This window comes from Mycobacterium sp. 663a-19 (genome assembly GCF_035616495.1).
Taxonomy (GTDB): domain Bacteria; phylum Actinomycetota; class Actinomycetes; order Mycobacteriales; family Mycobacteriaceae; genus Mycobacterium.
Window position 1 is genome coordinate 1 of the sequence record NZ_JAPJAV010000002.1, and the last position, 57,671, is coordinate 57,671.

The window sequence follows — 57,671 nt, forward strand, 5'->3', positions numbered from 1 at the left end:
CCCACACCAGCGCCGGCCACATACAACTCCCCCACCACCCCCACCGGCACCGCACGCAACCACCCATCCAGCACAAACAACGCCGCCCCCAACACCGGCGACCCAATCGGCGCCGCCCCCGAACCCGGCGCAAGCGGGTAGCCGATCGTGACGTCCACCGTCGTCTCGGTCGGGCCATACTCATTGACCAGCGTGGCCACCGCGGCATAGCGATCCACCAGCTCTGCGGTGCACACCTCCCCCCCGGTAATCAACGTCAACCCGCACAGCTGCTCAGCCGGCAACGCCGCCAACATGCTCGGGGTGAACTTGGCATGCGAAACCCGCTGGCGCGCCATCAAATCGGTCAACTCCCGACCCGGCACCGCCTGCTCCTCGGTGGGAATCACAGCCGCCGCCCCCGTCAACAACGCCCACCACAAATTCCCAACCGACATATCAAAAATCAACGGCGCAAACTGCAACACCCGACTATCCGGGGTAATCGCCAACCGCTCGGCATGACTGGCCACCAAATCAGCGATCCCCACATGAGAAACCGCCACCCCCTTAGGCACACCGGTGGTGCCCGAGGTGTAAATCAGATACGCAACGTTGTCCGCAGCCACCGCCGGCGGCGCGCTATCCGGGCAGGTGTCGATCACCGGGTCCTCAACCTCAATGACCGCCACATCATGCCCAGCCAGCCGCGACCGCAGCCCCGCGGTGGTGATCACCGCGACCGGGGCGGCATCGGCCACCACGAACCCGATCAAGGCATCCGGGTGATCCGGGGCCATCGGCACATAGGCCGCCCCGGTCTTAAGCACCCCCAACATCGCGATAACCGCCTCGGCGCAGCGCTCAAACAACAACGCCACCACATCACCAGGACCCACACCCCGGCCAATCAGCAACTGCGCCAACCGATTAGACGCCCGCTCCACCTCCCCGTAAGTCCACGAACCCCCACCACACACCAACGCCACCGCATCCGGGCTACGCCCCACCTGCGCGGCCCACAGCACCGGGATCGACACCGCCGCCGGCCCCGGCGCACCCAACACCGCCCGATGACCGATCTCATCCAGGCGCGCATGCTCACCGGCGTCGAGCACATCAATCGACGACAACGCCCGCATGGGGTCCGCGGTCATCGCCACCAACACCCGCTCCAACCGCGCCACCAAATTGGAGACGTCGAAATTCGCAAATGGCTGTCCGGCACCTGCCGTGTTGAGAAAAAGTTGGTCACCGGCTCCAAGGAAGAACAGCCCAAAATGACTGACGAGGCCATGATCCGTATACATCGCTGTTGCTGGAACACCAGCGAGGTCCAGGGTAAGTACCGACGGTATGAAATTAACGGTTACCCGCTTTGTCGCTCTGCTTAAATCGCGATGGCCACCTTCGCCCTCGAGGACACGCACGGGAAATCGCTGATGTTGCAGCAGTTCTCGTATTCGTGCGTCAACGTGCCGGCAGAAATCGGCGATGCTGCACCCCGGCGACACCTTCAACACCAGCGGCACAACTCCCACAAGCATCGCGGGAAGCGTCTTTGACTCCGGACGCACTCGCCTGGCGACCGTGAAGTCCAGTGCCACCTCGGACCCGACACCGCAGAACCCCCGCACCAGAAGTGCGCAAGCCGCGGTGATGACCGAATATCTGCGGATGCGCAGCACTTTGGACAACTCTTTGGTTCGCGCGACGACGAATTGGGCCACTTCAACCGGCGCAGCAGCCAACGAATCACGGTCACCCACGGCTTCGGACAACCGATAATCCGGTCCGCTTTCCAGGGGAAGATTCTGAGTCCAATAGGCCCGATCTTGCAGATAATCATTAGAGGCTTCGTACTCTGATTCGCCACGGACCAGATCCTGCAGCGAGCCGAAGAAAGAAGGAGATATGGAATCGCCAGAAACAATTGCAGAGTAAATAGTTGCGGCCCGGCGGCCTACCAGTGCAATTCCCAATCCGTCGATAGCTATGTGGTGGTAGCAGTTAAACCAGTAATATTCTTCGTTCCCCGTCCGGAATAATGCAAACCTGAACAATGGCCCCGTTAGCGGCATCGGTGTGCGTTGGATCGATGACGCAATCTCACGGGCTTCCCGCACCGGATCTCCCGAGCCACTCAGGTCATAAAAGGCAAGATCAACATCCGAGTAATCAACCGCTCTTTGGAAAACCCTGCCATCGGCCTCAAAGAAACCGGCCCTCCATGGTTCGGCCTCTTGTACGGCTTGGCCGATCGCCCGTTGAAGCAAATCTCGGTCTACCGGGCCATCGATCTTCAGCAGTATGCCAAGCTGCAGGTCCGTACCGGCACGACCCGATTCCTGCGCGAGCCACATGTCCAACTGCCCGCGAGTCAGGGGAAGTGCCCGCTCGTCGTGCTCCACTCGACCCTCCAACCCACGCTGCGCAGACTTTTTGCATCGCGTAATCCCGGCCCCGCCAGGCCACTCGCTCAGATTCTTCGGCCGTACCTCAGGCCAGTTGTGTGCGGTGTATTCCAGACGCGCAGCGCGGTTTGCCTCGCCCTATACGAGCTGGCAGCCAGCCGGAACATCTGCGAAGGCCGGCGCCGGGCTGTGTAGCTTGTCGTCGCTGACCTAGACGGAAAAGCTGCCATTGTCGTCATCGAATGGATTGATGCACACCCAGATCTCCAGACCGTAGGGCCGATATGAGTGCGACACACCATACGGGACGTCATTCAAGATCAGTCGGGGTTTCGACAAAGTTCTGAATGGCTCAATCGGCGCTGCGACATGTACCGACCGCGCCGACCACTAGGGTGCGCGTTGCCTTCGCCGATGGCCAACGTTCTTGGCCATTGGCGGCGCGAAATCCCGTTAGCTGCAACCATTCCGGGAACCGACGCCCGCTTGGCCACTTAAATGTAGCTCTAGGCGACTGTTGATGTAATGCAGAAAGTCCAAAGCGAAAAATGGCCGGTGGCTCGAATCGGTCTACGCCCCACTCGCACGGCATAACAGCACCGCGAAGCCGAACTCGGCGGGCGATATTCCCGTCCCCCGGGAGATTGTTACTCGACCTTCGCTCGATGGCGCTACAAAGGCGAGAACGCCGGTTAGAGCCTGGCCCGCCTCTCGCAGGGGCGCGCGGAGCTGGCCGCAACTGTGTCCCCAAGCCCGCCACGGGCTGCATCGTGAGGGACCCCACAGCGCTCATCCACCCACCATAACCGCAGGTAGACGGGCCGCCGCAAGCTGCCCAACCGGTTGGTTACTTAGGCAGTGGAATTTAGCTCACATTCGGTTGCGTTGAAGTTACTGATCGGTATAGGTTGACGGTGTTACTGGTGGGTAACTTAGCCCGAGTACCCAACCGCACGTGGCAATTCTCAACGAGGAGGAGAGTAGTGAGCCACTACAAGAGCAACGTCCGCGACCAGGTGTTCAACCTGTTCGAGGTGTTGGGCGTTGACAAGGCGTTAGGCCAGGGCGAGTACGGCGACATCGACGCCGACACCGCTCAGGAAATGCTCAACGAGATCGCCCGCCTGGCCGAGGGGCCCGTCGCGGAATCGTTCGTCGAGGGGGACCGCAACCCGCCGGTCTTCGACCCGGAGACGCACTCGGTGACCCTGCCGGAGGCTTTCAAAAAGTCAGTCCGTGCCGTCCAGGAAGCCGATTGGGACAAGGCCGGCATCGACGAGGCCCTCGGCGGCATGCCGATGCCCAAGGCGCTGATGTGGGCGCTGCACGAGCACATCCTGGGCGCCAACCCGGCGGTCTGGATGTACGGCGGCGGCGCCGGCTTCGCCAACATCCTCTACCACCTGGGCACCGAGGAGCAGAAGAAGTGGGCGGTGCTCGCGGCCGAGCGCGGCTGGGGCTCGACCATGGTGCTCACCGAGCCGGACGCCGGTTCCGACGTGGGCGCCGGGCGGACCAAGGCCATCCAGCAAGAGGACGGCTCCTGGCACATCGAGGGCGTCAAGCGCTTCATCACCTCGGGTGACTCCGGCGACCTGTTCGAGAACATCTTCCACCTGGTGCTGGCCCGCCCGGAGGGCGCCGGCCCCGGCACCAAGGGGCTCTCGCTGTTCTTCGTGCCCAAGTTCCTGTTCGACTTCGAGACCGGTGAGATCGGCGAGCGCAACGGCGTTTTCGTCACCAACGTCGAGCACAAGATGGGCCTGAAGGTCTCGGCGACCTGTGAGCTGTCGCTCGGCCAGCACGACGTGCCCGCCAAGGGCTGGCTGGTCGGCGAGGTGCACAACGGCATCGCGCAGATGTTCGAGGTCATCGAGCAGGCCCGGATGATGGTCGGCACCAAGGCCATCGCCACGCTGTCGACCGGTTACCTGAACGCGCTCGAGTACGCCAAGTCGCGCGTCCAGGGCGCCGACCTGACCCAGATGACCGACAAGACCGCGCCGCGGGTGACCATCACGCATCACCCCGACGTCCGCCGGTCGCTGATGACCCAGAAGGCCTACGCCGAGGGTCTGCGTGCGCTGTACCTGTACACGTCGACGTTCCAGGACGCGGCGGTCGCGGAGGCGCTGCACGGCATCGACGCGGACTTGGCCGTCAAGGTCAACGACCTGCTGCTGCCGGTCGTCAAGGGTGTGGGCTCCGAGCAGGCCTACGCGAAGCTGACCGAGAGCCTGCAGACGTTCGGCGGGTCCGGCTTCCTGCAGGACTACCCGATCGAGCAGTACATCCGCGACGCCAAGATCGACTCGCTCTACGAGGGCACCACCGCCATCCAGGCGCAGGACTTCTTCTTCCGCAAGATCGTCCGCGACAAGGGTGTGGCGCTGGGCCACGTGTCGACCGAGATCCAGAAGTTCGTCGACAGCGAGTCCGGCAACGGCCGGCTGAAGACCGAGCGCGAACTGCTGGGCAAGGCGCTCGCCGAGGTCCAGGCCATGGCGGCCACCCTGACCGGCTACCTGATGGCCGCCCAGGAGGACGTCACCAGCCTCTACAAGGTGGGCCTGGGTTCGGTGCGGTTCCTGATGAGCGTCGGCGACCTGATCATCGGCTGGTTGCTGCAGCGCCAGGCCGCGGTGGCAGTGGCGGCGCTCGACGCCGGTGCCGACGGTGCCGACCGATCCTTCTACGAGGGCAAGATGGCGGTGTCGTCGTTCTTCGCGAAGAACTTCCTGCCGCTGTTGGCCAGCACCCGCGAGGTGATCGAGACGCTGGACAACGACATCATGGAGCTCGACGAGGCCGCGTTCTGACGAGCCTCAGCGAAAGCCCCGCTTCCCGATGGAGGCGGGGTTTTTCGTTTTGGCGGCCCGACGGAAAAGCCGACGGAAAGAGCCGACGAGAAAGGCCGCCGCTGGATCCCCTCACTCCAGCGGCGGCCCGACTATGGGATACCCCGCGTCGCAGTCGGGGTCGGGGGGTCAGACCACAACACGGGGTTATCCGGCACTTCGGATACCCAATGGACGGCGTTACTAACCGGCCGCCGCGAAAATCGATGCTCGTCGCGGCGTGGCGCGGGTCGGGCCTGGTCAGGCCTCCAGGATCGCGGCCACGCCCTGGCCGCCGGCGGCGCAGATGGAGATCAACGCCCGGACGGACCCGCCACCGGCCGCCTTCTTCTCGGCGAGCTGCTTGGCCGTCTGGGCCAGAATCCGCCCGCCGGTGGCCGCGAACGGGTGACCGGCCGCCAACGACGAGCCGTTGACGTTGAGCTTGGAGCGATCGATCGACCCGAGGGCGGCGTCGAGGCCCAGCCGCTCCTTGCAGTACTCCTCGGACTCCCACGCGCGCAGGTGCGTCAGCACCACCGACGCGAACGCCTCGTGGATCTCGTAGAAATCGAAGTCCTGCAGGCTCAGCCCGTTGCGGGCCAGCAGCCGGGGCACCGCGTACGTGGGCGCCATCAGCAGGCCGTCACGCCCGTTGACGTAGTCCACCGCGGCGGTCTCGGCGTCCACCAGATAGGCCAGCGGGGCCAGCGAATGCTCGTCGGCCCACTGCTCGCTGGCCAGCAGGGCCACCGAGGCGCCGTCGGTCAGCGGGGTCGAGTTGCCCGCCGTCATCGTCGCGTCGCCGGCCTTCACCCCGAAGACCGGGCGCAGCGTGGCCAGCTTCTCCACGTTGGCGTCGGGCCGCAGGTTGTCGTCGCGGTACAGCCCCAGGAACGGCGTGACCAGGTCGTCGAAGAAGCCACGGTCGTAGGCGGCGGCCATGTTGCGGTGGCTGGCGACGGCCAGCTCGTCCTGGTCGACGCGCTTGATCCCCATCTGCTTGGCGGTGATGGCGGCGTGCTCGCCCATCGACAGCCCGGTGCGGGGCTCGCTGTTGGCGGGGATCTCGACGCCAAGGGTGGCCGGCAGCGTGCCCACCAGCTTCAGCCGCTGCACGTTGGACTTGGCGCGGCGCAACTTCAGCAGGGTGCGACGCAGGTTGTCGCCCAGGCCGATCGGCGGGTCGGAGGTGGTGTCCACGCCACCCGCGGCGGCGACGTCGTATCGGCCGGCCGCGATGCCGTCGGCCGCCGCGATCGCCGCCTGCAGGCCGGTGCCGCAGGCTTGCTGGATGTCGAACGCTGGGGTGTACGACGACAGCTCGGAACCCAGCACGCATTCGCGCGTGAGGTTGAAGTCGCGGCTGTGCTTGAGCACCGCGCCGCCGACCACCACGCCCAGCCGCTGGCCGGCCAGCCCGAACCGGTCCACCAGCCCACCGAGGGCGGCGGTGAACATGTCCTGGTTGGACGCCTCGGCGTAGGCGCCGTCGGACCTCGCGAACGGGATGCGATTGCCGCCCAGCACGGCGACTCGCCTGGATTCAGTTGCAGGGGCCACGTTTATCTCCGGTTATCAGTTTGGGATCGGCCGTCGAGGGCCATACTACCCACTGTTCTGACACTCCTTACTCTGCAGTAAGTTCGTCCTCGATACGGTTGGCCTATACGGCACGTTCGACCGAGAAAGAAAGTGGAAGGCAGCTCAGTGGCTCCCAATCGTTCGTCCGATCTGTTCTCGCAGATCGTCAATTCCGGCGCCGGGTCGTTTGTGGCGAAGCAACTCGGCGTCCCGCGACCCGAGACCCTGCGCCGCTACCGGGCGGGTGATCCGCCGCTGGCCGGATCCCTGCTGATCGGGGGTGAGGGCAGGGTGGTCGAGCCGCTGCGCGCGGCGCTGGAAAAGGACTACGACCTGGTCGGCAACAACCTGGGCGGCCGCTGGGCCGATCAGTTCGGCGGCCTGGTTTTCGACGCCACCGGCATCACCGCGCCCGCCGGCCTGAAGGCGCTGCACGACTTCTTCACGCCGCTGCTGCGCAACCTGGGCCGCTGCGCGCGCGTCGTGGTCGTCGGCACCACGCCCGACCTGGCGGGCAGCACCGACGAGCGGATCGCGCAGCGCGCGCTGGAGGGCTTCACCCGGTCGCTGGGCAAGGAGGTGCGCAACGGCGCCACCGTGCAGCTGGTGTACCTGTCGCCGGACGCCAAGCCGGCCGCGACGGGCCTGGAGTCCACGATGCGGTTCATCCTGTCGGCCAAGTCGGCCTACGTCGACGGGCAGGTCTTCTACATCGGGGCGGCCGACTCCACGCCGCCGGCCGACTGGGACCGGCCGCTGGACGGCAAGGTCGCGATCGTCACCGGCGCGGCCCGCGGGATCGGCGCGACGATCGCCGAGGTGTTCGCCCGCGACGGCGCCCGCGTGATCGGGATCGACGTGGAGTCCGCCGCCGAGGCCCTGGCCGAAACCGCCAGCCGGGTCGGGGGCACCCCGCTGTGGCTCGACGTCACCGCCGACGACGCCGTCGACACCATCACCGAGCACCTGCGCGACCACTACGCGGGTCACGCCGACATCCTGGTCAACAACGCCGGCATCACCCGCGACAAGCTGCTGGCCAACATGGACGATGCCCGGTGGGACGCCGTCCTGGCCGTCAATCTTCTTGCCCCGCAACGGCTTACCGAAGGGCTGATCGGCAACGGCAGCATCGGCGAAGGGGGTCGGGTGGTCGGCCTGTCGTCGATGGCCGGCATCGCGGGCAACCGCGGCCAGACGAACTACGCCACCACGAAGGCCGGGATGATCGGGCTCACCCAGGCGCTGGCGCCGGGGCTCTACGACAAGGGCATCACGATCAACGCCGTCGCACCGGGATTCATCGAAACCCAGATGACCGCCGCCATCCCGCTGGCCACCCGCGAGGTGGGCCGCCGGATGAACTCGCTGCTGCAGGGCGGGCAGCCCGTGGACGTCGCCGAGACCATCGCCTACTTCGCCAGCCCGGCGTCAAACGCGGTGACCGGCAACGTGATTCGGGTGTGCGGCCAGGCGATGCTGGGCGCATGAGTTCGAGGAGAATGCGATGAACCAGCCAAGCGGCCTGCGAAACATGCTGCGCGCCGCGGCCGGGGCGTTACCGTTGGTGCCCCGCTCCGACCAGCTGCCCAGCCGCACGGTGACCGTCGAGGAACTACCGATCGACCAGACCAACGTGGCCGAGTACGCCGGGGTCACCGGCCTGCGCTACGGAAACAACGTGCCGCTGACCTACCCGTTCACGCTGAGCTTCCCCGCCGTGATGTCGCTGGTGACCGGGTTCGACTTTCCCTTCGCCGCAATGGGTTCGGTGCACACCGAGAACCAGATCACGCAGTACCGGCCGATCGCGGTCACCGATACCGTCGGTGTGCGGGTGCATGCCGAAAACCTGCGCGAGCACCGCAAGGGCCTGCTGGTGGACCTGGTGACCGACGTCAGCGTCGGCAACGAGACCGCGTGGCAGCAGGTGACGACCTTCCTGCATCAGCAGCGCACCAGCCTGTCCGACGAGCCCAAGCCGCCGCCGCAGAAGCAGCCCAAGCTGCCGCCGCCCAGCACGGTGCTGCGGATCACCCCCGCGCAGATCCGCCGCTACGCCGCCGTCGGCGGGGATCACAACCCGATCCACACCAACCCGATCGCCGCCAGGCTGTTCGGATTCCCGACGGTGATCGCGCACGGGATGTTCACCGCCGCAGCGGTATTGGCCAACATCGAGGCCACGTCCCCCGACGCGGTCACGTATACGGTGCGGTTCGGCAAGCCGGTGCTGCTGCCCGCCACCACCGGGCTGTACATCGACAAGGGCGACGACGGCGGCTGGGATCTGTCGTTGCGCAACATCGCCAAGGGATACCCGCACCTGACCGGAACGGTCCGCGCGCTCTAGCCGGCGTGCTTCGGGCTGCGGCGAATGGGCGCGCGGTCCCCGCCCGCCTCGGCCGCGGCCTCGCGGTCCTCGGGAGCTCCGCGCAGGCCGTGCCAGAACAGGTCGATCATCAGCTCGGTCGCCTCGTCGACGTCGATGTCGCCGGTGGACAGCCGGGTGGCCATCGCCTCGCCCGCGCCCACCAGCGCCACCGCCATCATCTGGTAGTCGGCGTCGGCCCGCGGGACGCGACTGCCGGCGCGCACCAGCCCGGCCACCAGCTCGATGATCTGCTCGCGCCCCTCGCGCACGGTGTGCGCGAACGCCTGCGAACTGATGGCCTGGGTGTACATCACGATCCACGATGCCCGGTTGGCGTCGATGTAGCGTAGGAACGACCCGATCGTGTTGCGCAGCAAGTCCCTTGGGTTCTGGGTGAAGTCGATGTCGGCGCGCACCGCGTCGATGAACCGGCTCAGCTCGCGGTTCAGGCACGCGCCGAACAGGTCCTCCTTGGAGCCGTAGTACAGGTAGAGCATCGGCTTGGAGATCTGCGCCTCGGCGGCGATGGCGTCCATCGACGTCTCGTGGTAGCCGTTGACCGAGAACATCTGCACGGCGGCGTCGAGCATCTGCTGTTCGCGCACGGCACGCGGTAAACGCTTGGTACCACCCGCCATAACCTCGCCTCTCTAGCTATCTGACTCCAGAGTAACGACGCGACGGCGGGTCAGTGTCCACACGCCCGATTGGCCCCCTTCATCGTCGCCACCCGGACCACCGACTGGTCCACCGCTGTCATCGCCAATTCGTTTGCGGCAACGGCCTTTTCGAGCCGATCCAGGACGGCGGGCACCTCGTCGGTGGTGACCCACAGCGCGATGTCGGTGCCGGCCTGCAGGCTGCGCAGCACTGCCTCGGACACGCCGAACCGGTCGGAGATTGCGGCCATGCTGGACAGGTCGTCGCTGAACACCGGGCCGTTGAAGGGCGGCGCCCCGTAGCCGATGCCGTCGCGCAGCAACTGCACCGCCGCGCGGCTCAGGCTGGCCGGCTGGTCGCCGGTCAGGCCGGGAACCTGCAGGTGGCCCACCATCACCGCGACCGGGCTCGCGGCCACCAGCGTGCGGTACGGCACCAGGTCCACGCTTTGCAGCTCGCTCAGCGGCGGCGTGACGACCCCACCAGTGTGCGAGTCACCCGAGCCGTGCCCGTGGCCGGGGAAATGCTTGAGCACCGGCAGCAGCCCGGCCTCCCGCAGGCCCCGCGCGTAGGCGTCTGCGTAAGCGGTGACCTGCGCCGGATCGTTGCCGAACGAACGGTTGCCGATCACGGCGTCGTCGGGCTCGTCGCTGACGTCGACGTCGGGAGCGAAGTCGACGGTGATCCCCAGGTCGTGCATCTTCTTGCCGCGCTGCAGCGCCAGGTCGTGGACCTGGGCCACGGTCTGGGTCTGGGCCAGCTCCCGGGCCGACGGCGCCGGCCCGATCAGCGACTTCAGCCTCGAGACCCGGCCGCCCTCCTCGTCGACGCTGACCGCCAGCGGCAGCGGTCCGGCCTTGCCCGCGATGTCGGCCAACGGGCCCTTGAAGATCGACAGGTCGGTCCAGCTGCCGATGAAGATCCCGCCGACGTGATAGCCGTTGACGACGGCCCGGGCGTCGTCGGCGTTCTTGACGCCCACCATCAGCAGCTGCGCCAGCTTGTCGCGGATCGACAGCGCCTTCGGCATGCTGGTCGGGTCGCCGCATGCCGGCGGCGCCGGGGCGGCCGTCGGCTTGCTGACCGTCGACGAGGGATGCCGTGCGGTGTCGTGGCCGCAGGCCGCCAGCACCGATGCGACGGCCAGCACGGCCAGGATCCGGGGGAAAGCCATCGGGACATGTTGTCACGACGGGCGTTTCGTCCCGCCCTCCAGGGGGCATCGACGGTACCGTGCCGATCGGGGGCCGGTGAGGCCGTTTGCCTGGCAGGGAGGAGCCGGCGATGACCGGGTTCGCGCTGGCCGCCGCGGCCAGCATCGCGGCGGGCCTGTCGATCGGTGCCGTCGCTACGGTCGGCGTCACGCTCGCGGTGCAGGATCACCGAGCGGCACCGGCGCCGGTGGTGTCGACCCCGCTCCGGCCATACCCGGTGCAGTACGGCGACCGCTGCTGGCACGGGCATTGCCTGCGGTGGCCCTGAGCGCGGCCCGGGCCGGGAGCGCCCTTCTGCTAGGTTGACGTTGGGTTGTCTGCCGTCACGACCGCGAATCAAGGAGCCATCGATGAACCGGATCATCGCGCCCGCCGCCGCGAGCGTCGTGGTTGGTCTGTTGCTGGGCGCGGCCGCGATCTTCGGGATCACGCTGATGGTGCAACAGGACACGAAGCCGCCACTCCCCGGGGGCGATCCGCAGTCGTCAGTGCTCAACCGGGTCGAGTACGGCAACCGTAGCTAACGCGGCGGCGGGGTCGGCGCGCGCGGAGCTCGCGGATCCCGCGTCGGGCTCGCCGGCCGCGCCGCTGTCGCGCCGGTGGTTGCCGCTGGTGGCCGCGATCGCCCTGGCGCTGACGTTCGCCCAGTCACCCGGGCAGGTGTCGCCCGACACCAAACTCGACCTCACCGCCAACCCGCTGCGCTTCCTGGCCCGGGCGACCAACCTGTGGAACAGCGACCTGCCGTTCGGCCAGGCGCAGAACCAGGCCTACGGCTATCTCTTTCCGCACGGCACCTTCTTTTTGCTCGGGCATTTTCTGGGGCTGCCCGGTTGGGTGACCCAGCGCCTGTGGTGGGCGCTGCTGCTGACGGTCGGCTTTTGGGGGCTGTTGCGGGTCGCCGAGGCGCTGGGCATCGGCAGCCCGACGTCGCGCGTCATCGGCGCGGTGGCGTTCGCGCTGTCGCCGCGGGTGCTGACCACGCTCGGCTCGATCTCGTCGGAAACCCTGCCGATGATGCTGGCGCCGTGGGTGTTGCTGCCCACCATCCTGGCACTGCGGGGATCCTCTGGCAGGTCGGTGCGGGCGCTGGCCGGTCAGGCGGGGCTGGCCGTCGCGCTGATGGGTGCGGTCAACGCGATCGCGACGCTGGCCGGCTGCCTCCCCGCACTGATCTGGTGGGCCTGCCACCGGCCGAACCGGTTGTGGTGGCGCTACACGGCATGGTGGCTTTTGGCCCTGTCCCTGGCGACGCTGTGGTGGGTCGTGGCGCTGGGCTCGCTGCGCAGCGTCAGCCCGCCGTTCCTGGACTTCATCGAATCCTCCGGCGTGACGACGCAATGGTCCTCGCTGGTGGAGATGCTGCGCGGCACCGAGAGCTGGACCCCGTTCGTGGCGCCGACCGCCACCGCGGGCGCGCCGCTGGTGACCGGGTCGGCGGCCATCCTGGGCACCTGTTTGGTCGCGGCGGCCGGGCTGGCGGGGCTGGCCGGCCGCGCGATGCCGGCGCGGGGACGGCTGGTGACGATGCTGTTGGTGGGCGTGGCGCTGATGGCCGTCGGCTACAGCGGCGGGCTGGGCTCGCCGCTGGCCCACCAGGTGCAGGCGTTCCTGGACGCCGCCGGGGCGCCGCTGCGCAACGTGCACAAGCTGGACTCGGTGATCCGGATCCCGATCGCACTGGGCATCGCGCAGCTGCTGGGCCGGGTGCCGCTGCCCGGTTGGGTGCCTGTGTCGGTGTGGCTGCCCGCGTTCGCCCACCCCGAGCGCGACAAGCGGGTCGCCGCGACGGTGGTGATCCTGACCGCGCTGACGGTCAGCACCTCGCTGGCGTGGACCGGTCGGCTGGCCCCGCCCGGCACGTTCGGCGCGATACCCCGGTACTGGCACGAGGCCGCCGACTGGCTCGGCCGGCACAACACGGGGCGGGTGCTGGTGGTCCCCGGGGCGCCGTTCGCCACCCAGCTGTGGGGCACCAGCCACGACGAGCCGCTGCAGGTGCTCGGCGCCGGCCCGTGGGGGGTGCGCGACTCCATCCCGTTGACCCCGCCGCAGACCATTCGGGCGCTGGATTCGGTGCAGCGCCTGATCGCAGCCGGGCGCCCGTCGGCGGGCCTGGCCGATACCCTTGCCCGCCAAGGCATTTCGTATGTGGTGCTGCGCAACGACCTGGACCCCGACACGTCGCGCTCGGCGCGCCCAATCCTGGTGCACCGCGCGATCGACGGGTCGCCGCGACTGGGGAAGGTGGCCCAGTTCGGCGCGCCGGTGGGGCCCGGCGCGGTGGCCGGCTTCGTCGCCGACAGCGGGCTGCGGCCGCGCTACCCGGCGGTGGAGATCTACCGCGTCGATGTTGCCGGCGAGCCCGGCGCGCCCTACTTCGCCGACGCCGATCGGCTGGCCCGGGTCGACGGCGGCCCCGAGGTGCTGCTGCGCCTCGACGAGCGGCGGCGGCTGCTGGGCCAGCCCCCGCTGGGTCCGGCGCTGTTGACCGCCGACGCCCGCGGCGCGGGCCTGGCGGCGCCCGCCGTCACCGTCACCGACACCCCGGTGGCCCGCGAGACCGACTACGGCCGGGTGGACCAGCACTCGTCGGCGATCCGGGCGGCCGGCGACGCGCGGCACACCTTCAACCGCGTCCCCGACTACCCGGCGCCGGGCGCCGACACCGTCTTCGGCGGCTGGACGGGCGGGCGGATCACCGTGTCCAGCTCGTCGTCGGATTCCACCGCGATGCCCGACGTCGCGCCGGCCACCTCCCCCGCCGCCGCGATCGACGGCGACTCGGCGACCGCGTGGGTGTCCAACGCCCTGCAGGCGGCCGTCGGCCAGTGGTTGCAGGTGGATTTCGACCACCCGGTGACCAACGCCGCCATCACCCTCACACCCAGCGCCACCGCCGTCGGCGCCCAGATCCGCCGCATCCTGATAGAGACGGCCAACGGCAGCACCACGCTGCGGTTCGACGAGCCCGGCAAGCCCCTGGCCGCGGCCCTGCCGTACGGAGAAACCCCGTGGGTGCGGATCACCGCCGCCGGCACCGACGACGGGTCGGCCGGCGTCCAGTTCGGCATCACCGACCTGGCGATCACGCAGTACGACGCGTCGGGGTTCGCACACCCGGTCAGCCTGCGGCATACCGCGCTGGTGCCCGGTCCGCCGCCGGGCTCGGCGGTCGCGGGCTGGGACCTGGGCTCGGAACTGCTCGGCAGGCCGGGCTGCGCGCCGGCACCCGACGGCGGCACGCGCTGCGCACCGTCGATGGCGCTGGCGCCCGAGGAGCCGGTGAACTTCAGCCGCACCCTGACCGTTCCGGCCCCGGTGTCGGTGACCCCGACGCTGTGGGTGCGGTCGCGGCAGGGCCCGAAGCTGGCCGACCTGATCGCCGAGCCGAATACCACGCGGGCCCAAGGGGATTCGGACGGGGTGGACGTCCTCGGCTCGGCGTACGCGGCGACCGACGGCGACCCGACCACCGCGTGGACCGCGCCGCAGCGGGTGGTGCAGCACAAGTCCCCGCCGACGCTGACGCTGGCCCTGCCGCGGCCCACCGAGGTCGCCGGGCTGCGCCTGGATCCCGGCCGGTCGGCGCTGCCCGCGCACCCGACGGTGGTCGCCGTCAACCTGGGCGACGGCCCGCAGGTCCGGAAACTGACGGCGGGCGAGCCGCAGACCCTGTCGCTGAAGCCCCGGGTCACCGACACCGTCACCGTCAGCCTGCTGGACTGGGAGGACGTCATCGACCGCAACGCGCTGGGCTTCGACCAGCTCAAGCCGCCGGGGCTCGCCGAGGTCGCGGCGCTCGGCGCCGACGGCCGCCCGATCGCGCCCGCCGACGCCGCCCGCAACCGGTCCCGCGAGGTCACCGTCGGCTGTGAGCGCGGCCCGGTCATCGCGGTCGCGGGCCGGTTCGTGCACACCGCGATCCACACCACGGTGGGCGCGCTGCTGGATGGCGAACCGGTCGAGGCGCGCCCCTGCGACCGCGACCCGATCGCGCTGCCCGCGGGGCAGCAGGAGCTGCTGATCAGCCCCGGCGCCCAGTTCGTCGTGGACGGCGCCCAGCTGACGACGCCGGGTGCCGCCGAATTGCCCGGCGGCGCCGCGCGGATTCCGGCCGCCACCGGGGCGTGGGGTCCCGACCGGCGCGAGGTGCGGGCCCCCGCGTCGGCCACGCCACGGGTGCTGGTCATTCCGGAGAGCATCAACCCCGGCTGGGTGGCGCGCACCGGCAACGGGACCCGGTTGACGCCGGTCGCCGTCAACGGGTGGCAGCAGGGCTGGGTGGTCCCGGCGGGCGACCCCGGCACCATCACGCTGACCTTCGCCACCAACTCGCTGTACCGGGCGGGGCTGGCGGTGGGGCTGGCGCTGCTGCCGCTGCTGGCCCTGCTCGCGCTGTGGCGCACCCGGCGCGAGCCCCCGGACGACCCGCCCGCGGCGCCCTGGACGCCCGGGCCGTGGGCCGGGGTCGCGGTGCTGGCGGTGGGGGCGGTGATCGCCGGGGTGGCCGGGTTCGCCGTGGCCGGCGCGGCCCTCGCTTTGCGGTACGCGCTGCGCGGCCGACCGCGGTGGCGGGAACCGGTCACCGTCGCGCTGAGCGCCGGCGGGCTGATCCTGGCCGGGGCCGAGCTGTCCCGGCATCCCTGGCGCTCGGTCGACGGTTACGCCGGTCATTCCGCGAATGTTCAACTGCTGGCGCTGATTTCGCTTGGCGTGCTGGCGGCCTCGGTCGTGGTCATGCCCGAGCGGGCGCGCCCGCGCCACGACGAATGACGCCGAGGGAGTTGGCTACGCGTTTACCCACTGGTTGACTGGATATGCGCGTTGGTGTTGTCGCCAGCGTCCGAGGAGTTACGGCCATGGGATGGATGTCCGCGCCCGAATACTGGCTGGGCAGGCTGGTACTCGAGCGCGGGGCGGCGGCCCTCTACCTGATCGCGTTCCTCGCGGCCGCCCTGCAGTTCCGCGCGCTCATCGGCGAGCACGGAATCCTGCCGGTGCCCCGGTTTTTGGCCGGGCAAAGCTTCTGGCGAACGCCGAGCATCTTCCATCTGCGCTACTCCGACGGGTTGTTCGCCGGCGTCTCGTGGTTCGGTGCGGCGCTGTCGGCCGCCGTCGTCGCCGGCGTGGGCGACCTGGTGCCGCTGTGGCTGGCAATGCTGATCTGGCTGACGCTGTGGGTGCTCTACCTGTCGATCGTCAACGTCGGGCAGGCGTGGTACTCGTTCGGCTGGGAATCGCTGCTGCTGGAGACCGGGTTCCTGGCGATCTTTCTCGGCAACGACCGCGTCGCGCCCCCGATCCTGACGCTATGGCTGGCGCGGCTGCTGCTCTTCCGGGTCGAGTTCGGCGCCGGGCTGATCAAGATGCGCGGCGATCGGTGCTGGCGCGACCTGACCTGCCTGTACTACCACCACGAAACCCAGCCGATGCCGGGGCCGTTGAGCTGGTTCTTCCACCGCCTGCCCAAGCCGCTGCACCGGATCGAGGTGGCCGGCAACCATTTCGCCCAGCTGGTGGTGCCGTTCGGGTTGTTCGCGCCGCAGCCGGTGGCCAGCGTTGCCGCGGTGATCGTCGTCGTCACCCAGCTGTGGCTGGTGGCGTCTGGCAACTTCGCGTGGCTGAACTGGGTGACGATCGTCCTGGCGTTCAGCGCCATCGACGACTCGTCGGCGGGGGCGGTGCTTCCCCTACCCGCGCATCCGGCGCTGCCGGCGCCGCCGCCGTGGTTCGCCGTCCTGGTCATCGCCTTCACCGCGGCGGTGGTGTTCATGACCTACTGGCCGGTGCGCAACATGCTGTCGCCGAATCAGCGAATGAACATGTCGTTCAACTCATTCCATTTGGTGAACACCTACGGCGCGTTCGGCAGCATCGGCCGCATCCGGCGCGAGGTGGTGATCGAGGGCACCGACGAACCGCAGATCACCGCCCAGACGGTTTGGCGGGAATACGATTTCAAGGGAAAGCCCGGCGCCGTGCGCCGGCTGCCGCGCCAGTGGGCGCCCTACCATCTGCGGCTGGACTGGCTGATGTGGTTCGCCGCGATCTCGCCGGGCTACGCGCAACCGTGGCTGGCCCCGCTTCTGCAGCGGTTGCTGCGCAACGACCGGCCCACGCTGCGCCTGTTGCGGCACAACCCCTTCCCGGATTCTCCGCCCCGGTATGTGCGGGCGTTGCTCTACGAATACCGCTTCACCACCCTGGCCGAGCTGCGCCGCGACCGGGCCTGGTGGCATCGCACGCTGATCGGCCGCTTCGCCGGGCCCGTGACGCTGCATAGACTGACCCCGCAGGACCACGAGTAGGAGGCCCCGTGCGACTACGAAAACGACGGATCACGCGACCGGAGAACGGGGAGGTGGCCGAGCCGATCGTCACTAATGCCAGCGAGAAGAACCGCTACGAGATCAGCACCGAGGGCGAAGCGGCGGGCCTTGCGGACTATGTCGACAGCCGCAATCAGCGCATCTTCTACCACACCGAGGTCGACAAGAAGTTCACCGGCCACGGCCTGGCCGGCAAGCTGATCGGCGCCGCGCTGGACGATACCCGCGCCGCGGGCAAACGGATCGTGGCGATCTGCCCGTTCGTCGCCGCCTTCGTCGACAGGGGCGACGACTACGCCGACATCCTCGATCCCATCACACCGCAAGCGCACGCCGCGGTGCGGGCCGAAACTTCGTAATTGCCGGCCTTCACTGTGCGCCTACGGTTTTGAGCGTGTATCCACGGTGCGATTTTGGCTTCGATCACGCCGTGAGTGCACGCTCAAAGCCGTAGCCTCACGCTCGATGCCGCGAAGCGCCACGCCGCTACAGTGTCTCGTCCAGCTCGCCGAGCCGGTCGGTCAGCCGCAGGTTCTCCGAGTAGTCGACGGGACAGTTGATCAGCGACACGCCGTCGTCGTCGAGCGCGGCCTTCAGCGTCGGCAGCAGCTCATCGGCGCTGTTGATCTGATATCCCTTGGCGCCGAAGCTTTCCGCGTAGGTGACGATGTCGGGGTTGGAAAACCTCACGTAGTGATGCTCGCCGAGTTCGAGATCCATCTTCCACTCGATCAGGCCGTAACCGCCGTCCTCCCAGATCAAGACCACCAGCGGTATCCGCTCCCGAACGGCGGTCTCGATTTCCTGTGAGCTCATCATGAACGCGCCGTCGCCCACGACGGCCAGCACCTTCGACTCGGGCCGGGCAAGCTTGACGCCAAGCGCCCCGGGCAGCGCAAAGCTCATGGTGGACAAGCCGTTCGAGACCAGACACGTGTTGCGCTCGAAGGTCGGGTACAGCCGCGCCATCCACATCTTGGTGGCGCCGGTGTCGACCAGGACGATGTCGCTGCGGCCCAGCGCGGCACGGGTGTCGGCGACCACCCGCTGCGGCGCCAGCGGGTAGCGCGAATCCTGTTGTCCCCGTGCGAATTCGTCGGCAAGCAGGCCGGAACCCGGTATCGCCGGGTCGGCGTGGTAGCGGTGCCCGGCGAGCGCCACCGTCAGCGCGTCGAGCGAGGCGCTGATGTCGCCGACGATCCCCACGTCGACGGGATAGTGCGCGTCGACCTCCGCGGGAAAACGATGGATGTGGATGATCTTCTTGTCCGACGTCGGGTTGATCCGGACCGGGTCGAATTCCTGCAGCTCGTAGCCGACCGCGACGATCGCGTCGGCGTTGTCGAAACCGAAGTTGACGTAGTCGTGCCGCATGAACCCCAGCGTCCCGATGCTGTTGGGGTGGTCGTCGGGCATCACGCCCTTGCCGTGGAAGGTGTTGGCCACCGGGATGCCGAATTCCTCGGAGAACCGCACCAAGGCCGCGGTCGCGTCGCCGCGGGCCGCACCGTGCCCGGCCAGCACCACCGGTCGCTCGGCCTCGCGCAGGATGTCGACGGCGCGGGCCACCTGACGGGCCGCCGGCGCCTCGGCGCGGACGACGTTGCGCGGCAACGGTTTCAGGTCGGGGTAGTCGGTTTCGTCGGCGTCTATGTCCTCGGGCACGGCAAGATACACCGCGGCCGGGCGTTCGGCCTCGGCGAGCTTGAACGCCTTGCGGAACATCTCCGGGATGGCGCGCGCGGTCGGGATGCCGGCGGCCCACCGGGTGATCGGCGCGAACATCGACACCAGGTCGACGTACTGGTGCGACTCCTTGAACTGACGGCCCTGGCCCACCTGCGCGGAGATCGCGACCATCGGTGTGCTGTTGGTGGTGGCGTCGGCGACGCCGAGCTGCATGTTGATCGCACCCGGGCCCAACGTGGCCGACACCACCGCCGCCCGGCCGGTGACGCGTCCGTACATCTCCGCCATGAACGACGCCGCCTGCTCGTGGCGGGTGAGCACATAGCGGATGTTCGAGGAGGCCAGCGCCTGCACGAAGCGGATGTTCTCCTCGCCGGGCAGCCCGAAGACCACGGAAACACCCTCGTTTTCCAGGCACTTGACCATCAGCTCGGCGGCTTTGCTCACTCGGCACCTCCCTTCTCGCCACAGTAGTGGCAGGCTGGGTATCGAACGTCTACCCACCAGCTAGCGAAGGATGTCAGCGTGCCCATCGCCACGATCAACCCGGCCACCGGCGAGACGGTCAAGACCTTCACCCCGGCAACCGACGACGAAGTCCAGGCCGCGATCGCGCGGGCCCACGAGCGGTTCCTGGACTATCGCCGCTCCACCACCTTCGCCCAGCGCGCCGCGTGGGCCAGCGCCACCGCCGACCTGCTGGAGGCCGAGGCGGACCGGACCGCGGAGATGATGACGTGCGAGATGGGCAAGACGCTGGCTTCGGCCAAGGCCGAAGCGATCAAGTGCGCCAAGGGTTTTCGCTACTACGCGCAGAATGCCGAGAAGCTGCTTGCCGACGAGCCGGCCGACGCGTCGAAGGTGGGCGCGAAGAAGGCGTACACGCGGTATCAACCACTCGGGGTGGTGCTGGCGGTGATGCCGTGGAACTTCCCGCTGTGGCAGGCGGTGCGCTTCGCGGCGCCCGCGCTGATGGCCGGCAACGTCGGCATCCTCAAGCACGCGTCGAACGTGCCGCAGTGCGCGCTGTATCTCGCCGATGTGATCGCGCGCGGCGGCTTCCCGGACGGCTGCTTCCAGACGCTGCTGGTGCCGTCGAGCGCCGTGGAGACCATCCTGCGCGATCCCCGCGTCGCGGCGGCCACCCTGACCGGCAGTGAGCCGGCGGGCCAGTCCGTCGGGGCCATCGCCGGCGACGAGATCAAGCCCACCGTGCTCGAGCTCGGCGGCAGCGACCCGTTCATCGTGATGCCGTCGGCGAACCTCGACGAGGCGGTCAAGACCGCGGTCACCGCCCGTGTGCAGAACAACGGGCAGTCCTGCATCGCCGCCAAGCGGTTCATCGCCCACGCCGACATCTACGACGCGTTCGTCGACAAGTTCGTCGAGCGGATGAAGGCGCTGCGGGTCGGCGACCCGACCGACCCGGACACCGACGTGGGCCCGCTGGCCACCGAGGCGGGCTGCGACGAGGTGGCCAAGCAGGTGGAGGACGCCGCCGCGGCCGGCGCGGTGATCCGTTGCGGCGGTGAGCGTCTCGACCGGCCGGGGTGGTACTACCCGCCGACGGTGGTCACCGACATCACCAAGGACATGGCGCTCTACACCGAGGAGGTGTTCGGCCCGGTCGCCTCGATCTACCGCGTCGAGAACGTCGACGAGGCCATCGAGATCGCCAACGCCACCACCTTCGGGCTGGGATCCAACGCCTGGACCGACGACGAGGCCGAGCAGCAGCGCTTCATCGACGGCATCGAGGCGGGCCAGGTCTTCATCAACGGGATGACGGTGTCCTACCCCGAGCTGCCGTTCGGCGGCGTCAAGCGCTCCGGCTACGGCCGCGAGCTCGCCGGCCTGGGCATCCGCGAGTTCTGCAACGCCAAGACGGTGTGGGTGGGGTAGCTTCCCCGCGCGGGCAGACGTAAAAGCCCCCGAAAACGGCTGTTTTCGGGGGCTTTTACGTCTGCTCGGCGTTACACGGCGGCCAGCGCCTTCTCGTCCTCGTCGGCGAACGTGTCCTCCAGCTGCACCGGCGAATAGTCGAGGTCGATCTCGGCGACCGGCCGGCCGCGCGCGCTGGCGATGGTGCCGAACCGCCGCATCCCCTTGTCGGCCGCGTAGGCCATGAACTCGTCCACCGACAGGTCGAAGGGCATCGGGTCGTAGAGCGCGAAGCCCTCCTCGATGAGCCGCAGCCCGAGCGGCATCAGCTCGTTCATGCGGTTTTCGAAGACCTCCCAATTGGAATCGTCGGCGGCGACGTGGCGACGGCAGGTGAACGTGCCCCACGCCATGTGGCGCCGCTCGTCGTCGCCGATGCGCCGGACCAGCTCCTGCATGCCGGGCAGGATGCCGCGCTCCACGCAGATCTTGTGCCAGCCGAAGTAGCCGGTCAGCGCCAGCATGCCCTCGACCATGTGGTTGTAGGTGACCGACGCCCGGACCTGGGCGGCCGGCGACGGGTCGGTCGACAGGGCGTTGAGGCAGGCCGGCAGCTCCTCGTAGAAGATCGTGCGATAGGTGGGAATGTCGTCGAGGTACTCGTGCAGGTCATCGGTGATGCCCACGGCGTCGAGCCACATCCGGAACACCTGCACGTGCTTGGCCTCCTCGAACGCGAACTGCGTCAGGTACATCTCGTCGCCCAGCCGGCCCTCGGCGCGCATCGCGGCCATGAACGGCTGGATGTCCTCGGTCACCGCCTCCTCGCCGGCGATGAACTCGGCGCACAGCCGGGTGGCGTAGTGGCGTTCGTCGTCGGTGAGCCGTTCCCAGTCCGCGCGGTCGCGGGAGAAGTCGATGTCGGCCGGATTCCAGAACTTGGCGTTGCCGCCGGCAAACAGCTTGAGCGGCAAGCTGTCCCAGTTGAGTCCGCCGGCGACCATGGAACCCGAACTCGTGCGTGTCATGGTGTTATGACCTCCTTCAAATCATTCCGGTGAGCTTGCGGCGCCGCCTTGAACGCGGCCGCCAAAACCCCGACCAGCCTGCGCACGGCCAGCGCCGGCTGCTCCGGTGTGGGCTCGTCGAGCCCGAGGATGGGATCCAGGCCGCGCACGTAGGGGGCCAGCGCCAGGTGCGGGAAGATCAACAGCAGCAACGACAACAACGCGTCGGTGTCGGAGTCCGCGCGCAGGTCTCCACGACTGTGCGCGTCGCGCACCAATGGCCGCAGCACCTCCAGGTAGTGGCGGTGAATGACGTTCTGGACGCTGACGCGGGCCTCGGTGTCGACCTCCAGCGTCGCCGCCGCGTGCAGGGCGCGTTCGCGCGGATGCTCGGCGAAGTAGGCCACCCACGCGTCGAGCCAGTCGGTCAGAAAGTCGAAGAACGGCCGGCTGGGATCGAGCTCGCGGATCAGGTCCTCCATGTGGGAGCGCACCCGCTGGCTGGCGATGTCGGCGATGAACGCATACAGATCGCGCTTGTCCGCGAAGTACTGGAACAGGCTGCCCTTGGCGACCCCGGCCCGGCGCGCGATGACGTTCAGGCTGCCCCGGGAGAATCCGTGCGCCCCGAACTCTGCCTCCGCGGCTTCGATGACGGCCGCGCGGCGAGCCGGGTCGACTCGTGCCCAAGTCACCGTCGGCAATGCGTCCTCCTCGCGTCGATGACCACTGGTCATTCTACTGTGAGCTACGCCATAGTCAACGCCGTTCCGAGTCGCCGGGTTTTCAATGGTGCGAGCAGAAGGAGTGACGCATGACCCTCGACAGCTCCGAGCAATTTCGCCGCATCGCCACCGAGGAGGCGTTCAGCACCCCCAATGTGATCGCCGCGCTGGAACGCTGGATCGCCCGCGCCCCGGCCGACGACCCGGACGCGGAGTTCCAGGATTTCCTCCTGCACGGCGCGGGCGCATTCGGCGAAGCGGCACGAACTCTGCTGATCGATCTCGACGACGTGCGACTGCAGATCATGGACGCCAACGGCATCGACATGCAACTGTTGTCCCTCACCTCACCGGGGGTGCAGACCCTGGACGACGACGAGGCCGCCGGCCTGGCGGCAGAAACCAATGACCTACTCGCCGAAGCGATTTCGCGTCATCCGGACCGATTCGCCGGGCTGGCCGCGATCGCACCGCAGGCACCGGCGCGGGCGGTCGAGGAGATCGAGCGCGCGATGGGCCGGCTCGGACTCAACGGCATCATCATCAATTCCCACACCCGCGGCGAGTACCTGGACGAGGACAAGTTCTGGCCCATCCTGGAAGCCGCAGAGGATCTGGGCGCCGCGATCTACCTGCACCCGCGATGCCCGTCGGCCGGCATGGCGCAGCCGATGCGCAAGCACGATCTGGTTGCCGCCATCTGGGGCTTTCAGGCCGACACGGGCCTGCACGCCATGAGGCTGATGAGCAGCGGCGTTTTCGACCGATTCCCAAGGCTCACAATCGTATTGGGGCACATGGGCGAGGCCGTCCCGTACTGGTTGCACAGGATCGACCGGTTTCGGGAGATACCGACGTCGTCGCGCAACGTGCGGCCCCACCTGGAGCTGACATTCACCGAATACCTGAAGAGGAATTTCTACATCACCACCAGCGGAATGCCGTGGGACCCGGCGCTCAAGTTCAATATCGACGCCCTGGGCGCGGACAACATCATGTTCGCCGTCGACTATCCCTACGAAGACACCACCGAGGCCGTCCGCTTTCTCGACAACGCCACGATAGCCGTCGCCGACAAGCACAAGATCTACCACGAGAACGCCGAACGGGTATTCCGCATCCAATCGTGAATGTTAGGGCCGCATTTGGTAGGCGCCGCCGATCGGCAGCACGTGTTCCTTCCAGATCTGGTCGTAGCGCGCGGGGTCGTGGGCTGGACGGCGGATCATCCGCATCGCGAAGCGGGCCTGCGCGTCGGTCGTCGAGGGCTTGTCGTTCAGCTCCACCGCGTAGCCGTTGAAGTCGCGCACCAGCACCGCGAAGATCTCGTCGACCAGAGCGTCGTCCACACCCGACAGCGCCGCCTCCTCGAGGATGAGCTGGGCGTACGGCACCGTCGCGAACAGCTGGCCGACGGCGAACGCGAAGTCGATGTCCTTCTGCTGGGCCGCATCCGGGGTGGCACTGGCCAGCATCTCGGTGAGCGCGTCGACCTGCTCGCGCAGCAGCGCGACGTTGGCCAGATGGGCGAAGCCCTGAAACGACGCGCGCCAATCGTGGAAGCGCACCTTGCCCAGGCCGCCGGTGGGTCCCTGGGCGAACAGGAACGAGTCGTCGGCCGCGTCGTCGCGCCGGCCGATCACCGGGAGTTCGCCGGACGGGGCGAACAGGAAGTTGGGCATGAACTTGCCGAGCAGCCCGATGTTGATGTGGACGGTGCCCTCCAGCCGGGGCAGCAGGCCGATCTCGCGGGTCATCGCCTCGAAGATGGTGTCCTTCTCCACGCCCTTCGCCGCGATGACGTCCCACAGCGCGGTGATGACCCGCTCGCCCTCGCTGGTGATCTTCGCCTTGGTGAGCGGGCTGTACAGCAGGTAGCGACGGTCTTCGGCGGAGGCGCTGCGCATGTAGTCGGACGCGCGGGTGGCGACCAGCTTCATCGCGACCAGCCGCACGTAGGCGTCGATGAGCAGCCGCCGCACGTGGGTGAAGTCGGTGACGACGGTCCCGTACAGGCAGCGGTTGGAGGCGTGGGTGACCGCCTCGTACATGGCGTGGGTGCACATGCCGATGGCGCCCCAGCCCAGGTTGTACTTGCAGAGGTTGACGGTGTTCAGCGCGGCGTGGAAGGCCCCGGCCCCGCGGTGCAGCATGTCGGCCTCGGTGACCGGGTAGTCGCGCAGCGCGTAGTTGGCGACGTAGTTCTGCGAGTTCACCACGTTCTTGATCAGGTCGTAGCGCTCGTGCTGGGAGTCGGCGACGAAGAACACGTACTCGTCGGTCCCGGCGATCTTGCCGAACGTCGACACCATCCGGGCGACGTTGGCGTTGCCGATGTAGTACTTCTCGCCGTTGGCAACCCAACCCTCGTCTGTGGGCGTGAGGATCATGTCGGTCTGGTAGACGTCGGCGCCGTGGGTCTGCTCGGACAGGCCGAACGCGAACACCTCGCCGGCCTGCAGCTGGGCGGCGGCCTTGCGTTTGGCGTCCTCGTTGGCGCTCATCCAGATCGGGCCCAGGCCAAGGGCGGTGACCTGGAAGGGATACCAGTAGCTCAGCCCGTAAAAGCCCAGGATCTCCGCGAACTCGCTGATCCGGTAGGTGTCCCAGCGGCAATCCTGGGTGCCGTAGCCGGCGGGCGTCAGCAGCGAGGCGAAGATGCGCTCGCGCCCGACGTGCTCCAGAAAGTCGGAGTACCAGACCCGCTCGTGGTCGTCGTGCTTGAGCCGGGCCTTGCCGCGCGACTCGAAGAAGTCGACGGTGGCGGCCATGATCTCCGCGGAGCGACGGTCCGGGTAGCGGCGTTGCAGGCGGTTGGGATTGAGCAACATGCGCTGGACGGTACTGCAACCGGACCTGTTGGTGAACCGCCCATCGGACTTAGCATCACTGTCGTGTCAGAACTCAATACCGCACGCGGACCCATCGATACCGCCGATCTCGGCGTCACGCTCATGCACGAGCACGTGTTCATCATGACCACGGAGATCGCGCTGAACTATCCCGAAGCCTGGGGCGACGAGGAAAAGCGGGTGGCCGACGCCATCGCCCGGCTGGGCGAGCTCAAGTCGCGGGGGGTTGACACCATCGTCGACCTCACCGTGATCGGGCTGGGCCGCTACATCCCGCGCATCGCGCGCGTCGCCGCGGCCACCGAGCTGAATATCGTTGTGGCGACTGGGCTTTACACCTACAACGACGTCCCGTTCCGTTTCCATTACGAGGGCCCGGGCGGGCTGCTGGACGGCCCGGAGATCATGACCGACATGTTCGTCCGCGACATCGAGCAGGGCATCGCCGACACCGGCGTCAAGGCCGGGATCCTCAAGTGCGCGACCGACGAGCCCGGCATCACCCCCGGCGTCGAGCGGGTGCTGCGCGCGGTCGCCCAGGCGCACAAGCGGACCGGGGTGCCGATCTCGACGCACACCCACGCCGGGCTGCGGCGCGGGCTCGAGCAGCAGCGCATCTTCGAAGAGGAGGGCGTGGACCTGAGCCGGGTGATCATCGGGCACTCCGGCGATTCCACCGACGTCGGCTACCTCGAGGAGCTTATCGCCGCCGGCTCCTACCTCGGCATGGACCGGTTCGGCATCGACGTGATCCTGCCGTTCGAGAAACGGGTGAACATCGTCGCGACCATGTGCGAGCGCGGGCACGCCGACAAGATGGTGCTCTCGCACGACGCCAACTGCTATTTCGACGCGCTGCCCGAGGCCCTGGTTCCTCAGATGGCGCCCAACTGGCATTACCTGCACATCCACAACGACGTGATCCCCGCCCTCAAGCAGCGCGGCGTCACCGACGAGCAGCTGCGCACCATGCTGGTGGACAACCCGCGCCGCATCTTCGAGCGCCAGGGCGCATATCAGTGACGGGGCCGGTCCCGCCGATCGGCACCCAGATCTCGGCGTTGGCTGAACTCGCCCCCGACGAGCCCGCCGTCACCTGCGACGGGCTGACGCTGACCCGCGCCGAGCTGGACGCCTCGACGAACCGGCTGGCCCGCGCCTACGCCGAGCACGGCGTCGGCGTCGGCGACTACGTGACCATGGTGCTGCCCAACTCCGTCGAGTGGATCCAGGCGGCGGTGGCCTGCTGGAAGCTGGGCGCGGTGCCCCAACCGCTGTCCGCGCGGCTGCCGGACGCGGAGCTGCACGGGCTGCTGGAGCTGCGCCCGCCCGCCCTGCTGGTGGGCCGCGAGCACCCCGAATTCCCAAGCGTGCCAGTCGGTTTCACGCCCGACCCGGCGCTGTCCGACGCCGCGCTGCCGGAGGCCGTCTCGCCGGTGTGGAAGGCGATGGGCTCGGGCGGCAGCACCGGCCGACCCAAACTCATCGAGTCCGGCGGCGACAGCCGGATACCGGCCGCCATCGGCTATCCCCTGGGCGCGCAGGAGGGCGACACCACCATGGTGCCGGTGCCGCTGAGCCACAACACCGGCTTCACCACCGCGACGATCGCGCTGCTGATGCGCCATCACCTGGTGCTGATGAGCCGGTTCGACCCGCACCAGTTCCTCCGGCTGATCACCGAGCACCGGGTCACGTTCCTGACGACGGTGCCGACGATCATGCAGCGGGCGCTGCCGGTCTACCGGGCCGACCCGGGGTCCTACGACCTCTCGTCGATCCGGCGGTTCTGGCACCTGGGGGCGCCGTGCCCGCCGGCCGTCAAGCAGGCCTGGATCGACCTGCTGGGCCCGGAGAAGGTGTGGGAACTCTACGGCGGCACCGAATTACAGGCGTTGACCTTCATCAGCGGCGAGCAGTGGCTGACCCACCGCGGCTCGGTCGGCGTGGTGGTCGCCGGGGAGATGAAGGTGCTCGACGACGACGGCAACCCCTGCCCGCCCGGCGTCGTCGGCGAGATCTACATGCGGCCCGCGCCGGGCAGCCCGCCGACCTATCGGTACGTCGGCGCGAGGGCCAAGACCCGCGACGGCTGGGACTCGCTGGGCGACCTCGGCTATTTCGACGAGGACGGTTTCCTGTACCTGTCCGACCGCCGGGTGGACATGTTCACCGTCGGCGGCCGCAACGTGTATCCCGCCGAGATCGAGAACGCCCTGTCGGCGCACCCGGAGGTGATGTCGTGTCTGGTCGTCGGTGTGCCGCACGAGGATCTGGGCCAGGTGCCCTACGCGCTGGTGCACACGGCCGACGGCTCCGCGCTGGATGCGGCGGGCGTGCAGGAGTTCCTCCGCGAGCACATCGCGTCGTACAAGGTGCCGCCCAGCCCCGATTTCATCGAGTTCGTCGACACCCCGCTGCGCGACGACGCCGGCAAGGCCCGCCGCTCGGCGGTGCGCGACGAGATCATGGCGCGATCGCGTCGGCCTCAGCGTCTATGACCCGCGTTTCGGCCGGCTTCGCGCGTTTTTCCCAGCGCCGCAACGCTTCCCGGCAGGGCGACTCGACCAGTGCGTAACTGACGGCGGCGATCGCGAAACCGAAGATCAGCGTCAGCACCAGGACCGTGGGCATCCGGCCGGTGAACGGGAACGTCCCGAGCACCGGGAACACCAGGTCCAGGGCGGCCAGGTGCCAGATGAAAAGCCCGTAGGACCAGCGGCCCAGCGTGACCATGCCCGCGGTGCCCAGCACCCGGTGGGGCGTGTCGGGGCGATCCAGCACCAACGGCGCGACGAGCGCGAATGCCACGACGGCGCCCATCGCCGTCTTCACCGCGAACTGGGCGGCGCTGCCCACCGCGAGCCCCGCCGGGCCGGCCAGCGGCGATGCCGCCACCAGGTAGGCCAGCACGGCGAAGACAGCCATCAAGACGCGGCGGCGCGCCAGCCGATGCGGCAACCCGACGCCGCTGTGCACCCACTCAGCCAGCAGCATGCCCGCGGCGAACCAGGAGAAGAACGCCGGCGGCCAGTTCAGCGGGTTCATGCCCGGACCGGCATGCGCGAACGGCGCGAAGGCCCAGGCCCAGCTGAGCGCGCCGAGCGCGGCGATCACCGGCACCCGGGCGCGAACCGGGATGCGGCGGGCCAGCAACGCGAGCACCGGCAGCGCCAGGTAGAAGCCGACCTCGACGGACAGGCTCCACATCTGGGTCAGGCCGCCGGTCAGGGTGAGCGGCACGTAGATCTGGGTGAGCGTCAGGTTGGCCAGCCACACCGTCGGGCTGGCGTGGTCGGAGTCGGGCAGCAGGCACAGGATCACGACGACCGCGACGAGATAGGCCGGCATGATGCGGACCACCCGGGACCGCAGGTAGTGGCCCGTGCGCGGGCGCGGTCCCAGATCCCTTGCGGCCGCGGCATGCCCGCGCCACAGCAGGAATCCCGACAACGCGAAGAACACCGCCACGGCCAGGTCGAAGCGGCCGAACAGCCTGCCACTCACACCGCTCGAGTGCCCGGTCTGGAAGGCGGCGTGGGTGACGACCACGCCCATGGCCGCGCAGGCGCGCATGCCCTCCACAGAGGGCAGGAAGCTGCGGACGCCCCCCGCCTGCTGGCCATCGGTCACGATCACAGTCTGCCCGTCGCGTGTTGGCCAGCGAATCGGGTACACCCGGATGACGCTAGGTTCGTAAGCCGAGACCTTAAATTCTGCTGTTAGGGTCAAACGGGTTTGCCGCTGCTCGGTCCGGCCAGAGGGGGCCGACGAGTCTGAACTGCTGATGAGGACCACTAGGAGGACACGGCAACGTGAACCGAGCAGTCATGTTGCGGTTCGCCGCATGCGGAGTCATCGGGCTCGGGGCCGCCCTGCTGATCGCCGCGCTGCTGCTGTCGACGTACACCAGCAGCAGGATCGCCAAGATCCCGCTGGACATCGACACCACGTTGATCAGCGACGGCAACGGCACCGCGCTGGACTCGGCGTCGCTGTCCGGTGACCATCTCGTCGTCAACCAGAACGTGCCGCTGGTGTCCCAGCAGCAGGTCAGCGTCGAGTCGCCCGCCAACGCCGACGTGGTCACGCTGCAGGTCGGCACCTCGGTGCGGCGTACCGACAAGCAGAAGGACAGCGGGCTGCTGCTGGCGATCGTCGACACCGTCACCCTCAACCGCAAGACGGCGACGGCCGTCTCGGACGACACCCACACCGGCGGCTCGGTGCAGAAGCCGCGCGCGTACGGCGACGAGAACCCGCCCACCGCGATCCCGCTGCGCCACGACGGCCTGTCCTACCGGTTCCCGTTCCACACCGAGAAGAAGACCTACCCCTACTTCGATCCGATCGCCCAGAAGCCGTTCGACGTCAACTACGAAACCCAGGAGGACGTCAACGGCCTGACCACCTACCGCTTCACGCAGAACGTCGGCTACAACGCCGACGGCAAGCTGGTGGCCCCGGTGAAGTACCCCTCGCTGTACGCCGGCGACGAGGACGGCAAGGTCACCACGTCCGCGGCCATGTGGGACGTGAAGGGCGGCGACCCGGCCGAGCAGATCACCATGACGCGCTACTACGCGGCGCAGCGGACGTTCTGGGTGGACCCGGTGTCGGGCACCATCGTCAAGCAGACCGAGCACGCCAACCACTACTTCGCGCGCGATCCGCTGAAGCCGGAGATGACGCTGGCCGACTACCGCGTGACGTCGAACGAGGACACCGTCGAATCCCGGGTCAACGCGGCCCGCGACGAACGCGACCGGCTGGCGCTGTGGTCGCGGGTCCTGCCGATCACGTTCACCGCGGTCGGCCTGATCTCGCTGGTCGGCGGCGGCCTGCTGGCCTCGTTCAGCCTGCGCACCGAAAGCGCGCTCACCGACCCCGGCCTGGACCGCGCCGATCAGGACTTCTTCGGCCGCGGGCCGGAGGAACCGGTGCCCGGAGCCGAGGCCGAGACCGAGAAGCTGCCCACCCAGCGGCCCGCCGCGCGCCCCGATGCGCCCGAATCGGGGTCGGACCCGCCGACCGTCGCCACGGAGGAGCCTGAGCCGCCGGGGCCGTCGGCCGACCCGCCCGAACGGCCCTAGCTTCCGTTGAAGCGCTGACCGTGCGCTGGACCCGGCCGGGGTACGCGCTGCTGCTGGCGCTTCTGGTGGTCGGGCCGCTGCTGAAGCCCGGATACCTGCTGCTGCGCGACGCGGTCTCGACGCCGCGGTCCTATCTGTCCGATGCCGCCCTGGGGTTGACGGCCGCGCCGCGGGCGGCGCCGCAGGATTTCGCGGTGTCGCTGGCCTCGCGCGTGGTCGACGGCGGCGTGGTGGTGAAGGCGCTGCTGGTGGCGGGCCTGTGGCTGGCGGGCTGGGGCGCGGCCCGGCTCGTCGCGACGGCGCTGCCCGACGCGGGCGCGGCCGGCGAGTTCGTCGCGATCACGCTGGCGATCTGGAATCCCTATGTCGCCGAACGGCTTTTGCAGGGTCACTGGAGCCTGCTGGTCGGCTACGGGTGCCTGCCGTGGGTCGCGACGGCGATGCTCGAGTTGCGCGCGGCGGGGGGCGCAGTCTTCGGTTTGGTCTTCTGGACCGCGCTGGCGGGGTTGACGCCGACCGGCTTGCTGTTGGCCGCGACGGTCGCGCTGGTCTGCGCGGCCGCGCCGGGCGCGGGGCGACCCCGTTGGCTATGCGCCACAACGGCTTTGGGCGTCGCGGTGGTGGCCGCGCTGCCCTGGCTGACCGCGGCGGCGCTGGGCTCGTCGCTGAGCTCGCAGGGTGCGCTCGGCGTGGACGCGTTCGCGCCGCGCGCCGAGCCCGGCCTCGGCACGCTGTTCAGCCTGGCCAGTCTCGGCGGCATCTGGAACGGCGAGGCCGTACCCGCTTCGCGGGCAACACTTTTCGCGGTGTCGTCGGCCGTGGTGCTGCTTGGTGTGGTGGCGGCGGGGTTGCCGGCGGTGGTGCGCCGCCCGGCTGCGGTGCCGCTGCTGGCGCTCGCGGCGGTGTCGGTGCTGGTGCCCGCCGCGCTGGCCACCGGCCCCGGGCTGCACGCGCTGCGCGCGCTGGTCGACGCCGCACCCGGGTTCGGCGTGCTGCGGGACGGGCAGAAGTGGGTGGCGCTGGCGATGCCCGGATACGCGCTGGCGGGCGCCGGCGCGGTGCCGACGCTGCGCCGGTGGCTTTCGGGGTCCGCGGCTGCGGCGGCGCTCTGCTGCCTGGCGCTGATCCTGGCGCTGCCCGACCTGGCCTGGGGCGCGTGGGGCAGGGTGGAGCCGGCCCGCTATCCGCCGGGGTGGGCCGCCGTCGCGGGGGCGATCAACGCCGACCCGAGGACCGTCGCCGTGTTGCCCGCCGGCACCATGCGCCGGTTCGGCTGGTCCGGTCCGGCGCCGGTGCTCGACCCGCTGCCGCGCTGGGTGCGCGCCGACGTGCTGACCACCGGCGACCTGGTCATCTCCGGGGTGACGGTTCCCGGGGAGGGCAATCGGGCCCGGGCCGTGCAGGACCTGCTGCTGGGCGGGCCGGAGCCGTCGGCGCTGGCCGGTGTCGGGTGGCTGGTCGTCGAGTCGGGCACCGCGGGCGAGATGGGCGCGGCCGCGCGCACCCTCGACGCGCTCACGCCGGTCTACCGCGACGACGAGCTCGCGCTGTATCGGATCGGCGGCGACACCGGCGGTGCGCCGGCCGGGCGCCGCCGGGCCGTCGAGATCGCGCACCTGGCGTGGCTGGCCCTGCTGGTCGTGGGCGCCGGCGGGGCCGTCCGCACCGCGGCGCGGCGCCGCGCTACACCAGGCCGCTGACGAAGCGGCCGGCCTGGACCGCCTCCAGCACGCCGCGCATCGCGTCGGCGCTTTGCTTCCAGGAGAACTCCCCGCTGCGGGTCTGCGCCTTCGCGCCGAGCTGGTCGCGCAGCACGGGATCGCACAGCAGCCGCTCCAGCCGATCCGCCAGCTCGGCCCGGGTGTCGACCAGCATGCCGGTCACCCCGTCGACGATCGAGTCGGACAGCCCGCCGGAGGATCGGTAGCCGATGGTGGGCACCCGGTGCTGCGCGGCCTCGACCACCGCCAGGCCCCAGCCCTCCTTGCGCGACGGCAGCACGTGCACCCAAGAGCTTTGCAGCACATGGTGTTTGGTGACGTCATCGACGTGGCCATGGAAGGTCACCGCGCCGGAGATGCCGAGCGCGCGCACCCGGTCGACCAGTCGCTGCCGCCACCAGCCGTCGCCCACGATGTCGAGGTGCAGGCCCGGTATCCGCGGCCGCAGCGCCGCGACGACGTCCAGCGCGTCCTCGATCTGCTTGTGCGGCACCAGCCGCGACAGCACCACCACCCGCGGTGCGGCGGCGCGCGGGCCGGACAGCGACTGCGCCGGGGCCTCGTCGAGACCGTTGCGCACCACAGCGATCCGCTCGTTGCCCACGCCGAGGGCGACCAGGTCGCGGGCCGACGGCAGCGACACGGTCAGGTATTGGTTGCGCCGGTTGGCCCGCGGCGACAGCGTCGACTCGACGAACCAACCCAGCCGGCCGAGCACCGGCCCGGCCACCGGCCACTGCTCGCGGTGGCAGTGGTGCACCAGGACCAGCACCCGGCGGCCGTAGACCAGCCGGGCCAAAAACGGCAGGCCGTTCTGGGTGTCGACCACCACGTCGGGGCGCACCCCGCGCAGCGGCCCCAGCCCCAGCCGGGCCGCGGCCATCGCCAGCAGCGCCCACACGTACACCGAGTAGCGCCCGCCGGCGCGGCTGATCCGCACGCCGTCGACGACGTCGCGGCGGGGGGCGCCGGGATAGCGGGCGGTGCGCAGCGTGACGGCGATGCCCGAGGCGGCCAGCTGTGCGCCGATGCGCTGCAGGTAGGTCTCGCTGCCGCCGCCCTGGGGGTGTCCGGTATCGCGCCAGCACAGCAGCAGCACCGAGCGCAGATCAGACATCGGTCGTCAGCCTATCCTGGCGCGGATCCCCCTCCGGCGAGCGTGCGCGTTTGTACGCGACATGCCGCTTGTATGCGTGCAACTGCGCACGCTCGCGGCAGAGACCGACGGCCGTAGGGTTGGCCGGCCGTAGGGTTGGCCGGTGGCCGTCACCTCCCCGATCACGCGAGTTTTCGCGCGACGGGCGACGCTGGCCCGCTCGGTGCGGCTGCTGTCGGAGTTCCGCTACGAGCGCCGCGACCCGGCCCGCTTCTACGGCGCGCTGGCCGCCGACACCGCGGCGATGGTCGGCGACCTGTGGCTGGCCGGCCACGGCGCGCCGCCGGCGGGCCGCACGCTGCTCGACGTCGGCGGCGGGCCCGGATACTTCGCGACGGCCTTCGCCGACGCCGGGGTCGACTACATCGGGGTCGAACCGGACCCTAGCGAGATGCACGGCGCCGCAACGGATTTGACCAGCGGCCCCGGCACGTTCGTCCGGGCGTCGGGCACCGCGCTACCGTTCGCCGACGACTCGGTGGACATCTGCCTGTCGTCGAATGTCGCCGAGCACGTGCCGCGGCCGTGGCAGCTCGGCGCCGAGATGCTGCGGGTGACCAGACCGGGCGGGCTGGCGGTGCTGTCCTACACCGTCTGGCTGGGCCCGTTCGGGGGGCACGAGATGGGCCTGAGCCACTACCTGGGCGGCGCGCGCGCCGCGGCCCGCTACGTCCGCAGGCACGGGCATCCGGCCAAAAACGACTACGGGTCGTCGTTGTTCGCGGTGTCGGCTTCCGACGGCCTGGCCTGGGCGGACAGCACGGGCGCGGCGGTGGCCGCATTTCCCCGCTACCACCCACATTGGGCGTGGTGGCTGACGCGGGTGCCGGTGCTGCGGGAGTTCCTGGTGAGCAATCTCGTGCTGGTGCTGTCGCCCCGATAATGGAACAGGTTCTCGTTTTACCCCGGCTTGGGTAGGGTGCCGAATATGACCGAGATCAAGACCGAATACGACAAGCTTTTCATCGGCGGCAAGTGGACGGAGCCGTCGACCTCCGAGGTGATCGAGGTGCGCTGCCCGGCCACCGGCGAGTACTTCGGCAAGGCGCCGACGGCCGCGGCGGCCGATGTCGACGCCGCCGTCGCCGCGGCCCGCGCCGCCTTCGACAACGGCCCGTGGCCCTCGACGCCGCCGAAGGAGCGCGCGGCCGTCATCGCCAAGGCGGCCAAGCTGATGGAGGAGCGCAAGGAGCTGCTGACCGCGCTGCTCGCCGGTGAGACCGGTCAGCCGCCGACCACCATCGAGACGATGCACTGGATGGGGACGATGGGCGCGATGAACTTCTTCGCCGGCCCGGCCGTCGACCAGGTCAAGTGGCGGGAGATCCGCAACGGCTCCTACGGGCAGACCATCGTGCACCGCGAGCCGATCGGCGTGGTGGGCGCGATCGTGGCCTGGAACGTGCCGCTGTTCCTGGCGGTCAACAAGCTCGGCCCGGCGCTGCTGGCCGGCTGCACGGTGGTGCTCAAGCCGGCCGCCGAAACGCCTTTGACCACAAACGCTTTGGCCGACATCTTCGTCGACGCCGGTCTGCCCGAGGGGGTCCTGTCCGTGGTGCCCGGCGGGATCGAGACCGGCCAGGCGCTGACCTCCAACCCCGACGTCGACCTGTTCACGTTCACCGGCAGCTCGAGCGTCGGCAAGGAGATCGGCCGGCGCGCCGCGGAGATGCTCAAGCCGTGCACGCTCGAGCTCGGCGGGAAGTCGGCGGCCATCGTGCTCGAGGACGTCGACCTGGCGTCGGCGGTCCCGATGCTGGTGTTCTCCGGCATCATGAACACCGGGCAGGCCTGCGTCGGCCAGACCCGCATCCTGGCGCCGCGGTCGCGTTACGACGAAATCGTGGACGCGGTAAGCGCTTTCGTGCAGGCCCTGCCCGTCGGGCCGCCGTCCGACCCGGCCGCCCAGATCGGGTCGCTGATCAGCGAGAAGCAGCGCGCCCGGGTCGAGGGCTACATCGCCAAGGGCATCGAGGAGGGCGCCCGGCTGGTGTGCGGCGGCTCGCGCCCCGAAGGGCGCGAGGACCTAGCCAACGGCTTCTTCGTGCAGCCAACGGTTTTCGCCGACGTCGACAACAAGATGACGATCGCCCAGGAGGAGATCTTCGGGCCGGTGCTGTCCATCATCCCCTACGACACCGAGGAGGACGCGATCAAGATCGCCAACGACTCGGTGTACGGCCTGGCCGGCAGCGTGTGGACGTCGGACATCCCCAAGGGCATCGAGATCTCGGAGAAGATCCGCACCGGCACGTACGCCATCAACTGGTACGCCTTCGACCCGTGTTGCCCGTTCGGCGGCTACAAGAACTCCGGCATTGGCCGGGAGAACGGCCCCGAGGGCGTCGAGCACTTCACGCAGCAGAAGAGCGTGCTGATGCCGATGGGCTACACCGTCGAGTAGCCACGCCGAGCAGACGCAAAAGCCCCCAAAACTCGCCGGTTTTGGGGGCTTTTGCGTCTGCTCGCGGCGACTCAGCGCCCCGAGAACCGGGCCTGCCGTCGTTCGATGAACGATTGCACGCCCTCCGCGGCGTCCTCGCTGGCGAACAGCTCGACCACGGCGGGGCGCAGCCCCTCGATGGCGGCGGCCTCACCCTCCCTGCGGGCCAGGTGGGCCGAGGCGAGCGTGGCCCGCACGCCCAGGGGCGCGGCGCGGTCGGCGATGGTGTGCGCGATCTCGCGCGCCCGGGCCAGCGCCGCCGCCGGGTCGTCGGCCACCTCCTGGACCAGCCCGATGCGGTGCGCCTCGGCGGCGTCGAACTCGTCGCCGGTGAGCAGCCAGCGCATGGCGTTGCCCCAACCCGCCTCGCGCGGCAGGCGGATCGTCGCACCCCCGAATGGGTAGATCCCGCGCTGCACCTCGAGCTGGGTGAACCGGGTCCCGGCCGCCGCGATGCGGATGTCGGCGGCCAGCAGCAACTCGATGCCCAGCGTCATGCACCAGCCCTGCGCGACCGCGACCAGCGGCGTGGTCCACGCGCCGTCCAGCCGCCAGGGGTCCCGGCCGTCGTCGGGCATCGGGCTCTGCCCCGCCGCGATGCCCGGGCCGACGTCGACGAGGTCAAGGCCGGCCGTGAAGTGCTCGCCGTGCGCGAAGAGCACCCCCGCCCGCACCGACGCGTCGGATTCCAGCACCGCGTAGGCGCGGGCCAGGTCGGCGAGCATCGCCCGGTCGAACGAGTTGCGCTTGTGCGGCCGGTTCAGGCCGATCAGCAGCACGTGCCCGTCGCGCTCGAGGGTCACGGTGTCGAGGTTCGGTAGTTCCATCGTCAAAGTGAAGCGCAGCCGCAGAAATTATGCAATACATCATAGAAACCGGATCGTTACCTTCGCGCTGACCAGCAGCGTTGACACCGCCCGCACACCATTCGCCGTGAATACCGGCCATAGTTAGGGAATAAAACTTGCTTACTCGACCGATGTCTTATATGTTTCTAAGCATAATCATTGGCCGCGCCCAGGCCGCCGGGAGAAAATCATGTGGATCATCGAGCTCAACGTCGCCGGCTATCAATTCACCCGCGAGATGCCCGACCTGAAGCGTCGGCCGTTCCGGTTCAGCCCCCGCAACATGCACTGGCCGGTACCCCGGCACTCGCACGCTGCATGAGGTCCGCCGGAGCAGTCGCCACCAAGCGTCGCGACACCAAGAAGCGGATGCTGATCAGCGCCGCCGAGGTGATGCGCGAGCGCGGGGCCGCCGGGGTGACGATCGACGAGGTGCTCGCCCGCAGCGGCGCGCCGCGCGGCTCGGTGTACCACCACTTCCCCGAGGGCCGCAATCAGATCCTGGCCGAGGCCCTGCGCTACTCCGGCGACTCCATCACCGCCATGATCGACGACGCCGCCGGCTGGGGCGCCAAGGCCCTGATCCGCGAGTTCATCGAGTTCTGGGAACGGCTGCTGACCGAGGGCGACTTCACCGCGGGCTGCCCGGTGGTGGCGGCGGCCATCGGCTCCGACGACGACGAGCCCCGGCTTTCCGCCGAGGCCGGCGCCATCCTGGGCCGCTGGTGCACCGCACTGACCCAGGCGTTCGCCAACGACGGCTTCAACGAGGACGACGCCGAGTCGCTGGCGGTGATGTCGATCGCCGCCCTGGAGGGCGCGATCGTGCTGTCCCGCTCGACGCGCTGCGTGCGACCGCTGAGCCAGGTCGGCGAGCAGCTCGAATTCCTGATCAAGGCAAGGGAATTCGTCAGCCGCAACGGCATTCCCGGCGCCTAGCCGATCGTCAGTCGCTGGCCGGCAGCGGCTTGACCTCTTTGAGCTGTAGCGGGGTCTGGCCGACGCTCAGGCTGCCCGCGCCTGGCTTGGTCACCAGCACCTCGGCGCCCGTCTCGTCGACGTAGCGCTTGCCCATCACCGTGCCGTCGGAGAACGCCGGGTCCAGCTCGCCCGACCGCTCGGCGCCGATGGGCACCATCGGCGCGCCGCCGCAGCGCAGGTCGTCGAGGCTGTCGGCGCTTCTGACGACGATGACCTGGGTGTCACACACCTGGCTGGCCAGGCGGGTTCCGTTCTTGATCATGGTTTTTCGTCCCTCTGCTCACTGCTCGGCCGGGCGGCCCGTAACTCTTCTAGGTCCTGGATGATCTCGCGCCTCAGCACCTTGCCGGTGGGCGTGGTTGGCAACTCGTCGCGAAAGACTACCCGGTCCGGGGTGCGCGACCCGCGCAACGTTTTGCGGACGTGCTCGCGCAGCGCGTCGGGGTCCGGGTCGTGGCCGGGCGCCGGCACGACGACCGCGACGATCGCCTGCCCCCACTGCGGGTCCTCAACGCCGACCACGGCGACATCGCGGACGTGCGGGTGCTCGATCAGCACCTCCTCCAGCTCGGCGGGCGCGATGTTCTCGCCGCCGCGGATGATGGTGTCGTCGCTGCGGCCGCCGATGAACAGGTAGCCGTCCTCGTCGAGGGTGGCGATGTCCCTCGTCGGGAACCACCCGTCCTCGTCGAGCACCGAGCCGATGCCGGTGTAGCGGCCCGACACCTGGTCGCCGCGCACGAACAGCTCGCCGGTCTCGCCGGGCCCGAGCACGTTGCCGTCCTCGTCGCGGATCTGCAGCTCGACGCCCGGCACCGCCCGCCCGACCGACCCCAGCCGCCGGGCCCGGCTTTTCTGGCCGGCCGCCTCCGCCGACTGTGCCTCGCGGTGGTCGTCGGGGGTCAGCACCGCGATCGTCGAGCTGGTCTCCGTCAGCCCGTAGGCGTTGACGAAGCCCACGTTCGGCAACAGTTCGAGCGCCCGGCGGACCAGCGGCAGCCCCACCTTCGATCCGCCGTAGGCCAGGTTGCGCAGCGACGGCAGGTCGTGGCCGCCGGTTTCCAGCGCCGTGACGATTCGGTCCAGCATGGTGGGCACCACGGTCGCGGTGGTCACGCCTTCGGCGTTGATCAGCCGCACCCACTCGTCGGCGTCGAAGTTGGGCAGGTAGACCATCTTGCGCCCGGCGTACAGGTTCGACAGCGCGGCGCTGATCCCGGCGATGTGATACGGCGGCACGCAGATCAGCGCCGCGTCGGTCGGCTCCGCCGACCCGAATTCGACCGTGCCGGTGACGTAGCTGGTCAGGTTGTTGTGCGAGAGCTCGACGGCCTTGGGCTGCGACGTGGTGCCCGACGTGAAGAGCACGATGGCGACGGAGTCCGGGTCGGCGAACTCCGCTTCGAAGTCGGCGGCGGCGCCGTCCCGCGCGACCGTCAGGAATTCGTCGGACAGCTGCACGCGCGGTGACGCGTCGCCGACCATGTCCCGGTAGCGGGCGTCGACGATCACCACCGGATCGGGCAGCCGCTCGATCAGCGCCCGGATGCCGTCGGCCGAGAGCCGGTAATTGAGCGGGGTGAAGGGCAACCCCGCCCGCGCCGCCGCGAAGATCAGCAGCGGCAGCATCGCGCCGCCCGTCCCCACGTAGACCGCGTGCCGGGCACCGGATTTCGCGAGGACGCCCGCGCCGCCGTCGGCGAGATCGCTGAGCTGCTGCGTGGTCAGGCGCACGTCGTCGGAGACGACGGCCACGCGATCGGGATTGCTCGACGCGGCCATCTCCAGCAGCAACGAAATGCTCATCCTCGATCCTTCGTGGGTCCCCGCCCTTTACAAATCTAGCCCACAGTGTAAGTCATCTAAGTATCGTCGCGGGCCGCCAGGGTGGCGTCACCGGCCGGGCGTCCAGGCCGTGATCCGGGGAATCCAGCGCGGCACGTTGCGGCGGTAGTCGACGTACTCGGCGCCGTACCTCCCGACGAGATGCGGCTCCTCCCAGAACCGGATGGCCAGCGCCTGGAAGGCGAGGAAGACCGCGAACCAGGTCAGCAGCGCGCCGGATGCGGTGATCACCGCCTCCCCGAGCAGAATGCAGAGCACGCCGGTGATCATCGGGTTGCGCACGTGCCGGTACGGCCCGCGTACGACGAGGTGGACCGGCTCCCCCATGACGGGGCCGATCCCGAGCGTCCCCTCGCCCACCCGGTCGAACAGCATGTTGGTCCAGACCATCAGGGCCAGGCCGGCGGCGATCAGCAGGCAGCCCGCCGTCGCCAGGGCGGCCGTCGCCGCCGCACCGAACGGCGGCCAATGCACACCCGCCGGAAACACGATCAGCGCCGGGACGACGAGCGTCACCGTCGCCGGGAAGAGCAGGACGGACATCAGGTGTCGCCACCACAGGCGTCGTCGCGTGCGGGTCGTCATGTCGGGCCTCCCTCGGATACATCGACGGATACTTCAACCTCCGTTGAAGAACAACATACGCCCGCGCACCAGATTCATCAACGCTTGCTGAAGTATTGTGGCGGTCATGGCGGAGCAGCGGCGCGCGGGCCGGTGGCGCACGGGTCAGCAGAACAGGCAGCGCATCGTCGACGCGGCCCGCGAACGGTTCATGCGCGAGGGATACGAGCGGGCCACCGTCCGCGCCATCGCCGCCGACGCCGGGGTGGACGTCGCGATGGTCTACTACTTCTTCGACAGCAAGGAGGGGCTTTTCACCGCGTCGGCGCTCACCGGGCCCGAACACCCGCTGCATCAGCTGTCCACGCTCCTCGACGAGGGGACCGAGCGGATCGGCCCCAGGCTGGTGCGCCGCTTTCTCGAGCACTGGGAGGAGGGCGCCGTGTTCGAGCCGTTCATGACGCTGTGGCGGTCGGCCGTGATCCACCCGCAGGCGCGAAAGGTGTTGCACGACAGCCTCGCCGGCCCGATCGCGAAGCGGGTCGCGACGGAATTCGGCGTGTCCGACGCCGAGCTGCGCGTCGAGCTGGTGGCCAGCCATCTGGCGGGGCTGGCGTTCGCGCGTTATCAGCTCAAGATCGAGCCGCTCGCGTCGACCGGCGTCGACGACCTGGTCGGCTGGCTCGGGCCGACCGTGCAGCGCTACCTGACCGGTTAGGTTCCGGTCCAGCGCGGCGGGCGTTTCTCGGCGAACGCGATCGCACCCTCTTTGGCGTCGTTCGACGAGAACACCGGGGCCAGGATCTTGATCTGCTCGGTGAACATGGTGTCGCGGCTCCAGCCGCGGGACTCGGTGATGATCCGCTTGGTGGCGGCCACCGCCAGCGGCCCGTTGGCGGTGATCTTCTCCGCCAGCTCGATCGCGGCGTCCAGCGCCTTGCCCGGCTCGGCCAGGACGTTGACCATGCCGAGCTCGTGGGCGCGTTGGGCCGGCAGGTTGTCGCCGGTCAGCGCCAGCTCCATGGCGATCGCGTAGGGGATGCGCTCGGGCAGCCGCAGCAACCCGCCGCCGCCGGCCACCAGGCCGCGCTTGACCTCGGGGATGCCGAACGCCGAGTCTGTGGACGCGACGATCAGGTCGGTGGCCAGCGCCAGCTCGGTGCCGCCGGCCAACGCGTATCCCTCCACCGCGGCGATGAGCGGCTTGACCGGCGGGCGTTCGGTGAAGCCCATGCCGCGGCCCTCGACGACGACGTTCTCGCCGCGCGCGAACGCCTTGAGATCCATTCCGGCACAAAACGAACCACCCGCGCCGGTCAGGATGGCCACCGAAAGGCCCTTGTCGCTGTCGAGCCGATCCATGGCGTCGGCCAGTCCCCGGCTGACGGCGGCGTTGACGGCGTTCTTGGCCTTTGGCCGGTTGATGGTGATGATCAGTATCCGATCCCGTTGCTCGACGAGAACTTCGGGTTCGGTGTTGGCGGCTTCGTCGCTCACGTGCTGCGAGGCTCCTTTGAATCGCAGTGGCTGGTATCCGACCGATGGTAACGGCCGCCGCGCTCCGCACTTCCGCTGCCGCCGGTCAGGCCGGCGCCATCGCCACCTCGACGACCGTCAGGTCTTCGGAAATCCCTGCGGCCCTGCGTATTTCGGTGAAATCCGCGATCATGGCGTCGGTCACCTCGTGCGGGTCCTTGACCGTGGCGCCGTCGGTGAGCACCGAGATGTTGAGCTGGTCGACGTAACTCCACACGGTGATGTTGAGGCCGCTGCCGGCGGTCAGCGGGCCCACCGAATAGATCTCGGTGACCAGGGCGCCGCCCACCCGGCCGCGCTCGCGGGGCCCGGGAACGTTGGAGATGTTCAGGTTGAGCACCTTGTTCTGCCCGTCGCGGCCCGACGCCCATCGGAACAGGGCCTCCGTGCCCGCCGGCGGCCAGTAGGACGCCCACCGGCTGACCAGCTCGGGACCCATCAGCTGGTGGCCCTCCTTGGCCAGCATCGCGTTCTCGTGGCAGGCCCGCACCCGCTCCAGCGGGTCGTCGGCGTCGGCGGGCAGCGCGACCAGCATGCCGCTGAAGCGATTTCCGGAGATCCGCTCCGGCGAGAAGTCGAAACTCACCGGGACGGAGGCCAGCAGCGGTGGGGCCGTGCCGTCGTAGCGCAACAGCAGGGTGCGCAGCGCCCCGGTGGACATGGCCAGCACCATGTCGTTGATGGTCGCGCCGAGCCGCTTGCCGGTCTCCTTGACGTCGGCCAGCGCCAGCGTGGCGCTGGCGAACCGGCGCTCCGGGGTGAGCATGTGGTTCATGAAGGTCGGCGGCGGCGTGAACGGGCGGCTCAGTTCCGGGGACAGCTTGCGCGAGCTGCGCCGCACCCGGCCGATGCCCTGCGCGGTGTAGCGGATCGTTCCCGGCAGCTTCCCGAACTGCCGCAGGTGATCGGCGAACGCCGAGCCCAGCAGCTGGCGCTTGGTGGGCGCCGGGTCGGTGATCTGCGGTCCGCCCTCCGGCGTGGGCAGCAGGTCCATGCCGCGCGCCAGCAGGTTGGCCGAGGCGACGCCGTCGGCGAGGGCGTGGTGGATCTTGCCGACCACGGCGACGCGGTTGTTGGCCAGGCCCTCGATGAAATACATCTCCCACAGCGGGCGCCCGCGGTCCAGCGGGGTGCTGGCGATCCGCCCGATCGCCTCGTCCAGCTCGCGGCGCCCGCCCGGCGCGGGCAGCCGCCAGGGGCGGATGTGGTAGGCCAGGTCGACCTCGCAGTGCTCGCGCCACATCGGGTGGTGGAACTTCCACGGTATGTCGACGAGCTGATAGCAGAACGGCTCGAGCTTGTTCAGCCGGGCGCCGATGACGTGACGGAACGATTCGATGTCCAGCCGGCTGTCCGGGTCCAGCTCGATCACCGCGGCCTTGATGGTGTGCATGTGCACGTTGGGCGTCTCGCTGTACAGGAGTACGGCGTCCCAACCGCTCAGCCGTTTCACCGCTGCCCCTTGCTCATAGCAGGACCATACTCAGCGGCGGGGCTCAGATAACCTCTTTCGCCGCGATCCGTGTCTTGGTGCGGTGGACCTGGTTGAGGAACAGCGATGCCGCGTGGGCCATCGCGCCGGCCCGCTCGCCGTCGATGAGGTCGAAGCCGTGGCCGGCCCCGGGCAACTCCAGGTATCCGACCGTCGAATGCGAGGCGGCCCGCAGCCGTTCGACGAAGCTGCGCGCCTGCTCGACGGGGATGACGTTGTCCCTGCTGCCGTGAATCACCAAGAACGGCGGGGCGTTCCGGTGCACGCGCGCGATCGGCGACGCGTCGCGGAACACCTCGGGGTGCCTTGCGATCGACTTCCCGACCACGACCCGCTCCAGGAACTCGACGAAGCCTTCCCGCTCGGGGGTCGAACGGTCCTCCCAGTCGTAGCGGCCGTAGATCCCGACGACGGCGTCCACCGAGGCGTCGGCGCCCTCCGGCAGCTTCGCCTGCAGTCGCCGGTCGTCGGGAGTGAGCCCGGCCAGTGCGGACAGGTGCCCGCCGGCCGAACAACCCGCCACCGCAACGAAATTGCGGTCGCCGCCGAACTTGTCGACGTTGGCGCGCGCCCACGCGATGGCCGTCTTGACGTCGGTGATGTGCCGCGGCCAGCGGTGGCGCGGGGCGGCGCGGTAGTCGATCGCCAGGCACACCCAGCCCTGCTCGGCCAACCGCGACATCAGCGCGGATCCCTGCAGCATGCTCCGGCCGTGCACCCACGCGCCGCCCGGGACGAAGATCAGCACCGGTGCGGGTTGGGCGGGCAGGTCCTTGCGGCGCCAGACGTCGAGCACCTGCGCGGGGTGGTCCCCGTAGTGGACGGCGCGGCGGTGGACATAGCGGCGCCGGCGCAGCGCCTCCCAGATCGGGGGTGTCCGCTCCGCCGCGGGCCACTCGGTTTCCAGATCCCCGGCTGACACCACCCCTCGCAGGGCAGCGACCGAGACCTGTTGCGTGCTCTCCCGATCCCGCCGGCGCTCGTCGTTGATGCCCGGTGTCAGCCAATTCCTCTTCATGGCGGCTATCGCGTTGGGTGCGTGGCGGGCACCCCATATCCCCGCGGCGGTCATCCCGCCCAGGGGTTCGAGGTGCTTGCCGATGACCGGCAGCGAAGCCCCGGCGACGCTGAGCGCCAGCATATAGTCGCCGGGCCGGGCCCGCAGCACCCACTTCACAGTGGGTGTCATGCGCGGTACCCGGGCCGTCATGTACCGGACAATACCCCCACGGGTCGGGCGGAAACCGGCGAATGCGCTACCCGTGTCAGTTTGGCCCGCCGGCGCGGCGACGGGCCAGGGCAAGGCGCGCGGCGTAGCAGACGGCGCTGGCGGCGAACATGGTCGCGGTGAGCAGCAGCCAGCGGCCCAGGAACGGCTGCTGGGTCTGCCCGGTGGCCGCCCGATAGGTGTCCGCGCCCTGTTCGATGATGCCCGGCAGGAAGATCAGCAGCGTCAGCCCCGCCCCCAAAGCCGGAACCCGAATGTGGTTGCGGGCGAGCGCTTTCGGGTGTGCCGGCCGTCGGGCCCGCGTCCACAACACCCGGTCGGCCAGGGCGTACAGCGGGAAGAGCACCAGGTCGTGACCGATGACCGCGGCGGCGAACCACACGGCGATCGACTGCCACCAGCTGCCCGGATTCCACAGCGTCGCCGGCTCGAAGGTGACCACGATGTAGCCCAGCAGCGCGAAACCCGACAGCATCGTCAGCAGGTGCAACGGATGGGCACCGTAGATCGTGGTGAAACGCGTCGCGGGCCCGGGCATCTCAGCTCGCCTCGAATTCGATGGACGCCACCCATTTGGTGTTGTGCACGCCGGGCAGGGCGGGCACGATGATCCGCGCCGGATAGCCGTGGTCCGGCGACAGGTCGGCGCCGTTCACCCGCAGCGCCAGCAGCGCATCGGGATCGCGAATCTGGTTGGCCTGCAACGTCGCCGCGCCGAAGGCGCCGCCGCGCTGCAGCGACGTCACCCGGGCCGAGCGCGGCGCGGGCACGCCCGCGATCCGGGCCAGCTCGGACAGCCGCACCCCGCTCCAGGTCTGCACCGTCGACCATCCCTCGACGCACGCGATCGGCAACCGCGCGCTGGTCTGCGGCATGCCGGTCAGCGTGGCGCGGTCCAGCACCACCTCCGAGGGGCCGCCGCGCAGCGTCAAAACCCAACTCGCGCCGATGCTTTCGGGCCCGATTCCGGCGGCGACGGCGGTCTTGTTGACCGGGAAGTCGCCGCGGCCGCGCGGCAGCAGCAGGGCGGCGCCGCGGGTGCGCCCCCCGAGGGTCTGTCCGGCCGTCAGCACCGCGAGCAGCGCCACGCCGGAGCCGACCAGCGCCAGGGCACCGCGGCGGCTCATCGTCGGCTCGGCCGGATCGCCGGGCACCAGACCGTCGGGATCGCGCGCCTCTGGGTGGGTGTCACTTCGATTGGTGCGCAAGACTTCTCGCAGCGACAACGACCGCAACCCGGTGATCATGCGCGGGATCTTGATCGCGATGTGCATGGCGAAACCGGCGATGAACACCCAGGCGCCGAAGTAGTGGGCGGTGTAGAAGCTGAACCCGAAGACGTAGTCGTACTGGATGTTGAGCACGCCGGTGACGATCTCGAACAGCACCCCGCCGACCAGCATCACCAACGACAACCGTTCCAGCAGTTGGGCAATCGACCGAAACGGCGGCCGGGCGAACAGCCGCGGGATCACCGACCACAGCTTGGCCAGCACCACCGGGATGAGTACCAGGCCCAGCCCGACGTGCAGGCCCTGGGTCAGCCGGTACAGCCACGACGGCCGGGTCGGCCAGGTGAAGGCGGGCAGGCGCAGCCAGCCGACGTCGCCGGGGATCGCCTGGCCGAACTGCGGCGCATAGGCGATGTAGGACAGCAGCCCGGTGACGATGACAATCGGCAGCGTCACCAGCAGCACCAGCCCGAACACAGACGTCAGCCACGGGCCGCGCAGCGGGCTCCGGAAGTGCGGCAGCAATTTGGCGGGAAAGCCGGGCCCGTTCACACGGCCACCAGGCTCGCCACCACCCGGCCGCTGATCAGGCGGACGGTGGTCAGCGTCAGGCCCACCTGCGCGGCCAGCGCGGCGGCGCTGTCCACCCCCACCGACGCCCACCGGAACCACGGCCCGACGTCGTGGGCCGACTCCAGCCGCACCCAGCGCGACCGGATGCCGATCGCCTCGGCGTCGAACTCGGCCACGCATCGCCCGCCCCGCCCCAGCAGCTCGGCCGCGCGGCCCAGGATCCGGCGCGGGTCGCCGCCGAGGCCGACGTTGCCGTCGACCAGCAGCACCGTCTGCCAGCGACCCGCCCACGGCAGCGGCTCGAACACGTCGCCCAGCAGCGCGGCCGCACCGCCGCGGCCGGCCAGGCGGATGGCGGCCGCGGACCGGTCGACGCCCAGCGCGGGCACGCCGCGCCGGATCAGGCGCGCGACCAGACGTCCGGGCCCACAGCCCAACTCGATGGTCGGCCCGACGCACATCCGCGTGACGGCCTCGTCGAAGACCTCGTCGACGGCGTCCGGTTCCGGACGGCGGGCGCCCAGCCAGCGATGGGCCGGCAGCACGCGGAGCTCACCGTCCTCGTGGCGGATCCAGCATCGTTCGCCGCCGAGCGCCCGGTCGTAGAGATGGCCCAGCATGTCACGCCTCTCGCATCGTGCCCGACCAGGCGGTCCGGGCGCGGCTTGACCCCGTTGCGGGGCGCTGCAACGAACACACATCGCCGACATGCTGATGTCCACGGGACAGGCCAGCATTTCGATCACCCGGACCGATACCCCGATCTCGCTTCGTTCACACCGGTGATTCGGCGCCGAGGCGTGGCCGGACGGGTCCGCGCCGGCGGGTGGGGACCCCGGCATACTGGACCGGTGCCGAACACCGATGTTCACCCCGAGTTGCGCCGCATCGCCCGCATCGCGCCCCGACGAATGGCCGGCCCGAGGATCTTGCCGGTGATGCGGACCCTGATGGGGCTGTGGGGGCGCCTGGAAAGGCCGGGCGCATCCGGCGATGTCGAGCTGGTCACCCTGGGTTCCGGCGCCGGTGTGCGGCTGTTCCGGCCGGTCGGCGTCACGGACCCCGCGCCCGCGCTGCTGTGGATCCATGGCGGCGGATACGTGATGGGCACGGCCCGGCAGGACGATCGGCTCTGCCGCGGGTTCCGCTCGAGGCTGGGCATCACGGTCGCGTCGGTGGACTATCGGCTGGCGCCCGAGCATCCCTATCCCGCCCCGCTGGAGGACTGCTATTCGGCGTTGACCTGGCTCGCCGGGTTGCCCGCCGTGGATCCCGGGCGGATCGCGATCGGCGGTGCGAGCGCCGGCGGCGGGCTGGCGGCGGCGCTGGCGTTGCTGGCCCGGGACCGCGGCGAGGTGACGCCGGCATTTCAGCTGCTGGTGTACCCCATGCTCGACGACCGGAGTTCCGCGACCGCCGAAAACCCGAACTACCGGCTGTGGAACACGCGCAGCAATCGCTTCGGCTGGGCGGCGTATCTCGGCGATGCCGACCCGCGGGCGGCCGTCCCGGCGCGCCGCGACGACCTGAGTGGGCTGCCGCCCGCGTGGATCGGGGTGGGCACCAACGACCTGTTTCACGACGAGGACCTCGCCTACGCCGAACGGCTGCGCAGCGCAGGGGTGCCGTGCGAGGTCGAGGTGGTCCCCGGCGTCTTCCACGGCTTCGACATGGTGGCGTCGAAAGCCCAGGTGTCGCAACGGTTTTTCGACGCCCAGTGCGACAGCCTGCACTCCGCGCTCGCGGGCTGATCGCGGCTCACATCGCGAAGTAGACGAGCTCGCCGCCGATGACCGTGGCGGCCACCATGCCGGCGTCCAGCTCGGCCAGCACCGTCGCGGGCGGCTCGGTCAGCACGCAGAGGTCGCCGGGCTGCCCGGGCTCGACGGTGCGGGCGCGGTCCGGGCGGTCGGCCCGGCCCAGAAACATCGTCAACGCCTGCAGCGCCGAGACGCGTTCGTCGGCGCCCAGGACGGCGCCGCTGGCCGTGGTGCGGTGCACCGCGGCGCGCATCGCCGTCCACGGGTCGCCGTGGCCGAACGGCATGTCGGTGGAAAACGCCACGCGCACTTGGGCTTTCAGCAGCGACGCGACCCGCCAGAGTTGGGCGTGCTCGGCGGGTGGCACGTCGGCGAGGTATTGATCGCCGCGCTCGGCGACGAAGTTCGGTTGCGTCACCACCGTGAGGCCGGCCGACTTCGAAAGGTCGGCCAGGTCGGCCAGGTCGTCGTCGGGCACCATCGCGGCGTGCTCGATGCGGTCGAGCGGATGGCTGCCGGCCGCCCGCAGCGCCGCGATGGCCACGACGAGCTGCGCCGCGGTCACGCAGTGTAGGGCGACCGGCTGATCGGCCCCGTGCTGCCCGGCGATCCAGTCCGTCAGGGAGTCCAGGTCGAGGCGGTCGTCGTGCAGGATCTTCTTGCCCGGCGACAGGAAACGCAGCCGCGGCCGGAACTCGCCGCGGCGCTGCGCGACGATCAGCGACACCATGTCCTCGGCGCCGAGGTCGGGGGTGGCGTCGGTGATGCCGGTGACCCCGGTCGCGGTGATGCGGCGGCTGAGCTCCGCCAGGTCGGTCTCCCGGCGCGCCAGGGCGTCCGACCAGCCCCGGTCGTCGCTGCGCAGCCGCCCGTCGGGATGTTCGGCCAGGCCGACCCGGCCGAGTGCGGCCGAGTTGAGGATCCACAGCGCACCGCTGCGGTGCTGGACGCGCACCGGGATGCGCGGCACGACGGCGTCTAGGGCCGCCCGGTCCAGGTCCCCGGCCACCGACTCGTGATAGCCGACGGCGCGGATCCATCCGTCGGGGCCCGGCGTGGCGTTGGAGAGCAGTTGTGCCAGTTGCGCTTTGGTGCTGACGCCGGGCGGCCCGACGAAAAACGAATCCAGCGCCGACGCCGCCGAGCGCACGTGGACATGGTGGTCGTGCAGCCCGGGCAGCACGGTGCCGCCACCGGCGTCGAGCAGGCCCTCGCCCGGCCTGACGGTCAGCCCGTCGCCGACCTCCTCGACCCGCTCGCCGACCCGGATGCTGGTGGTCGTCCCGTCCAGTAGGGTGGCCCGCCGGATCAGCATGACAGGCAACGCCTTTCGGACACCAGGCGCCGCACCGCCTCGTTGTCGGCGCCGAGCTCGGCCGCCGGGACGGCCACCGGCGGCGCCGGGGGCGGCGGGGCCGGGTGCGCCGAGGCCGACTCCCCCGTCGGCACCGCGGCGTAGGTCGCGGCGACCGCGGCCAGGGACAGGTGGATGGATTCGCCGCCGCCGCGGGCCAGCGATTCGGTGACCGCCGCGGCGGCCTCGAGGCCCGCCAGGGGGTCGGCGATGGCGTCGGCGCAGAACACCGGCCCGCCGGGCCCGGCGCCGACCAGGCCGCCGGCCACCGCGGCGTCGTCCCCGAACGCCGGCCGCCCGGACGGCTCGTCGTACCCGGTGATCCGCAGCCAGACGCGGCCCGGCCGCGGTGCGACGTCGCCCGGGCCGAGCCGGCGTCGGGCCAGCGCCGCGGGCCGGGAGCCCTCGATCACCACGTCGGCGGCCGCGAGCAGGTCGCGCAGCTCGTCGGAGTTGTCGAAATCGACGCAGTACGACAGCTTTTCGCCGTTCACCCAGTCGAAGAAGGCGCGGTTGCCGCTGCGGGTGCCGTCGGGACGGCCCGGGCTTTCGACCTTGACGACGGTGGCGCCCGCCCGCGCCAGCAGCCGACCGCACAGCGGGCCCGCCCACATCGACGACAGGTCGGCCACCAGCAGCCCGGCGATGCCGCGGACCGCCGCCCGGGCTGCCGTGAGCCGTGTCCGCGGGGGCGCGGCCGGCACCTCGCCCAGGGCGGCCGCGGGGATGTCGAGCAGCGCCGCCCGTTCGACGACCGCCCGTGCGGAAAGCGTTGTCGCCCAACGCCGAAGCGTGGGCCAGGGGTCGGCGGGGACGTCGTCGGCGGACAGCAGCGCGGGCACCGCGGCGACGTCGTCGGGGCGCGACAGCGTGATCGCGCACCAGCCGTCGTGGGCCGCCAGCAGCCGGGTGGCGCCGCCGCACGACACCGCTCCGCCGCGGGTCAGTCCGAGCAACGCGGCCCGCCCGGCCAGCAGCGCGGCCGCGTCCACGGCGATCCCCGCCCGGCGCGCGACGGCCGCGGCCACCTCCTCGGCTCGGGCCAGCACGTTGGCGCGGGAGAAGTCGGGCGGCCCGTCGGGCGGGCCGGTCAGGTAGGCCAGCCCGCTGCTCCCCCACCTCGACTGGCTGCTCACCACACCATTGTGCGCGCCGGCCCGCGTCAGAACTGCAGGGCGCTGAAACGCCAGTCCAGCACCGGCCGGTCGGGTTCACCCGGCGAGTCGCCGACCGCGTAGACCAGCGACCGGAGCTTCAGCACCCCGCCGTGCTCGGTGGGCTCGGCGGACTCGACGTGCAGTTCGCTGTACAGGGTGTCGCCCTCGTGCACCGGACCGGTGTGGTCGCAGGACTCCCAGCCCAGCACCGTCACTAGGTTGGGCAGCAACCGGCTGGCCTGCGCGAGCGCCAGCCCGATGGTGTGCCCGCCGTACACCAGCCGGCGCCCGCCCACTCGCGAATCATGATGCGTAGCAGCAATATTCAGCGTGAGCCGGGCCAGTTCCGGTGCGCTGCTGACGACGTCGCCGGTGCTGTGCAGCACCGCGCCCGCCAGGCCGGGGTCGAAATGCGGGCCGGGCACTCTGGTGCGGAAGACCTGGCCGTCCCAGTGCGCGGTCGGATCGGCGGCGGGCCGGGCGGCGCCGGCGCCGATGGCCGACAAGTCGTCGCCGGGCGCCTCGTCGGGGCGAAAGTCCGGGCTGGCCGGCAGCATGGCGCAGCGGTAGAAGTCGAGGACCAACTGATCGGCCCGGTCGATCGTGATCATCCGCAGCGCCGCGAGCCCGGTGGGCGCCCGGCCCGGCTTGGGTGAATTCGCCCGCAGCCCAACCACTTCGGTGCGGGTGTACACCGAGTCGCCGATGGCGGGGAAATGGTGAAAGGTGAGGCCGCGATAGAACAGGTTGGCCTTGACCCGCTGCGTCACCAGCGTCGACTGCCCGATCGCCACGTCGCAGACCAGCGCCGGATGCGCCATCGGGCCGGGCATGCCGGTCACCGCCACGTACAGATCGGCGTCCAACGCCAGGCGCAGCCGGTCCCCCACGATCGCCTGATGCGCCGCGGCCAGGCCGGGCGAAAGGGTGGCCGACGGCGCCCAGTCGAACACCTGGCCCACGGAAAGGTCGTCGAAGTAGGGCCCACCCTCGCGTATGTCGGCATAAGTCACGGGGCCAATATGGCATGGGTGAGCACACAGCGCAGCGGCGCCTTGCAAGACGAAGAGGACATGCTGGTCGCCACGGTGCGGGCGTTCATCGACCGCGACGTGAAGCCGACCGTCCGCGAGGTCGAGCACGCCAACACCTACCCGGACGCGTGGATCGAGCAGATGAAGCGGATCGGCGTCTACGGCCTGGCCGTCCCCGAGGAGTACGGCGGATCGCCGGTGTCCATGCCGTGTTATGTGCGGGTCACCGAGGAGCTGGCGCGCGGCTGGATGAGCCTGGCCGGCGCGATGGGCGGGCACACCGTGGTGGCCAAGCTGCTGACGCTGTTCGGCACCGAGCAGCAGAAGCGGGCCTACCTGCCGCCGATGGCCAGCGGCGAGCTGCGGGCCACCATGGCGCTGACCGAGCCCGGCGGCGGTTCGGACCTGCAGAACATGTCGACCACCGCTTTACCGGACGGCCCGGACGGGTTTGTGGTCAACGGCGCCAAGACCTGGATCAGCAACGCCCGCCGGTCCGGGCTGATCGCCCTGTTGTGCAAGACCGACCCGAACGCCACGCCGCGGCACAAGGGCATCTCGATCGCGCTCGTCGAGCACGGGCCGGGGCTGACGGTGTCGCGTGACCTGCCCAAGCTGGGCTACAAGGGCGTCGAGGCCTGCGAGCTGTCGTTCGACCACTACCGGCTGCCGGCGACGGCGATCCTGGGCGGCCGCACCGGCGAGGGCTTCGCGCAGATGATGAAGGGCCTCGAGACCGGCCGCATCCAGGTGGCCGCGCGGGCGCTGGGCGTGGCGGCGGCGGCGCTCGAGGACGCGCTGGCCTACGCGCAGCAGCGGGAGAGCTTCGGCAAGCCGATCTGGAAGCACCAGGCCGTCGGCAACTACCTCGCCGACATGGCAACCAAACTCACCGCCGCCCGCCAGCTCACCCGCTACGCCGCCGAGCGCTACGACAGCGGCGAGCGCTGCGACATGGAGGCCGGGATGGCCAAGCTGTTCGCCTCCGAGGTCGCGATGGAGATCGCGCTGAACGCCGTGCGCATCCACGGCGGATACGGCTACTCCACCGAATACGACGTCGAACGATACTTCCGCGACGCGCCGCTGATGATCGTCGGCGAGGGCACCAACGAGATCCAGCGCAACGTGATCGCCGGGCAGCTGGTCGCCCGCGGCGGGATCTGACCCGAATCTCCCGGTCTGACGTCGGCGTGTGCTGTATATTTGCCTGACTTCGGCGCCAGCAAAGAGAGGCAGCTGCCATGAGCTATCCCCAAGGGCCGTACGAAGGTTCCCCAGAATGGCAGGGCCAGCAGCAGCCGGGTTGGCAGCCCCAGCAGCCGGGTTGGCCGGCCCAGCAGCCGGGTTGGCAGGGGCAGCAGCCGGGCTGGCCGGGTCAGCGCGAGCCGGACAACTATCTCGTGTGGGCGATCCTGACGACCATCCTGTGCTGTCTGCCGCTGGGGATCGTGTCGATCGTGTACTCCACCAAGGTCTCTGGGCTGTGGACCCAGGGACGATACGCCGAAGCCCAGGCCGCGTCCGACAACGCCAAGAAGTGGGCGATCATCTCCGCGGTCGTCGGCGTCGCCGCCTATGTCATCGGCGTCATCCTGTGGTTCGCGATGTTCGCGGCGATCGTCTCGTCCATTCCCACGACGAGCACGACGACGTTCTCGGGCTACTGAGTTACCTGGGCGCCAACGTGAATCGCGTCCACCAGTCCCCAGGCCAGCGCGGTGTCGGCGCCGACGGTCCGGCCGGACAGCACGAGATACGCCGTGCGCCAACGGCCGATCCGCCGCGTGACGCTGACCGTGCCGCCGGCGCCGGGGATCAGGCCCAGCGCCAACTCGGGTAGTCCGAACACCGAATCGTCCCGCGCGTCAACCCATCCGCAGAACGCCGCCATCTCCAGCCCGCTGCCCATCACCCGGCCGTGCACCTCGGCGCGACAGGACCGGCCGAGCCTGGCGGCGAGCGCGTCCAGCGCGAGGGCGGGGCTGTGCCGGGTGCGGGCCAGGTGCGCGCTGGCCGGGTCGTCGAGCGTGCCGAACTCGGCGAGGTCCCCGCCGCTGCAAAACGATGGACCGTTGCCGCTCAACACAATCCCGGTCACCGAGGGGTCGAGTTGGGCCACCGCCAGCGCCTCCAGCAGCGCGGCCCGCGCATCGGTGGAAAACGCGTTGTGGCGTTGCGGCCGGTTGAACGTGATGCGCAGGGTGTCGCCGTCGCGCCGCGCCCGCACCGGCTCGGCGGTCCCGGGCGGGCGCGCCGGACCGCGCTCGTCGAGCCAGCGCGCGAACTCCGGCCCGGCCTGCAACGTCGAGTAGGCCAGCGACTCGGTCAGCACCGCGGCCAGCGTCGGGCCGTCGGGAATCACCGCGCGCAGCACGTCGTCGCACACGGCGCTGGCGTGCGGCCAGCGTTGGGCGCGCCGCGTCAGCTCGGCCAGCGTGTCCGGCACCGAATCGACGGTGACCACCCGGCGATCGGTGCACGAGCCCTCGGTCAGGGTGAAAGTCGCGGTGTCCAACCAGGATTCGGACCGCGCGATATCGGCCGCCGAACCGTGGGCGACGACCACCCCCGGCGGGGAGGCGGGAGAGACGCCGGCATCCGGCGCACCCGACAGGTCGACCACCCGCATCGATCACACCGAATACTTCTCGATCAGCCCGTTCTTGTAGAGCTTTCCGGTGTCGGTCCGCGGCAGCTGCGCCTCGAACGCGATCGACCGCGGACATTTGTAGTGCGCCAAGCGGTCTCGCAGCCAGCCGAGCAGCTCATCGGCGAATTCGTCGGTGGCGTCGGCCGGATCGACCGTCTGCACCGCCGCCACGACGCGCTGGCCCATCTCGTCGTCGGGGATGCCGAACACCGCCGCGTCGAGCACCTTCGGGTGGGTGACCAGAAGGTTCTCGGTCTCCTGCGGATAGATGTTCACCCCGCCGGAGATGATCATGTGGTGGCGGCGGTCGGTCAGGAAAAGATAGCCCTCCTCGTCGACGTAGCCGACGTCGCCGACGGTCACCCAGCCGTGCCTGTCGCGCGACGCAGCGGTTTTCGTCTCGTCGTTGAGGTACTCGAAGGAGTATCCGCCCTCGAAATAGATCTCGCCGGGCTGCCCCGGCGGCAGCTCGTTGCCGTTCTCGTCGAGGATGTGTATCTCGCACGCCATCGGCTTGCCGACCGAACCCGGATGCGCCAGCCACTCCTCGGCGGTGATCAGCGTCGACCCGATGGCCTCCGAGGACGCGTAATACTCGTCGACGATCGGCCCCCACCAGTCGATCATCTGTTTCTTGATCTCCACCGGGCACGGCGCCGCGGCGTGCATCACCCGTTGCAGGCTGGAGAGGTCGTACGAATCACGCACGGCCTGAGGGAGTTTCAGCATCCGGGTGAACATGGCGGGCACGAACTGGCCGTGGGTCACCCTGTAGCGCTGGATGGCGTCCAGCGTGCCCTCGGGGTCGAACTTCTCCATCACGACGGCGGTGATGCCGCCGGCCTGCGCGCTCATCGACCACACCGACGGCGCGGTGTGATACAGCGGCGCCGGGCTCAGGTAGATCGATTCGGGTGTCATCCAGAATCCCACCAGCGCCGACATCATGCCGGGCGCCTCGGCGGGCGGGACGTGCGGCAGCTCGCGTTTGATCCCCTTGGGCCGCCCGGTGGTGCCCGACGAGTACTGCAGCAGGTCACCCTCGAGTTCGTCGTCGATCGGGGTGTCGGGTTGGCCCGCAACGCATTCCGGGTAACGTTCCCAATTCGGCAGGTCGCCTGGCGAAATAGGGCCAGCGATCATCAGCAGGCCGGGCAGCCCGTCGGGCAGGTGTTGTTCCAGGTTTTCGCAGACTTCGCGCAATGCCGCCGACCCGATGATCGCCTTGGCGCTGCTGTTGTCGATGATGTAGGCCGCCTCGGCCGGCGTTAGGTGTGTGTTGATCGGCGCGTAGTACAGGCCGCTGCGCCGCGCCGCCCACATGGCCGCGTGGATGTGTTCGTTGTTCTCCATCAGGATGGCGACGGTGTCGCCCTCGCGCAGCCCCGCCGCGCGGAACCGGTGCGCCAGCCGGTTGGCGCGCGCCTCCAGGTCGTCGAAGGTGACGACGGTGCCCGACGGGTGCAGGATCACGGCGGGTTTGTCGGCGCCTCCATGAGCGGAAGTGTGCGGGCGAATCTGCATTGGCCGACTGTACGACGCACACCTTCGCGGGTGTTGAGTGGGCGCTGGTCGCCTGGCCTCGTGGCCCGGACCCGACAGGTTTTCGTCGAGATCGACGGTGGCGCGAAGAAGTGCGAGTGACGTGCACGCTGGCGTCGATCTCGATGCGCGAAGTCAGCGCTCGGGCAGCAGCAGGGCGCTGTCGCCGAACTCGTGCCACAGGTAGCCGCGCTCGACGGCCTCGCGGTAGGCGGCGGCCACCAGGTCCGGGCCGGCGACGGCCTCGAGCAGCAGCAGGTGGGAGGCGCCGGCGTCGTGCCATCCGGTGATCAGGCCGTCGACCACGCGCCGGGGCCGGGCCGGGCCGAGCACCAGGTCCGTCCACCCGACCTTCGGCCGCACCGCTCCGTCGGGGCCGGCGGCCGATTCCAGTGCGCGGGTTGCCGTGGTCCCGACGGCGATCACCCTGCCGCCGGCCGAGTGAGTGGAGTTCACCAGCCGCGCGGTGGCGGGCGGCACCTCGAAGAGCTCGGGGGTCGGCGGCTCGCCCGCCTCCGCCGAGGACACCCCGGCGTGCAGGGTGATCGGCGCGACAGCCACTCCGCCCGCCACCAGCGCGGTCACCAGCTCGGCGCTGAAAGGGCGCGCCGCGCTTGGCATTTCGGCGCTGCCGGCACGCTTGGCGAACACCGTTTGGTAGTAGCGCAGCGGCCACGGCCGCGGCACGTAGGAATACCTGATGGGCCGGCCGTAGCGCGCGAGGTAGGACACCACGCCGTCGTGCGGGCCCTCCACAGCGACGCGGGCGGTCCACAACCGCGCGCCGTCGACCCCGGCGTGCGGGTAGGAGGATTCGACGACGATCGCGGCGCCCCCGGGCAGCTCGATGCGTTCGCCCGGCTCCACGTCGGTGAGGTGCCCGTCCGCCTGGCCCGCGGGCCGCAGCTCTACCACCCAGGCCTTCTCGGCTAGCACCGTGGAGAAGTGCACCGCGATCGGCCGCCCGGCGCGGCGGCCGTCGACGGCGGCCGGCATGGTGGCGGAATTGTTCACCACCAGCAGGTCGCCCGGGCGCAGGAACTCGCCCAGGTCGGCGAAGCGGGCGTGGGCGACCCCGTCGGGCCCGGCGACCAGGAGTTTGACGGCGTCGCGGGCCAGGCCGCGCGCCTCGGGCGGCTCGGTGGCGTCGGAGCCCGGGGGGCGCCGGAAGCGGGTGTGCGGGCGCGCGAGGGTCATGGCCGGGCCCCGGACAGCGCCAGGTCCGCGGCCCGGTACCGGCCGGAGGCCGGCCGGGTGTCCAGGAGCCGCAGCAGCGCCGGCACGACCGATTCCGGCACGGCGCGATCGGAGATGTCCTCGCCCGGGAACGCGGCCTGGTGCATCTCGGTGCGCATGTCGCCGGGGTCGAAGGCATACACCGGCACGGCCGGGACCTCGGCGCCCAGCACGGCCGACAGCTGATCGAGCGCGGCCTTCGACGAGCCGTAGCCGCCCCAGCCGGGATACGGCTCCACGGCGGCGTCGGAGGTGAGGTTGACGACGGCGCCGCCGTTGCCGGTGAGCGCGGGCAGCGCGGCCTGGATCAGAGCCAGCGGCGCGAACAGGTTGGTGTCGTAGACGGCCGACAGCTCGGCGGCCGGATAGTCGGCGAGCGCCGGCTGGGGGCTGGGGCCCAGCCGGCTGGCGTTGTTCACCAGCAGGCGAAGCGGCCCGGCGTCGATCGCCGCGGCGACCAATGCTTGACGGTGGGACCCGTCGGTGACATCGCCGGGCAACGCGACGAACAGAGCCGAATTCAATTCCGTGGCAGTGCTTTTCAGTTCGATTTCGCGGCGGGCGTCGCCCACGACGGCCCACCCGCGGTCGAGCAGGGCGGCGGTCAGCGCCTTGCCGAAGCCGCGGGAGGCGCCTGTGACGATTGCGACGGGGCAGTGGTTGGATGCAGTCATA

The 57,671-nt window shown here is 69.9% G+C and carries 49 protein-coding genes; 22 read left to right on the plus strand and 27 right to left on the minus strand.

Features of this window, described 5'->3' with window-relative positions; all coding sequences use genetic code 11:
* A partial coding sequence (locus tag OQ968_RS04340; protein WP_324675106.1) for an AMP-binding protein occupies nt 1-2,390 on the minus strand: 2,390 nt, incomplete at its 3' end.
* Between the two features lie 986 nt (nt 2,391-3,376).
* Between OQ968_RS04340 and OQ968_RS04345 the strand changes: the two genes are divergently transcribed.
* Nucleotides 3,377-5,212 carry an acyl-CoA dehydrogenase gene (locus OQ968_RS04345; RefSeq protein ID WP_324675108.1) on the plus strand — a complete coding sequence of 612 codons (1,836 nt, stop codon included), beginning with the start codon at nt 3,377-3,379 and terminating at the stop codon, nt 5,210-5,212.
* A gap of 279 nt (nt 5,213-5,491) precedes the next feature.
* Here the strand turns inward: OQ968_RS04345 and OQ968_RS04350 are convergent, their stop codons facing one another.
* Nucleotides 5,492-6,793, minus strand: coding sequence for an acetyl-CoA C-acetyltransferase (locus OQ968_RS04350; protein WP_324675110.1), 1,302 nt, complete (start codon nt 6,791-6,793; stop codon nt 5,492-5,494).
* A 147-nt stretch (nt 6,794-6,940) separates the two neighbouring features.
* On the opposite strand from OQ968_RS04350, the gene OQ968_RS04355 reads away from it, so the two are divergent.
* Nucleotides 6,941-8,305: a 3-oxoacyl-ACP reductase gene (locus OQ968_RS04355; protein WP_324675112.1), complete on the plus strand. Its 1,365-nt coding sequence runs from the start codon at nt 6,941-6,943 to the stop codon at nt 8,303-8,305.
* A gap of 16 nt (nt 8,306-8,321) precedes the next feature.
* Nucleotides 8,322-9,167: a MaoC/PaaZ C-terminal domain-containing protein gene (locus OQ968_RS04360; protein ID WP_324675114.1), complete on the plus strand. Its 846-nt coding sequence runs from the start codon at nt 8,322-8,324 to the stop codon at nt 9,165-9,167.
* On the opposite strand, the gene OQ968_RS04365 is transcribed toward OQ968_RS04360, so the two are convergent.
* Nucleotides 9,164-9,826, minus strand: coding sequence for a TetR/AcrR family transcriptional regulator (locus OQ968_RS04365; RefSeq protein ID WP_324675116.1), 663 nt, complete (start codon nt 9,824-9,826; stop codon nt 9,164-9,166). The genes OQ968_RS04360 and OQ968_RS04365 overlap by 4 nt on opposite strands.
* 50 nt (nt 9,827-9,876) lie before the next feature.
* Nucleotides 9,877-11,022, minus strand: coding sequence for a glycoside hydrolase family 3 N-terminal domain-containing protein (locus tag OQ968_RS04370; RefSeq protein WP_324675118.1), 1,146 nt, complete (start codon nt 11,020-11,022; stop codon nt 9,877-9,879).
* A gap of 110 nt (nt 11,023-11,132) precedes the next feature.
* On the opposite strand from OQ968_RS04370, the gene OQ968_RS04375 reads away from it, so the two are divergent.
* The 5 genes from OQ968_RS04375 (at nt 11,133) to OQ968_RS04395 (ending at nt 17,753) form a co-directional block, all read left to right on the plus strand.
* Nucleotides 11,133-11,330 (plus strand): DUF2613 family protein, encoded by a 198-nt coding sequence (locus OQ968_RS04375; RefSeq protein WP_324675119.1) that lies wholly within the window; start codon nt 11,133-11,135, stop codon nt 11,328-11,330.
* A gap of 82 nt (nt 11,331-11,412) precedes the next feature.
* Nucleotides 11,413-11,586 (plus strand): DUF2613 domain-containing protein, encoded by a 174-nt coding sequence (locus OQ968_RS04380; RefSeq protein WP_065443914.1) that lies wholly within the window; start codon nt 11,413-11,415, stop codon nt 11,584-11,586.
* 64 nt (nt 11,587-11,650) lie between these two features.
* On the plus strand, nt 11,651-15,838 hold the full coding sequence (locus tag OQ968_RS04385) for an alpha-(1->3)-arabinofuranosyltransferase (RefSeq protein WP_324675912.1): 4,188 nt from the start codon (nt 11,651-11,653) through the stop codon (nt 15,836-15,838).
* Nucleotides 15,839-15,924: 86 nt separating this feature from the next.
* Nucleotides 15,925-17,373, plus strand: coding sequence for a lipase maturation factor family protein (locus OQ968_RS04390; protein WP_324675127.1), 1,449 nt, complete (start codon nt 15,925-15,927; stop codon nt 17,371-17,373).
* 8 nt (nt 17,374-17,381) lie between these two features.
* A complete protein-coding gene (locus OQ968_RS04395; protein ID WP_324675129.1) occupies nt 17,382-17,753 on the plus strand; it encodes a GNAT family N-acetyltransferase in 372 nt (123 codons plus the stop codon).
* 127 nt (nt 17,754-17,880) lie between these two features.
* Here the strand turns inward: OQ968_RS04395 and OQ968_RS04400 are convergent, their stop codons facing one another.
* Nucleotides 17,881-19,530: an acetolactate synthase large subunit gene (locus OQ968_RS04400; protein ID WP_420715827.1), complete on the minus strand. Its 1,650-nt coding sequence runs from the start codon at nt 19,528-19,530 to the stop codon at nt 17,881-17,883.
* Nucleotides 19,531-19,608: 78 nt separating this feature from the next.
* Here OQ968_RS04400 and OQ968_RS04405 point away from each other — a divergent pair, with 78 nt between their 5' ends.
* Nucleotides 19,609-20,985, plus strand: coding sequence for an NADP-dependent succinic semialdehyde dehydrogenase (locus OQ968_RS04405; RefSeq protein ID WP_324675131.1), 1,377 nt, complete (start codon nt 19,609-19,611; stop codon nt 20,983-20,985).
* Between the two features lie 71 nt (nt 20,986-21,056).
* On the opposite strand, the gene OQ968_RS04410 is transcribed toward OQ968_RS04405, so the two are convergent.
* Together OQ968_RS04410 and OQ968_RS04415 are read right to left on the minus strand one after the other, a co-directional pair.
* Nucleotides 21,057-21,992, minus strand: a complete 936-nt coding sequence (locus OQ968_RS04410; protein ID WP_324675133.1) for a R2-like ligand-binding oxidase — start codon at nt 21,990-21,992, stop codon at nt 21,057-21,059.
* Complete coding sequence (locus OQ968_RS04415; RefSeq protein WP_324675135.1) at nt 21,989-22,675, minus strand: TetR/AcrR family transcriptional regulator; 687 nt, start codon at nt 22,673-22,675, stop codon at nt 21,989-21,991. The genes OQ968_RS04410 and OQ968_RS04415 overlap by 4 nt, the downstream gene beginning before the upstream one ends.
* Nucleotides 22,676-22,785: 110 nt before the next feature.
* Here OQ968_RS04415 and OQ968_RS04420 point away from each other — a divergent pair, with 110 nt between their 5' ends.
* Nucleotides 22,786-23,826: an amidohydrolase family protein gene (locus OQ968_RS04420; protein WP_324675137.1), complete on the plus strand. Its 1,041-nt coding sequence runs from the start codon at nt 22,786-22,788 to the stop codon at nt 23,824-23,826.
* A 3-nt stretch (nt 23,827-23,829) separates the two neighbouring features.
* Here OQ968_RS04420 and OQ968_RS04425 read toward each other — a convergent pair whose 3' ends face one another.
* Nucleotides 23,830-25,527, minus strand: coding sequence for an acyl-CoA dehydrogenase family protein (locus OQ968_RS04425; RefSeq protein ID WP_324675139.1), 1,698 nt, complete (start codon nt 25,525-25,527; stop codon nt 23,830-23,832).
* 63 nt (nt 25,528-25,590) lie between these two features.
* Between OQ968_RS04425 and OQ968_RS04430 the strand changes: the two genes are divergently transcribed.
* Both OQ968_RS04430 and OQ968_RS04435 read left to right on the plus strand, forming a co-directional pair.
* The gene (locus OQ968_RS04430; protein ID WP_324675141.1) at nt 25,591-26,571 is read left to right on the plus strand and encodes a phosphotriesterase-related protein; all 981 of its coding nucleotides are present in this window, start codon (nt 25,591-25,593) and stop codon (nt 26,569-26,571) included.
* Nucleotides 26,568-28,049 (plus strand): AMP-binding protein, encoded by a 1,482-nt coding sequence (locus OQ968_RS04435; RefSeq protein WP_324675143.1) that lies wholly within the window; start codon nt 26,568-26,570, stop codon nt 28,047-28,049. The genes OQ968_RS04430 and OQ968_RS04435 overlap by 4 nt, the downstream gene beginning before the upstream one ends.
* Here OQ968_RS04435 and OQ968_RS04440 read toward each other — a convergent pair.
* Complete coding sequence (locus OQ968_RS04440; protein ID WP_324675145.1) at nt 28,015-29,187, minus strand: acyltransferase; 1,173 nt, start codon at nt 29,185-29,187, stop codon at nt 28,015-28,017. The genes OQ968_RS04435 and OQ968_RS04440 overlap by 35 nt on opposite strands.
* 176 nt (nt 29,188-29,363) lie before the next feature.
* Between OQ968_RS04440 and OQ968_RS04445 the strand changes: the two genes are divergently transcribed.
* Nucleotides 29,364-30,641, plus strand: a complete 1,278-nt coding sequence (locus tag OQ968_RS04445; protein WP_324675147.1) for a DUF3068 domain-containing protein — start codon at nt 29,364-29,366, stop codon at nt 30,639-30,641.
* Between the two features lie 20 nt (nt 30,642-30,661).
* Nucleotides 30,662-32,341, plus strand: coding sequence for a hypothetical protein (locus OQ968_RS04450; protein ID WP_324675149.1), 1,680 nt, complete (start codon nt 30,662-30,664; stop codon nt 32,339-32,341).
* On the opposite strand, the gene OQ968_RS04455 is transcribed toward OQ968_RS04450, so the two are convergent.
* Nucleotides 32,325-33,479, minus strand: coding sequence for a glycosyltransferase family 4 protein (locus tag OQ968_RS04455; protein ID WP_324675151.1), 1,155 nt, complete (start codon nt 33,477-33,479; stop codon nt 32,325-32,327). The genes OQ968_RS04450 and OQ968_RS04455 overlap by 17 nt on opposite strands.
* A 160-nt stretch (nt 33,480-33,639) precedes the next feature.
* Between OQ968_RS04455 and OQ968_RS04460 the strand changes: the two genes are divergently transcribed.
* Nucleotides 33,640-34,401, plus strand: coding sequence for a class I SAM-dependent methyltransferase (locus OQ968_RS04460; RefSeq protein WP_324675916.1), 762 nt, complete (start codon nt 33,640-33,642; stop codon nt 34,399-34,401).
* A gap of 45 nt (nt 34,402-34,446) precedes the next feature.
* Complete coding sequence (locus OQ968_RS04465; protein ID WP_324675152.1) at nt 34,447-35,922, plus strand: aldehyde dehydrogenase; 1,476 nt, start codon at nt 34,447-34,449, stop codon at nt 35,920-35,922.
* A gap of 71 nt (nt 35,923-35,993) precedes the next feature.
* Here OQ968_RS04465 and OQ968_RS04470 read toward each other — a convergent pair whose 3' ends face one another.
* Nucleotides 35,994-36,788, minus strand: a complete 795-nt coding sequence (locus tag OQ968_RS04470; protein ID WP_324675154.1) for a crotonase/enoyl-CoA hydratase family protein — start codon at nt 36,786-36,788, stop codon at nt 35,994-35,996.
* A 211-nt stretch (nt 36,789-36,999) separates the two neighbouring features.
* Here OQ968_RS04470 and OQ968_RS04475 point away from each other — a divergent pair, with 211 nt between their 5' ends.
* Both OQ968_RS04475 and OQ968_RS04480 read left to right on the plus strand, forming a co-directional pair.
* Nucleotides 37,000-37,131 carry a hypothetical protein gene (locus OQ968_RS04475; protein ID WP_324675156.1) on the plus strand — a complete coding sequence of 44 codons (132 nt, stop codon included), beginning with the start codon at nt 37,000-37,002 and terminating at the stop codon, nt 37,129-37,131.
* Nucleotides 37,128-37,748, plus strand: coding sequence for a TetR/AcrR family transcriptional regulator (locus OQ968_RS04480; protein ID WP_324675158.1), 621 nt, complete (start codon nt 37,128-37,130; stop codon nt 37,746-37,748). Before OQ968_RS04475 ends, OQ968_RS04480 begins: the two co-directional genes overlap by 4 nt.
* Nucleotides 37,749-37,755: 7 nt before the next feature.
* Here the strand turns inward: OQ968_RS04480 and OQ968_RS04485 are convergent, their stop codons facing one another.
* The 3 genes from OQ968_RS04485 to OQ968_RS04495 all read right to left on the minus strand — a co-directional run bounded on the left by OQ968_RS04485 (nt 37,756) and on the right by OQ968_RS04495 (nt 40,220).
* Complete coding sequence (locus OQ968_RS04485; RefSeq protein WP_324675160.1) at nt 37,756-38,052, minus strand: hypothetical protein; 297 nt, start codon at nt 38,050-38,052, stop codon at nt 37,756-37,758.
* Nucleotides 38,049-39,596 carry a fatty acid--CoA ligase family protein gene (locus tag OQ968_RS04490; RefSeq protein WP_324675162.1) on the minus strand — a complete coding sequence of 516 codons (1,548 nt, stop codon included), beginning with the start codon at nt 39,594-39,596 and terminating at the stop codon, nt 38,049-38,051. Before OQ968_RS04490 ends, OQ968_RS04485 begins: the two co-directional genes overlap by 4 nt.
* 87 nt (nt 39,597-39,683) lie before the next feature.
* A complete protein-coding gene (locus OQ968_RS04495) occupies nt 39,684-40,220 on the minus strand; it encodes an isoprenylcysteine carboxylmethyltransferase family protein (protein WP_324675164.1) in 537 nt (178 codons plus the stop codon).
* A 106-nt stretch (nt 40,221-40,326) separates the two neighbouring features.
* On the opposite strand from OQ968_RS04495, the gene OQ968_RS04500 reads away from it, so the two are divergent.
* Nucleotides 40,327-40,917 (plus strand): TetR family transcriptional regulator, encoded by a 591-nt coding sequence (locus OQ968_RS04500; protein ID WP_324675165.1) that lies wholly within the window; start codon nt 40,327-40,329, stop codon nt 40,915-40,917.
* Here the strand turns inward: OQ968_RS04500 and OQ968_RS04505 are convergent.
* The 6 genes from OQ968_RS04505 to OQ968_RS04530 form a co-directional block, all read right to left on the minus strand.
* Nucleotides 40,914-41,696, minus strand: coding sequence for a crotonase/enoyl-CoA hydratase family protein (locus OQ968_RS04505; RefSeq protein ID WP_324675167.1), 783 nt, complete (start codon nt 41,694-41,696; stop codon nt 40,914-40,916). The two genes, OQ968_RS04500 and OQ968_RS04505, sit on opposite strands and share 4 nt — an antisense overlap.
* Nucleotides 41,697-41,781: 85 nt before the next feature.
* Entirely contained in the window at nt 41,782-43,188 is a 1,407-nt protein-coding gene (locus OQ968_RS04510) for a wax ester/triacylglycerol synthase family O-acyltransferase (protein WP_324675169.1), read from the minus strand.
* Between the two features lie 43 nt (nt 43,189-43,231).
* A complete protein-coding gene (locus tag OQ968_RS04515) occupies nt 43,232-44,437 on the minus strand; it encodes an alpha/beta hydrolase (RefSeq protein ID WP_324675171.1) in 1,206 nt (401 codons plus the stop codon).
* A 55-nt stretch (nt 44,438-44,492) separates the two neighbouring features.
* Nucleotides 44,493-44,993 carry a hypothetical protein gene (locus OQ968_RS04520; RefSeq protein WP_324675173.1) on the minus strand — a complete coding sequence of 167 codons (501 nt, stop codon included), beginning with the start codon at nt 44,991-44,993 and terminating at the stop codon, nt 44,493-44,495.
* Between the two features lies 1 nt (nt 44,994).
* Nucleotides 44,995-46,239 carry a molybdopterin-dependent oxidoreductase gene (locus tag OQ968_RS04525; RefSeq protein ID WP_324675176.1) on the minus strand — a complete coding sequence of 415 codons (1,245 nt, stop codon included), beginning with the start codon at nt 46,237-46,239 and terminating at the stop codon, nt 44,995-44,997.
* Nucleotides 46,236-46,880: an SAM-dependent methyltransferase gene (locus OQ968_RS04530; RefSeq protein WP_324675178.1), complete on the minus strand. Its 645-nt coding sequence runs from the start codon at nt 46,878-46,880 to the stop codon at nt 46,236-46,238. Before OQ968_RS04530 ends, OQ968_RS04525 begins: the two co-directional genes overlap by 4 nt.
* Before the next feature lie 291 nt (nt 46,881-47,171).
* Between OQ968_RS04530 and OQ968_RS04535 the strand changes: the two genes are divergently transcribed.
* Nucleotides 47,172-48,011 carry an alpha/beta hydrolase gene (locus OQ968_RS04535; RefSeq protein WP_420715844.1) on the plus strand — a complete coding sequence of 280 codons (840 nt, stop codon included), beginning with the start codon at nt 47,172-47,174 and terminating at the stop codon, nt 48,009-48,011.
* 7 nt (nt 48,012-48,018) lie between these two features.
* On the opposite strand, the gene OQ968_RS04540 is transcribed toward OQ968_RS04535, so the two are convergent.
* Genes OQ968_RS04540 through OQ968_RS04550 form a run of 3 tightly spaced genes read right to left on the minus strand, consistent with a single transcriptional unit; the run spans nt 48,019 to nt 51,544 of the window.
* Nucleotides 48,019-49,335, minus strand: a complete 1,317-nt coding sequence (locus OQ968_RS04540) for an amidohydrolase family protein (RefSeq protein ID WP_324675181.1) — start codon at nt 49,333-49,335, stop codon at nt 48,019-48,021.
* Nucleotides 49,329-50,510 carry a CoA transferase gene (locus OQ968_RS04545; protein WP_420715828.1) on the minus strand — a complete coding sequence of 394 codons (1,182 nt, stop codon included), beginning with the start codon at nt 50,508-50,510 and terminating at the stop codon, nt 49,329-49,331. Before OQ968_RS04545 ends, OQ968_RS04540 begins: the two co-directional genes overlap by 7 nt.
* A 26-nt stretch (nt 50,511-50,536) precedes the next feature.
* Nucleotides 50,537-51,544, minus strand: coding sequence for a MaoC family dehydratase (locus tag OQ968_RS04550; protein ID WP_324675185.1), 1,008 nt, complete (start codon nt 51,542-51,544; stop codon nt 50,537-50,539).
* A gap of 60 nt (nt 51,545-51,604) precedes the next feature.
* Between OQ968_RS04550 and OQ968_RS04555 the strand changes: the two genes are divergently transcribed.
* Entirely contained in the window at nt 51,605-52,732 is a 1,128-nt protein-coding gene (locus tag OQ968_RS04555; RefSeq protein WP_420715845.1) for an acyl-CoA dehydrogenase family protein, read from the plus strand.
* 77 nt (nt 52,733-52,809) lie between these two features.
* On the plus strand, nt 52,810-53,235 hold the full coding sequence (locus OQ968_RS04560) for a CD225/dispanin family protein (protein ID WP_324675189.1): 426 nt from the start codon (nt 52,810-52,812) through the stop codon (nt 53,233-53,235).
* On the opposite strand, the gene OQ968_RS04565 is transcribed toward OQ968_RS04560, so the two are convergent.
* The 4 genes from OQ968_RS04565 to OQ968_RS04580 all read right to left on the minus strand — a co-directional run bounded on the left by OQ968_RS04565 (nt 53,229) and on the right by OQ968_RS04580 (nt 57,670).
* Nucleotides 53,229-54,197 (minus strand): enoyl-CoA hydratase/isomerase family protein, encoded by a 969-nt coding sequence (locus OQ968_RS04565; protein ID WP_324675190.1) that lies wholly within the window; start codon nt 54,195-54,197, stop codon nt 53,229-53,231. The genes OQ968_RS04560 and OQ968_RS04565 overlap by 7 nt on opposite strands.
* A gap of 3 nt (nt 54,198-54,200) precedes the next feature.
* Nucleotides 54,201-55,742 (minus strand): fatty-acid--CoA ligase FadD4, encoded by a 1,542-nt coding sequence (gene fadD4 / locus OQ968_RS04570; RefSeq protein ID WP_324675192.1) that lies wholly within the window; start codon nt 55,740-55,742, stop codon nt 54,201-54,203.
* Between the two features lie 153 nt (nt 55,743-55,895).
* A complete protein-coding gene (locus OQ968_RS04575; protein WP_324675194.1) occupies nt 55,896-56,957 on the minus strand; it encodes an S-adenosylmethionine:tRNA ribosyltransferase-isomerase in 1,062 nt (353 codons plus the stop codon).
* Complete coding sequence (locus OQ968_RS04580; protein ID WP_324675196.1) at nt 56,954-57,670, minus strand: SDR family NAD(P)-dependent oxidoreductase; 717 nt, start codon at nt 57,668-57,670, stop codon at nt 56,954-56,956. Before OQ968_RS04580 ends, OQ968_RS04575 begins: the two co-directional genes overlap by 4 nt.
* Between the last annotated feature and the right edge of the window lies 1 nt (nt 57,671).

Bases quoted from the DNA above. Each gene is read 5' to 3' on its own strand.
- OQ968_RS04360 (WP_324675114.1), top strand. From the start codon at position 8,322: ATGAACCAGCCAAGCGGCCTGCGAAACATGCTGCGCGCCGCGGCCGGG.
- OQ968_RS04365 (WP_324675116.1), bottom strand. From the start codon at position 9,826: ATGGCGGGTGGTACCAAGCGTTTACCGCGTGCCGTGCGCGAACAGCAG.
- OQ968_RS04370 (WP_324675118.1), bottom strand. From the start codon at position 11,022: ATGGCTTTCCCCCGGATCCTGGCCGTGCTGGCCGTCGCATCGGTGCTG.
- OQ968_RS04375 (WP_324675119.1), top strand. From the start codon at position 11,133: ATGACCGGGTTCGCGCTGGCCGCCGCGGCCAGCATCGCGGCGGGCCTG.
- OQ968_RS04380 (WP_065443914.1), top strand. From the start codon at position 11,413: ATGAACCGGATCATCGCGCCCGCCGCCGCGAGCGTCGTGGTTGGTCTG.
- OQ968_RS04390 (WP_324675127.1), top strand. From the start codon at position 15,925: ATGGGATGGATGTCCGCGCCCGAATACTGGCTGGGCAGGCTGGTACTC.
- OQ968_RS04410 (WP_324675133.1), bottom strand. From the start codon at position 21,992: ATGACACGCACGAGTTCGGGTTCCATGGTCGCCGGCGGACTCAACTGG.
- OQ968_RS04420 (WP_324675137.1), top strand. From the start codon at position 22,786: ATGACCCTCGACAGCTCCGAGCAATTTCGCCGCATCGCCACCGAGGAG.
- OQ968_RS04425 (WP_324675139.1), bottom strand. From the start codon at position 25,527: ATGTTGCTCAATCCCAACCGCCTGCAACGCCGCTACCCGGACCGTCGC.
- OQ968_RS04455 (WP_324675151.1), bottom strand. From the start codon at position 33,479: ATGTCTGATCTGCGCTCGGTGCTGCTGCTGTGCTGGCGCGATACCGGA.
- OQ968_RS04465 (WP_324675152.1), top strand. From the start codon at position 34,447: ATGACCGAGATCAAGACCGAATACGACAAGCTTTTCATCGGCGGCAAG.
- OQ968_RS04470 (WP_324675154.1), bottom strand. From the start codon at position 36,788: ATGGAACTACCGAACCTCGACACCGTGACCCTCGAGCGCGACGGGCAC.
- OQ968_RS04475 (WP_324675156.1), top strand. From the start codon at position 37,000: ATGTGGATCATCGAGCTCAACGTCGCCGGCTATCAATTCACCCGCGAG.
- OQ968_RS04480 (WP_324675158.1), top strand. From the start codon at position 37,128: ATGAGGTCCGCCGGAGCAGTCGCCACCAAGCGTCGCGACACCAAGAAG.
- OQ968_RS04485 (WP_324675160.1), bottom strand. From the start codon at position 38,052: ATGATCAAGAACGGAACCCGCCTGGCCAGCCAGGTGTGTGACACCCAG.
- OQ968_RS04490 (WP_324675162.1), bottom strand. From the start codon at position 39,596: ATGAGCATTTCGTTGCTGCTGGAGATGGCCGCGTCGAGCAATCCCGAT.
- OQ968_RS04495 (WP_324675164.1), bottom strand. From the start codon at position 40,220: ATGACGACCCGCACGCGACGACGCCTGTGGTGGCGACACCTGATGTCC.
- OQ968_RS04500 (WP_324675165.1), top strand. From the start codon at position 40,327: ATGGCGGAGCAGCGGCGCGCGGGCCGGTGGCGCACGGGTCAGCAGAAC.
- OQ968_RS04515 (WP_324675171.1), bottom strand. From the start codon at position 44,437: ATGACGGCCCGGGTACCGCGCATGACACCCACTGTGAAGTGGGTGCTG.
- OQ968_RS04520 (WP_324675173.1), bottom strand. From the start codon at position 44,993: ATGCCCGGGCCCGCGACGCGTTTCACCACGATCTACGGTGCCCATCCG.
- OQ968_RS04530 (WP_324675178.1), bottom strand. From the start codon at position 46,880: ATGCTGGGCCATCTCTACGACCGGGCGCTCGGCGGCGAACGATGCTGG.
- OQ968_RS04535 (WP_420715844.1), top strand. From the start codon at position 47,172: ATGGCCGGCCCGAGGATCTTGCCGGTGATGCGGACCCTGATGGGGCTG.
- OQ968_RS04540 (WP_324675181.1), bottom strand. From the start codon at position 49,335: ATGCTGATCCGGCGGGCCACCCTACTGGACGGGACGACCACCAGCATC.
- OQ968_RS04555 (WP_420715845.1), top strand. From the start codon at position 51,605: ATGCTGGTCGCCACGGTGCGGGCGTTCATCGACCGCGACGTGAAGCCG.
- OQ968_RS04560 (WP_324675189.1), top strand. From the start codon at position 52,810: ATGAGCTATCCCCAAGGGCCGTACGAAGGTTCCCCAGAATGGCAGGGC.
- OQ968_RS04565 (WP_324675190.1), bottom strand. From the start codon at position 54,197: ATGCGGGTGGTCGACCTGTCGGGTGCGCCGGATGCCGGCGTCTCTCCC.
- fadD4 (WP_324675192.1), bottom strand. From the start codon at position 55,742: ATGCAGATTCGCCCGCACACTTCCGCTCATGGAGGCGCCGACAAACCC.
- OQ968_RS04575 (WP_324675194.1), bottom strand. From the start codon at position 56,957: ATGACCCTCGCGCGCCCGCACACCCGCTTCCGGCGCCCCCCGGGCTCC.
- OQ968_RS04580 (WP_324675196.1), bottom strand. From the start codon at position 57,670: ATGACTGCATCCAACCACTGCCCCGTCGCAATCGTCACAGGCGCCTCC.